General features: G+C 64.3%; 60 protein-coding genes (2 of these 60 cut by a window edge). 25 read left to right on the top strand and 35 right to left on the bottom strand.

The annotated features are described in order from the left end of the window. The 10 genes from QO034_RS09920 to QO034_RS09875 form a co-directional block, all read right to left on the bottom strand. Nucleotides 1–334, bottom strand: partial view of a replication-associated recombination protein A gene (locus tag QO034_RS09920; protein WP_284485366.1) — the 5' portion only. The gene continues 986 nt to the left of window position 1, outside the view; only the first 334 of its 1320 coding nucleotides appear in the window; its start codon is at nt 332–334; its stop codon lies off the left edge, out of view. A gap of 3 nt (nt 335–337) precedes the next feature. Continuing rightward, nucleotides 338–1726: a trypsin-like peptidase domain-containing protein gene (locus tag QO034_RS09915; protein ID WP_284485365.1), complete on the bottom strand. Its 1389-nt coding sequence runs from the start codon at nt 1724–1726 to the stop codon at nt 338–340. A 135-nt stretch (nt 1727–1861) separates the two neighbouring features. Further along, a complete protein-coding gene (rplQ, locus tag QO034_RS09910; protein WP_284485364.1) occupies nt 1862–2281 on the bottom strand; it encodes a 50S ribosomal protein L17 in 420 nt (139 codons plus the stop codon). A 156-nt stretch (nt 2282–2437) separates the two neighbouring features. Further along, nucleotides 2438–3454, bottom strand: coding sequence for a DNA-directed RNA polymerase subunit alpha (locus QO034_RS09905; RefSeq protein WP_284485363.1), 1017 nt, complete (start codon nt 3452–3454; stop codon nt 2438–2440). Between the two features lie 115 nt (nt 3455–3569). Continuing rightward, a complete protein-coding gene (rpsK, locus tag QO034_RS09900) occupies nt 3570–3959 on the bottom strand; it encodes a 30S ribosomal protein S11 (RefSeq protein ID WP_284485362.1) in 390 nt (129 codons plus the stop codon). 15 nt (nt 3960–3974) lie between these two features. Next, entirely contained in the window at nt 3975–4343 is a 369-nt protein-coding gene (rpsM, locus tag QO034_RS09895; protein ID WP_284485361.1) for a 30S ribosomal protein S13, read from the bottom strand. 523 nt (nt 4344–4866) lie between these two features. Beyond that, nucleotides 4867–5511: an adenylate kinase gene (locus QO034_RS09890; RefSeq protein WP_284485360.1), complete on the bottom strand. Its 645-nt coding sequence runs from the start codon at nt 5509–5511 to the stop codon at nt 4867–4869. Beyond that, nucleotides 5508–6875, bottom strand: a complete 1368-nt coding sequence (gene secY / locus QO034_RS09885; protein ID WP_284485359.1) for a preprotein translocase subunit SecY — start codon at nt 6873–6875, stop codon at nt 5508–5510. Before secY ends, QO034_RS09890 begins: the two co-directional genes overlap by 4 nt. A 109-nt stretch (nt 6876–6984) precedes the next feature. Further along, nucleotides 6985–7458, bottom strand: a complete 474-nt coding sequence (gene rplO / locus QO034_RS09880) for a 50S ribosomal protein L15 (RefSeq protein WP_284485358.1) — start codon at nt 7456–7458, stop codon at nt 6985–6987. Nucleotides 7459–7866: 408 nt separating this feature from the next. Further along, nucleotides 7867–8304, bottom strand: a complete 438-nt coding sequence (locus QO034_RS09875) for a GFA family protein (RefSeq protein WP_284485357.1) — start codon at nt 8302–8304, stop codon at nt 7867–7869. A gap of 177 nt (nt 8305–8481) precedes the next feature. Here QO034_RS09875 and QO034_RS09870 point away from each other — a divergent pair, with 177 nt between their 5' ends. The 11 genes from QO034_RS09870 to QO034_RS09820 all read left to right on the top strand — a co-directional run bounded on the left by QO034_RS09870 (nt 8482) and on the right by QO034_RS09820 (nt 18411). Beyond that, nucleotides 8482–9354 carry a branched-chain amino acid aminotransferase gene (locus QO034_RS09870; RefSeq protein WP_284485356.1) on the top strand — a complete coding sequence of 291 codons (873 nt, stop codon included), beginning with the start codon at nt 8482–8484 and terminating at the stop codon, nt 9352–9354. A 59-nt stretch (nt 9355–9413) separates the two neighbouring features. Then, nucleotides 9414–9869 (top strand): universal stress protein, encoded by a 456-nt coding sequence (locus QO034_RS09865; RefSeq protein ID WP_284485355.1) that lies wholly within the window; start codon nt 9414–9416, stop codon nt 9867–9869. Nucleotides 9870–10025: 156 nt separating this feature from the next. After that, on the top strand, nt 10026–10589 hold the full coding sequence (locus QO034_RS09860; protein WP_284485354.1) for a NifU family protein: 564 nt from the start codon (nt 10026–10028) through the stop codon (nt 10587–10589). Between the two features lie 18 nt (nt 10590–10607). Then, on the top strand, nt 10608–11207 hold the full coding sequence (tsaB, locus tag QO034_RS09855) for a tRNA (adenosine(37)-N6)-threonylcarbamoyltransferase complex dimerization subunit type 1 TsaB (RefSeq protein ID WP_284485353.1): 600 nt from the start codon (nt 10608–10610) through the stop codon (nt 11205–11207). A 2-nt stretch (nt 11208–11209) separates the two neighbouring features. Beyond that, nucleotides 11210–11653: a GNAT family N-acetyltransferase gene (locus tag QO034_RS09850; protein ID WP_321169991.1), complete on the top strand. Its 444-nt coding sequence runs from the start codon at nt 11210–11212 to the stop codon at nt 11651–11653. Nucleotides 11654–11795: 142 nt separating this feature from the next. Beyond that, on the top strand, nt 11796–12794 hold the full coding sequence (locus QO034_RS09845; protein ID WP_284485352.1) for a BMP family lipoprotein: 999 nt from the start codon (nt 11796–11798) through the stop codon (nt 12792–12794). A 2-nt stretch (nt 12795–12796) separates the two neighbouring features. Beyond that, nucleotides 12797–14359 carry an ABC transporter ATP-binding protein gene (locus QO034_RS09840; RefSeq protein ID WP_284485351.1) on the top strand — a complete coding sequence of 521 codons (1563 nt, stop codon included), beginning with the start codon at nt 12797–12799 and terminating at the stop codon, nt 14357–14359. A 154-nt stretch (nt 14360–14513) separates the two neighbouring features. Continuing rightward, complete coding sequence (locus tag QO034_RS09835; RefSeq protein WP_284485350.1) at nt 14514–15686, top strand: ABC transporter permease; 1173 nt, start codon at nt 14514–14516, stop codon at nt 15684–15686. Continuing rightward, the gene (locus tag QO034_RS09830) at nt 15686–16651 is read left to right on the top strand and encodes an ABC transporter permease (protein WP_284485349.1); all 966 of its coding nucleotides are present in this window, start codon (nt 15686–15688) and stop codon (nt 16649–16651) included. The genes QO034_RS09835 and QO034_RS09830 overlap by 1 nt, the downstream gene beginning before the upstream one ends. A 75-nt stretch (nt 16652–16726) precedes the next feature. Beyond that, a complete protein-coding gene (locus tag QO034_RS09825) occupies nt 16727–17650 on the top strand; it encodes a sulfite exporter TauE/SafE family protein (protein ID WP_284485348.1) in 924 nt (307 codons plus the stop codon). A gap of 2 nt (nt 17651–17652) precedes the next feature. Continuing rightward, nucleotides 17653–18411: a TIGR02186 family protein gene (locus QO034_RS09820; RefSeq protein ID WP_284485347.1), complete on the top strand. Its 759-nt coding sequence runs from the start codon at nt 17653–17655 to the stop codon at nt 18409–18411. Here QO034_RS09820 and QO034_RS09815 read toward each other — a convergent pair. From QO034_RS09815 to QO034_RS09785, 7 genes are all read right to left on the bottom strand, one after another. Next, nucleotides 18408–19145, bottom strand: a complete 738-nt coding sequence (locus tag QO034_RS09815) for an SDR family oxidoreductase (protein ID WP_284485346.1) — start codon at nt 19143–19145, stop codon at nt 18408–18410. The two genes, QO034_RS09820 and QO034_RS09815, sit on opposite strands and share 4 nt — an antisense overlap. Next, nucleotides 19142–20671, bottom strand: a complete 1530-nt coding sequence (locus tag QO034_RS09810; protein WP_284485345.1) for an ATP-dependent DNA helicase — start codon at nt 20669–20671, stop codon at nt 19142–19144. Before QO034_RS09810 ends, QO034_RS09815 begins: the two co-directional genes overlap by 4 nt. 57 nt (nt 20672–20728) lie before the next feature. Next, nucleotides 20729–21364 (bottom strand): acyl-homoserine-lactone synthase, encoded by a 636-nt coding sequence (locus QO034_RS09805; RefSeq protein ID WP_284485344.1) that lies wholly within the window; start codon nt 21362–21364, stop codon nt 20729–20731. Between the two features lie 82 nt (nt 21365–21446). After that, complete coding sequence (locus tag QO034_RS09800) at nt 21447–22166, bottom strand: helix-turn-helix transcriptional regulator (protein WP_284485343.1); 720 nt, start codon at nt 22164–22166, stop codon at nt 21447–21449. Next, on the bottom strand, nt 22105–22323 hold the full coding sequence (locus QO034_RS09795; RefSeq protein ID WP_284485342.1) for a hypothetical protein: 219 nt from the start codon (nt 22321–22323) through the stop codon (nt 22105–22107). Before QO034_RS09795 ends, QO034_RS09800 begins: the two co-directional genes overlap by 62 nt. 212 nt (nt 22324–22535) lie before the next feature. Beyond that, nucleotides 22536–23825 (bottom strand): crotonyl-CoA carboxylase/reductase, encoded by a 1290-nt coding sequence (ccrA, locus tag QO034_RS09790; protein WP_284485341.1) that lies wholly within the window; start codon nt 23823–23825, stop codon nt 22536–22538. A gap of 110 nt (nt 23826–23935) precedes the next feature. Next, nucleotides 23936–25348: a 1-acyl-sn-glycerol-3-phosphate acyltransferase gene (locus tag QO034_RS09785; protein WP_284485340.1), complete on the bottom strand. Its 1413-nt coding sequence runs from the start codon at nt 25346–25348 to the stop codon at nt 23936–23938. 146 nt (nt 25349–25494) lie between these two features. On the opposite strand from QO034_RS09785, the gene QO034_RS09780 reads away from it, so the two are divergent. The 3 genes from QO034_RS09780 to deoD all read left to right on the top strand — a co-directional run bounded on the left by QO034_RS09780 (nt 25495) and on the right by deoD (nt 28628). Next, nucleotides 25495–27462, top strand: a complete 1968-nt coding sequence (locus tag QO034_RS09780; RefSeq protein ID WP_284485339.1) for a protein meaA — start codon at nt 25495–25497, stop codon at nt 27460–27462. Nucleotides 27463–27572: 110 nt separating this feature from the next. Further along, nucleotides 27573–27896, top strand: coding sequence for an H-NS histone family protein (locus QO034_RS09775; RefSeq protein WP_284485338.1), 324 nt, complete (start codon nt 27573–27575; stop codon nt 27894–27896). An 18-nt stretch (nt 27897–27914) separates the two neighbouring features. After that, nucleotides 27915–28628 (top strand): purine-nucleoside phosphorylase, encoded by a 714-nt coding sequence (deoD, locus tag QO034_RS09770; RefSeq protein WP_284485337.1) that lies wholly within the window; start codon nt 27915–27917, stop codon nt 28626–28628. 5 nt (nt 28629–28633) lie between these two features. Here deoD and QO034_RS09765 read toward each other — a convergent pair whose 3' ends face one another. From QO034_RS09765 to QO034_RS09700, 14 genes are all read right to left on the bottom strand, one after another. Beyond that, a complete protein-coding gene (locus QO034_RS09765; protein WP_284485336.1) occupies nt 28634–29494 on the bottom strand; it encodes an urea carboxylase-associated family protein in 861 nt (286 codons plus the stop codon). An 85-nt stretch (nt 29495–29579) separates the two neighbouring features. Continuing rightward, nucleotides 29580–30764 (bottom strand): type III PLP-dependent enzyme, encoded by a 1185-nt coding sequence (locus QO034_RS09760; protein ID WP_284485335.1) that lies wholly within the window; start codon nt 30762–30764, stop codon nt 29580–29582. 196 nt (nt 30765–30960) lie between these two features. Next, nucleotides 30961–31176 carry a hypothetical protein gene (locus tag QO034_RS09755; protein ID WP_284485334.1) on the bottom strand — a complete coding sequence of 72 codons (216 nt, stop codon included), beginning with the start codon at nt 31174–31176 and terminating at the stop codon, nt 30961–30963. A 42-nt stretch (nt 31177–31218) separates the two neighbouring features. After that, nucleotides 31219–31371 carry a hypothetical protein gene (locus tag QO034_RS09750; RefSeq protein ID WP_284485333.1) on the bottom strand — a complete coding sequence of 51 codons (153 nt, stop codon included), beginning with the start codon at nt 31369–31371 and terminating at the stop codon, nt 31219–31221. A 128-nt stretch (nt 31372–31499) separates the two neighbouring features. After that, nucleotides 31500–32279 carry a succinate dehydrogenase iron-sulfur subunit gene (locus QO034_RS09745; protein WP_284485332.1) on the bottom strand — a complete coding sequence of 260 codons (780 nt, stop codon included), beginning with the start codon at nt 32277–32279 and terminating at the stop codon, nt 31500–31502. A 64-nt stretch (nt 32280–32343) separates the two neighbouring features. After that, entirely contained in the window at nt 32344–33147 is an 804-nt protein-coding gene (locus QO034_RS09740) for a hypothetical protein (protein WP_284485331.1), read from the bottom strand. Nucleotides 33148–33181: 34 nt separating this feature from the next. After that, nucleotides 33182–34987, bottom strand: coding sequence for a succinate dehydrogenase flavoprotein subunit (gene sdhA / locus QO034_RS09735; protein WP_284485330.1), 1806 nt, complete (start codon nt 34985–34987; stop codon nt 33182–33184). Between the two features lie 24 nt (nt 34988–35011). Next, nucleotides 35012–35383, bottom strand: a complete 372-nt coding sequence (sdhD, locus tag QO034_RS09730; RefSeq protein ID WP_284485329.1) for a succinate dehydrogenase, hydrophobic membrane anchor protein — start codon at nt 35381–35383, stop codon at nt 35012–35014. Nucleotides 35384–35395: 12 nt separating this feature from the next. After that, nucleotides 35396–35782, bottom strand: a complete 387-nt coding sequence (gene sdhC / locus QO034_RS09725; RefSeq protein ID WP_284485328.1) for a succinate dehydrogenase, cytochrome b556 subunit — start codon at nt 35780–35782, stop codon at nt 35396–35398. A gap of 159 nt (nt 35783–35941) precedes the next feature. Next, nucleotides 35942–36661: a DUF1194 domain-containing protein gene (locus QO034_RS09720; protein WP_284485327.1), complete on the bottom strand. Its 720-nt coding sequence runs from the start codon at nt 36659–36661 to the stop codon at nt 35942–35944. Between the two features lie 56 nt (nt 36662–36717). Continuing rightward, nucleotides 36718–37764: a MaoC family dehydratase gene (locus QO034_RS09715; protein ID WP_284485326.1), complete on the bottom strand. Its 1047-nt coding sequence runs from the start codon at nt 37762–37764 to the stop codon at nt 36718–36720. Beyond that, nucleotides 37765–37971, bottom strand: a complete 207-nt coding sequence (locus QO034_RS09710) for a DUF1737 domain-containing protein (RefSeq protein WP_284485325.1) — start codon at nt 37969–37971, stop codon at nt 37765–37767. Between the two features lie 12 nt (nt 37972–37983). Continuing rightward, entirely contained in the window at nt 37984–38538 is a 555-nt protein-coding gene (locus QO034_RS09705; RefSeq protein ID WP_284485324.1) for an NnrU family protein, read from the bottom strand. 6 nt (nt 38539–38544) lie between these two features. Further along, nucleotides 38545–39402, bottom strand: coding sequence for an HpcH/HpaI aldolase/citrate lyase family protein (locus QO034_RS09700; RefSeq protein ID WP_284485323.1), 858 nt, complete (start codon nt 39400–39402; stop codon nt 38545–38547). Between the two features lie 319 nt (nt 39403–39721). On the opposite strand from QO034_RS09700, the gene QO034_RS09695 reads away from it, so the two are divergent. Next, nucleotides 39722–40039, top strand: a complete 318-nt coding sequence (locus QO034_RS09695; RefSeq protein ID WP_284485322.1) for a hypothetical protein — start codon at nt 39722–39724, stop codon at nt 40037–40039. A gap of 195 nt (nt 40040–40234) precedes the next feature. On the opposite strand, the gene QO034_RS09690 is transcribed toward QO034_RS09695, so the two are convergent. Beyond that, nucleotides 40235–40942, bottom strand: coding sequence for a sulfite exporter TauE/SafE family protein (locus tag QO034_RS09690; RefSeq protein ID WP_284485397.1), 708 nt, complete (start codon nt 40940–40942; stop codon nt 40235–40237). A 208-nt stretch (nt 40943–41150) separates the two neighbouring features. Here QO034_RS09690 and mdh point away from each other — a divergent pair, with 208 nt between their 5' ends. The 9 genes from mdh (at nt 41151) to lpdA (ending at nt 52547) form a co-directional block, all read left to right on the top strand. After that, a complete protein-coding gene (gene mdh / locus QO034_RS09685) occupies nt 41151–42113 on the top strand; it encodes a malate dehydrogenase (protein WP_284485321.1) in 963 nt (320 codons plus the stop codon). A 309-nt stretch (nt 42114–42422) separates the two neighbouring features. Then, entirely contained in the window at nt 42423–43616 is a 1194-nt protein-coding gene (gene sucC / locus QO034_RS09680; protein ID WP_284485320.1) for an ADP-forming succinate--CoA ligase subunit beta, read from the top strand. Between the two features lie 516 nt (nt 43617–44132). Beyond that, entirely contained in the window at nt 44133–45014 is an 882-nt protein-coding gene (sucD, locus tag QO034_RS09675) for a succinate--CoA ligase subunit alpha (RefSeq protein WP_284485319.1), read from the top strand. Nucleotides 45015–45079: 65 nt separating this feature from the next. After that, a complete protein-coding gene (locus tag QO034_RS09670) occupies nt 45080–45622 on the top strand; it encodes a DUF805 domain-containing protein (RefSeq protein WP_284485318.1) in 543 nt (180 codons plus the stop codon). Then, nucleotides 45619–48579 carry a 2-oxoglutarate dehydrogenase E1 component gene (locus tag QO034_RS09665; protein WP_284485317.1) on the top strand — a complete coding sequence of 987 codons (2961 nt, stop codon included), beginning with the start codon at nt 45619–45621 and terminating at the stop codon, nt 48577–48579. The genes QO034_RS09670 and QO034_RS09665 overlap by 4 nt, the downstream gene beginning before the upstream one ends. Nucleotides 48580–48585: 6 nt before the next feature. Further along, nucleotides 48586–50079, top strand: coding sequence for a 2-oxoglutarate dehydrogenase complex dihydrolipoyllysine-residue succinyltransferase (odhB, locus tag QO034_RS09660; RefSeq protein WP_284485316.1), 1494 nt, complete (start codon nt 48586–48588; stop codon nt 50077–50079). Between the two features lie 87 nt (nt 50080–50166). Then, nucleotides 50167–50604, top strand: a complete 438-nt coding sequence (locus tag QO034_RS09655) for a trypco2 family protein (protein ID WP_284485315.1) — start codon at nt 50167–50169, stop codon at nt 50602–50604. A 2-nt stretch (nt 50605–50606) separates the two neighbouring features. After that, the gene (locus tag QO034_RS09650; RefSeq protein WP_284485314.1) at nt 50607–50996 is read left to right on the top strand and encodes an MAPEG family protein; all 390 of its coding nucleotides are present in this window, start codon (nt 50607–50609) and stop codon (nt 50994–50996) included. Between the two features lie 162 nt (nt 50997–51158). Further along, nucleotides 51159–52547, top strand: coding sequence for a dihydrolipoyl dehydrogenase (gene lpdA / locus QO034_RS09645; RefSeq protein WP_284485313.1), 1389 nt, complete (start codon nt 51159–51161; stop codon nt 52545–52547). A gap of 15 nt (nt 52548–52562) precedes the next feature. Here lpdA and QO034_RS09640 read toward each other — a convergent pair whose 3' ends face one another. Continuing rightward, nucleotides 52563–53141 carry a TetR/AcrR family transcriptional regulator gene (locus tag QO034_RS09640; protein WP_284485312.1) on the bottom strand — a complete coding sequence of 193 codons (579 nt, stop codon included), beginning with the start codon at nt 53139–53141 and terminating at the stop codon, nt 52563–52565. A 103-nt stretch (nt 53142–53244) separates the two neighbouring features. Here QO034_RS09640 and QO034_RS09635 point away from each other — a divergent pair, with 103 nt between their 5' ends. Beyond that, nucleotides 53245–53838, top strand: coding sequence for an NAD(P)H-dependent oxidoreductase (locus QO034_RS09635; RefSeq protein WP_284485311.1), 594 nt, complete (start codon nt 53245–53247; stop codon nt 53836–53838). Nucleotides 53839–53880: 42 nt separating this feature from the next. On the opposite strand, the gene QO034_RS09630 is transcribed toward QO034_RS09635, so the two are convergent. Both QO034_RS09630 and QO034_RS09625 read right to left on the bottom strand, forming a co-directional pair. After that, nucleotides 53881–54624: a lysophospholipid acyltransferase family protein gene (locus tag QO034_RS09630; RefSeq protein ID WP_407696753.1), complete on the bottom strand. Its 744-nt coding sequence runs from the start codon at nt 54622–54624 to the stop codon at nt 53881–53883. Further along, a protein-coding gene (locus QO034_RS09625; RefSeq protein WP_284485310.1) for a cell division protein FtsX crosses the window boundary here: on the bottom strand, nt 54621–55367 show its 3' portion. Its footprint extends 153 nt past the window's final position; 747 of the gene's 900 nt are visible here — the last part of the coding sequence; its start codon lies beyond the right edge, outside the window; the stop codon is at nt 54621–54623. The genes QO034_RS09630 and QO034_RS09625 overlap by 4 nt, the downstream gene beginning before the upstream one ends.

The raw sequence follows: 55367 nt of genomic DNA, 5'->3' as shown, positions 1-55367 counted from the left end.
GCCCGTTCTGCCGCCTTATCCGCGCCGCCTCGAACACCTTTTTCAGGTCCGGCACGCCGGTGAAAATGGCGCTGATCTGGACGAAATGCAGGTCTGTGGCATCCGCCAGCAGCCGCGCGATGGTTGTTTTGCCGACGCCGGGCGGCCCCCAGAGGATCAGGCTGCCGAGACTGCCCGCCGCCAGCATCGCGCCCAGCGGCGCGTCCGGTCCCAGAATCTGGTCCTGGCCGATCACCTCGTCCAGCGCAGCCGGCCGCAGCCGGTCCGCCAGCGGCCGGTTGCGCGCCGGGTGGCCGTCGCTCGCCTGCGCGGCGGTATCGAACAGATCCGCCACCGGTCAGAGCCGGAACCGCAGGCTCAGCCGCTGGCCGCCCCGCAACAGGTCCATACGCACGGTGCGGCCAGGCCGGGTCAGCGCGGTTTCCACATCGGCGCTGCGGTTCACGGCGTCGCCGTTGATCGCCCGGATCACGTCCCCGACCTGGACCCCGACCCGTCCGCCCAGCGGACCGGGATCGGTCACGATCACGCCCTCCGTGGACAGCGGCAAGCCGTAGCGCGAGACGATCGCCGGGTTGGCGCGGGCGACGGTCAGGTCGGGCAGGACCGTCCCAGGCCCGAGGCTGCTTTCTTCCGCCGGCGGATCGTCGGGCGCGGGGATCATCGCCACGTCGCTGGTCTTTTCCTCGGCGTCCCGCATCCACCGCACCGAAGCGCTCTCGCCGATGCCGGCAACGGTCATGCGAAACATCATCTCCTGCGGGGAATTCACCGGTTGCCCATCCACATGGGTGATCACGTCACCGACGGAAAGGCCGGCGCGCGCGAAGGGGCTGGCCGGATGCAGATCGGAAATCACGATCCCGTCCGGCACCGCCAGTCCCAGCGACTCGGCCAGGTCCGAATTGACCGGCTGGCCCGACATCCCGGCCCAGGGGCGTTCGAACCGCGCCATGCCCTGCCGCGCCTGCTGCACGAATTCCGCGACCAGATTGGCCGGGATCGCGAACCCGATCCCGTTGGAGCCGCCCGATCGGCTGATGATTGACGTGTTGATGCCGATCAGGCCACCGTTGACGTCGATCAGCGCACCGCCGGAATTGCCCGGATTGATCGCCGCGTCGGTCTGGATGAAATAGCCGCGGGCCTGCCCGGTGGCGGCGCCGGACCGGGCGAGGCCGGACACGATGCCGCTGGTCACGGTCTGTCCGATGCCAAAAGGGTTGCCGATGGCCAGCGCCAGTTCCCCGACTTCCACCTGGTCGGAATTGCGCAGGCTCAGGGCCGGCAGGCCGCTCGCGTCTTCCAGTTGCAGCACCGCGAGATCGCTTTCCTGGTCGCCCAGAAGCACCCTGGCGGTGAATTCACGCCGGTCGGCCAGCACGACGCGGATATCCGTCGCCATGCCCACCACATGGTAGTTGGACACGACGATGCCATCGTCGGACAGGATCACGCCTGAGCCGAGCGAATTCTGCACCCGCGGCTGCGGATTGCCGAAACCGCGGAAGAAATCCTCAAAGAACGGGTCGTTCATGAACGGGGTGCGCTGCGCCTGCACGATCCGGCGCGCGTAGATGTTGACCACGGCGGGCGCGGCCTGTTTGACCAGGGGGGCGAAACCCAGGGCGATCTCGGCCTGCGATTGGGGAATGCGCGTGTCCGCCTGGAGGGGCGGCGACAGGGCAAGGACCAGAAGAAGGACGAGAAGATGCGGACGGAACATGGGAACCTCGGGGCTTTGCCCTGATATGCGAGGCCGTTCGCGGGAATGCAAGCCATGCGGACGGATGGCGCGGCCCGCAACGAAAAACCCCCGCCCTAGGGGCGGGGGTCCGGCTGTCCGATGCGGGCGGACGCCTCAGTCCTCGGCGGCCTCTTCGGCGGCGAGGCGGGCCTTGTCGGCGGCGCCTTTCGCGTCGCGGTCGCGGTCGACGAATTCGATGATCGCCATCGGCGCCATGTCGCCATAGCGAAATCCTGCTTTCAGAACACGGACATAGCCGCCCTGGCGGTCCTTGTAGCGGGGGCCGAGAACGTCGAACAGCTTGGCGACGTCCTTGTCTTCCTTCAGCCTGGCCGCGGCCTGACGGCGGGCGTGCAGGTCGCCGCGCTTGGCGAGGGTGATCATCTTCTCGATGATCGGGCGCAGTTCCTTGGCCTTGGGCAGGGTGGTCTTGATCTGTTCGTGTTCGATCAGCGATCCGGCCATGTTGGAAAACAGGGCCTTGCGGTGTTCATGAGTCCGGTTGAGCCGGCGGTATCCACGTGCGTGACGCATTTTCTTTCTCCGTTCTTGCCCTCTACGGGCGGTTTTGCTTTGTCCGGTTCCCGATGCGTGTCAGGAACTCTCCTTGGGGCGGGATCGCCCGATTTTGCGGTGTGCAGGGCGTACATACGCCGTGCATACCGCGTGCATACGAGGGTGCGGCCGTTCCTAGAACGCGTCCTCGAATTTCTTGGCCAGGTCCTCGATATTGTCGGGCGGCCAGTCCTCGACGTCCATGCCCAGATGCAGGCCCATGCCCGAGAGCACTTCCTTGATCTCGTTCAGCGACTTGCGGCCGAAGTTCGGGGTGCGCAGCATCTCGGCCTCGGTCTTCTGGATCAGGTCGCCGATATAGACGATGTTGTCGTTCTTCAGGCAGTTCGCCGAACGAACCGACAGTTCCAGCTCGTCCACCTTCTTGAGCAGCAGCGGGTTGAATTCCAGCCCGTCGTCGTCGTCCTGGCGGTTGGCGCTTTCCGGTTCGTCGAAGTTGACGAAGATCGACAGCTGGTCCTGCAGGATCCGCGCGGCGAAGGCCACGGCGTCATCCGGGGTGATCGAACCGTCGGTATCGACCTTCATGGTCAGCTTGTCGTAGTCCAGCACCTGGCCTTCGCGGGTCGGCTGCACGTCGTAGGACACGCGCTTGACCGGCGAATAGATCGCGTCGATCGGGATCAGGCCGATGGGGGCGTCCTCGGGCTTGTTCTTTTCGGCGGAGACATAGCCCTTGCCGGTGTTCACGGTCAGTTCCATGAACAGGTCGGCGCCGTCGTCCAGGTGACAGATCACGTGGTCGCGGTTCAGGATCTCGATCCCGGCGCTTTCGCTGATGTCGCCCGCGGTGACGATCGCCGGACCCTTGGCCTGGATCGACAGGCGCTTGGGGCCTTCGACTTCCATGCGCAGGCTGACGCCCTTGAGGTTCAGGATGATGTCGGTCACGTCCTCGCGCACACCGGCGACGGAGGAGAATTCATGCAGCACGTTGTCGATCTGCACCGAGGTGATGGCGGCGCCCTGAAGGCTGCTCATCAGGATGCGGCGCAGCGCGTTGCCCAGCGTCAGGCCGAAGCCGCGTTCCAGCGGTTCCGCCACGACGGTGGCCTGACGCGCGGGATCGTTGCCCGGCTTGACGTCAAGCTGGGTCGGCTTGATCAGCTCTGCCCAATTCTTGTGGATCATGTGTCCCTCCATTCCTGCCCGCATCCATGTCCGAGAAAATGCGCGCGCCCGAGGTTTCAGAATGACGTAGAGGGGCCGCGCGAATCTGCGCAGCCCCCGGCAACAGGTAGATCGATCAGACGCGGCGGCGCTTTGGCGGGCGGCAGCCGTTGTGCGCCATCGGCGTCACATCGCGGATCGAGGTGATGTTGAAGCCGACAGCGGCCAGCGCGCGCAGGGCGCTTTCGCGGCCCGAGCCGGGGCCCTGGACTTCGACTTCGATCGTCTTGACGCCGTGTTCCTGCGCCTTGCGGCCCGCATCCTCGGCGGCCATCTGGGCGGCGTAGGGGGTCGACTTGCGCGAGCCCTTGAAGCCCATGGTGCCGGCGGAGGACCAGCTGATCGCGTTGCCCTGGACGTCGGAGATCAGGATCTTGGTGTTGTTGAAGGAGCTGTTCACATGCGCCACGCCGGCGGCGATGTTCTTGCGTTCCTTGCGCTTCATGCGCGTCTTGTCGCGTGCCATCGGTCAGACCCTCCCTTATTTCTTCTTGCCGGCAATGGCCTTTGCGGGGCCTTTGCGGGTGCGGGCATTGGTGTGGGTGCGCTGACCGCGAACCGGCAGGTTGCGGCGGTGACGCAGACCGCGATAGCAGCCGAGGTCCATCAGACGCTTGATGTTCATCTGGGTCTCGCGGCGCAGGTCGCCTTCGACGTTCAGGTTGGCGTCGATGTATTCGCGGATCTGAAGGACTTCGCTGTCGCTCAGTTCGTTGACGCGGCGCGACTGGTCGATGCCGACGGAGTCGCAGATGGTCTTGGCGGTCGCGTTGCCAATTCCGGTGATATAGGTGAGGGCGATGGGAACCCGCTTTGCAGTCGGGATATTAACGCCGGCAATACGTGCCACGTGTCACTTTCCTTTTCGTTGCGGGTCCGTAATCCCAGACCCTTTTTTCACAACGCTCAGCCTTGGCAGTGTCGCCAGCGGGCCTTGCATTACTCGAGGTGGTCGAAGTCCCGGTATGAGTCGGGCGCAACGTGATTCTCTTGCGAGATGGGGGTCGATATGGGCTTTTGACGTGAGGGTCAAGGGTGGTTCCAGCTAGAACACGATGCGTCGAAAGATAAGTGATGTCTAAGCAAGACTTGACCTGCGCCTAGAACTGAAGAACTAACGCAACACAAGCGAATAGAGACCAAAATTCAAGGAGAAAAACCCGTGCTTTTCAATATCGGCCTACCTGGACTGGTTCTCCTGTTTCTGCTTGTGATGGTTCTACCGATTTTCCTGCTGATGCGCTCCCTGATTCGCTCAGGCAGGGAGCGCAGGGAGAATAGAGAAACCCAAGCGCGTATTGCAAATGCCTTGGAAGATATCGCAAGAGCCAGGAACGACGACGCCCGATAGCTAAAGGCGCGCAGATGCCGATTTAGGTGTCCAACAGTTCTTCAATCGCCCCCTGCACTTCTGCGATCTCGCCCAGCCCGTCCACCGCCGCGAGCTTGCCCTTGGCATGGTAGTAACCGATCAGCGGCGAGGTTTTCTTGTAATATTCCATCAGGCGGGTGCGCAGGCTGGCTTCGTTGTCGTCGGCGCGGCGCTGGAAATCGGAGGCGCCGCAGCGGGCGCATTTTCCGTCCGCGGGGATCGGTTTGGTCTGGTCGTTGTAGACCTCGCCGCAATTGCCGCAGGTGGAGCGCGCGGTGATGCGGGCGACCAGCGCCTCGTCGTCGACTTCCATCGCGATCACCGCGTCGAGATCCTGCCCGGTCGCGGCCAGCAGCTCCTCCAGCGCGTCGGCCTGCGCCAGGGTGCGCGGGAAGCCATCGAAGATGAAACCCGCGCCTTCGCCGCTTTCCAGTTTCTCGCGGATCAGGCCGATCACGATCTCGTCGGTGACGAGTTCGCCCCGCGCCATCACCTCGGCCACGCGCTTGCCCATTTCGGTGCCGCTGTTCCTGGCCTCGCGCAGCATGTCGCCGGTGGACAGCTGCACCAGGCCGCGGGTTTCGACCAGATGGCGGGCCTGGGTGCCCTTGCCCGCGCCCGGCGGTCCCAGCAGGATCAGGTTCATCGGCGCGCCGGGCTCCGCTTGCCCCGCTTCTTGCCCGATTTGCCGCGCAGTTGCGATTTCTCGATCAGCCCTTCGTACTGATGCGCCAGCAGGTGGCTTTGCGCCTGCTGGATCGTGTCCATGGTGACGCTGACCACGATCAGCACCGAAGTGCCGCCGAAGTAGAACGGAATGGCGAACTGGCCGCGCAGGATTTCCGGCAGCAGACAGACCAGCGCCAGGTAGGCCGAGCCGAGCACCAGCACGCGGTTGACCACGTATTCCAGGTATTCCGCCGTCTTCTTGCCGGGGCGGATGCCCGGAATGAAGCCGTTCTGGTTCTTCAGGTTGTCGGCCACGTCATCGGGTTTGAACGACACGTTGAAGGTGTAGAAATAGGCGAAGAACACGATCATCGAGGTGAAGAACAGCAGGTAGAGCGGCTGTCCGGGGCCGAAGTTGGCCAGCAGCCACGACATCACCGGACCCGAGGTCGTGCCCTGGCTGAAGGTCGAGATCGTCACCGGCAGCAGGAGCAGCGAGGAGGCGAAGATCGCCGGGATCACGCCCGCCGGGTTGACCTTGACCGGCAGGTGCGAGGAGCCGCCGTCATAGACCTTCATCCCGACCTGGCGGCGCGGATACTGGATGTGGATCTTGCGCAGGGCACGTTCCATGAACACCACGAAGGTGATGGTGACGATGACCATCAGGATGACGCCGACGATCACCGCCGGGCTGACCGCGCCGGAGCGGCCGGAGGCGAAGAACTGCGCCATCGCGGCGGGCACTTCGGCGATGATGCCGACGAAGATGATGAGGCTGATGCCGTTGCCGATGCCGCGGGCGGTGATCTGTTCACCGAGCCACATCAGGAACATGGTGCCGCCGACCAGCGTGATCATGCAGGCCATGCGGAAGAACATGCCCGGATCGGTGGCGAGATCGCCGCTTTCCAGCGAGACCGCGAGCCCGTAGGCCTGCACGGTCGCCAATGCCACGGTGCCGTAGCGGGTATACTGGTTGATCTTCTTGCGGCCCTGTTCGCCTTCCTTCTTCAGCTGTTCCAGCGCCGGCACCATCGAAGTCATCAGCTGCACGATGATCGAGGCGCTGATATAGGGCATGATGCCCAGCGCGAAGATCCCCATCCGGCCCAGCGCGCCGCCGGTGAACATGCTCACCATGCCGCCGATGCCCTGGCCCGCCTGTTCCATGAATTCGCGCAGGGCGATGCCGTCGATGCCGGGCACCGGGATGAAGGTGCCGAGGCGATAGACGATCAAAAGGCCGAGGGTGAACAGGATGCGATTGCGCAGGTCCGTCGCTTTGCCAAGCGAGGCCCAGCTGGTGTTCGCGGCCATCTGTTCTGCTGCTGATACCATGAATGGGGTCTCTTTGATGCGAGCGCCGCCCGGAACCGTTTTCCGGCTCGGGCGGCGTCATGGGAAAACTGAGGGTTATGTAAGCGGCATGAGGGCCGCTCACAACCCGTTATTCTGCCGCCGTCGCGGTTCTGACCGTCACCGAGCCGCCCGCCTTCTCGACCGCCTCGACCGCCGACTTGCTGGCGCCGGCGACTTCCAGCGTCACCTTGGAGGTGATGTCGCCCTTGGCCAGAACCCGGATCCCGTCGAGCTTGCGGCGCACGAGGCCGGAGGCAACCAGCGCGTCCTCGGTGATCGCGGCGCCCGCGTCGAGTTTCTTGGCGTCGATGAATTTCTGGATCAGGCCCAGGTTCACCACCGCATAGGATTTGCGGTTCGGCTTGTTGAAGCCGCGCTTGGGCAGGCGCTGGTAGAGCGGCATCTGGCCGCCTTCGTAGCCGTTGATGGCCACGCCGGACCGGGATTTCTGACCCTTGATGCCGCGCCCGGCGGTCTTGCCGGTGCCGGACCCCGGACCACGGCCGACGCGCTTGCGTTTCTTGGCCGCGCCTGCGTTGTCGCGCAATTCATGCAGTTTCATGTCGCTTCTCCTTTTGCCGGATGCGGCCCCCAGCGACGGGAGCGGCCGAACGCGGCGTTTCGATTGGTGAGTCGCGGACCCCGAGAGAGTCCACCGGGGGCGTATAGGCGAGGATGGCGGACGGTTCAAGCGGGGATGTGGCGGCGAAGACATACAGAACGGAGGGCCGCGCCCGACCCTGGGGCGGAGGCCGTCTTGCAATCGCTCCGGCGGAGCGATTGAGGCCGTAGCGGGCGAAGCCCAGGGGGCACGCTGTGCGCCCTCCCGGGGGGAGGGTCGGGCGCGGCCCGGTCCGGGGGACCGGGCAACTCTACGAGTTGTGAACACAGACTGAAGACTACAGTTGCTTAAGACTTAATCGATGCGACTAGGGTCAGGACTTGGCCCTGCCCCAGTCCCGCTCAATATTCAGCTCCCCTGCGGCCAGACGAAATCGGGGCGCAGGGCGTCGTAGACGGGCTTGCCGTCGTTCGGGCGCGGGACGCCGGTCGCCGGGTCGTAGAAGGCGTGGTAGGTGCTGTCGGGGAAGGACGGGTCATAGCCCATCAGGTTGGGCACGATGACCCGGATGCGGTTCTGCTTGTCGTCCAGCATGATCGGCGTGCCGCAATCGGCGCAGGTGCAGAGTTCCAGCGGGCCGTCGGGGTTGTTGGCGTTGAACGGCTGGCGGTTCAGTTTCTCGGGGTGATCCACCGCGAGATCGTCGTGGTTGAAAAAGACCACGTGGGTCGTCGGCTGCCCGGTCACGCTCTTGCAGACGGAACAGTGGCAGGTGTGGTTGTCGATCGGGTTGTGGTCGGTGTGCGTGTGCACATGCTCACACCCCCCTTCAAAGGTATGTGACATATCTTCCTCCCTGGTGTTTTCTGGGTCTCCGGCGGCCTGGGCGCCGAACCCCCATTAAGCCCGAACCGGCGCGGAGCGGGAAGATAGACTTGTGGATGCATCCGGTGCCGGGCGGCGAAGAAAGGTCTGGACGTCTGACCTAGTGACGCCTAGGGTCTGCGCCGGGAGGACTTGCACATGGCGACCGGCACCAATATCCGCACCTATTTCAACGGCACCTGGCATGACGGCGACGTGCCCATCATGCGCGCGGCAGACCACGGGGCGTGGCTGGGCAGCGGCGTGTTCGACGGCGCGCGCAGCGTCAACGGGCTGACGCCCGACCTTCACGCACATTGCGACCGGGTGAACCGATCCGCCGAGGCGCTGATGCTGACCCCCACCGTGTCGACCGAGGACATGGTGGCGCTGGTGCACGAGGGGCTGGCCGCCTATCCCAAGGATGCCGCTGTCTACATCCGCCCGATGTACTGGGGCATCGATGGCGACATTACCGCCATCGTGCCCAGCGCCGACACCACCGGTTTCGCGATCTGCCTCGAAGTGATCCCGCTGGCGCCGCCGACAGCCACAGCCACCCTGACCCGGACGCAGTTCCGCCGCCCGGTGCTGGAAAGCGCGGTGGTCAACGCCAAGGCCGGGTGTCTCTATCCCAACAACGCCCGGATGCTGACCGAGGCCCGGCGCAAGGGGTTTTCCAATGCGCTGGTGGCGGATGCGATGGGCAATGTCGCGGAAACCGCCACCGCCAACATCTTCATGGTGCGGGACGGAGAGGTGTTCACGCCGGTTCCCAACGGCACCTTCCTGGCCGGGATCACGCGGGCGCGGCACATCACGCATCTGAAGGCGGAGGGCACGCCGGTGCATGAAACGGTTCTGACCTTCGACGATTTCCGGGCCGCCGACGAGGTCTTCATGACCGGCAACATGTCCAAGATCACCCCGGTCACGGCCTTCGAGGACACGCAATACCAGGTCGGCCCGGTGGCGCGGCGGCTGCGCGAGATGTATTGGGACTGGGCCGCCTCCGGGGCGGCAGCCGCCTAAGCCGTTGCCAGCGCCACGCGCCTGCGGCATGATCGCGGCGCAACAGGGATGGAACCGACATGCGCAAGTTTCTGGTCGTTCTGGACGACAGCCGCGAATGCCTGAACGCGATGCGGTTCGCGGCGATGCGCGCGGCCCATACCGGCGCGGGGGTCGAGATCCTGTCGGTGATCCCGCCGGACGAGTTCAACCACTGGATCGGCGTCGGCGAGGTCATGCGCGAAGAGGCCCGCGAACGCATCCACGCGCATTTCGAGGTTTTCGCCAAGTGGATGCGCGACAAGCAGGGGGTCGATCCGGAACTGGTGATCCGCGAGGGCGAGGCGGTGCCCGAGATCATCGCGCAGATCAAGGACGACCCGGATATCGGGGTGCTGGTTCTTGGCGCGGGTACCGACAAGAAGGGTCCCGGCCCGCTAGTCACGCAGCTGAGCCGGTCGGCGGGGTCGCTACCGATCCCCATCACCATCGTTCCGGGCGACCTGAGCAAGGAAAAGCTGGAAGAGATCACCTGACATGCCGGAGCTGGAGTTCCGGTTCGGTTTCGCCGCGTTCCATTCCTGCCTGCCGGCGATGCGGATCGGCGCGGCGGACCGAAATTAGAATCGTTCCAAACCTTGACTTGCGCCCGCCTTGGGCGCATATCCAGAGCAATCACACGGAGCCTCGCCATGTTCATCCAGACCGAATCCACCCCGAACCCCGCGACATTGAAATTCCTGCCGGGACAGACCGTTCTGGAAGTCGGAACCGCCGATTTCCCGTCGGCGGATGCGGCGGGCAAATCGCCGCTGGCGCAGCGCATCTTTGCGGTGGACGGCGTCACGGGCGTATTCTTCGGCAATGATTTCGTGACCGTGACCAAGGCCGACGCGGTGGACTGGGACCATATCAAGCCCGCCATCCTGGGCGCGGTGATGGAGCATTACCAGTCCGGGCAGCCGGTGATGGACGACGGCCATGCCGCCGCTTCGGGCCATGCCGAACACAGCGGCGAGGACGCGGAGATCGTCGGCCAGATCAAGGAACTGCTGGACAGCCGCGTGCGCCCCGCCGTGGCGCAGGACGGCGGCGACATCACCTTTCACGGGTTCGACCGGGGCGTGGTCTACCTGCACATGCAGGGCGCCTGCGCCGGCTGCCCGTCCTCGACCCTGACCCTGAAGATGGGGATCGAGAACCTGCTGCGCCATTACATCCCGGAAGTGACCGAGGTGCGCCCGGTCGCGGTCTGATCCGCCCGGCGTCCCGGCATGGCCCATACCCCGCTGATCCTGGGATTCGACACGTCGGCCGCGCATTGCGCGGCCGCTTTGCTGTCGGGCGACCGGGTGGTCGCGGAACGCGCCGAACCCATGGCCCGGGGCCAGGCGGAGCGGTTGATTCCGCTGCTGGAAGAGATTCTTGCCGAGGGCCACGCCGAATGGGGCGACCTGACCGCCATCGGGGTCGGGATCGGGCCGGGCAATTTCACCGGCATCCGGATCGCCGTCTCCGCCGCGCGTGGCCTGGCGCTGGGGCTGCGCATCCCGGCGGTCGGCGTGACCGGCTGCGAGGCACGAGCGCGGCTGGCGCCTGGCGAGGCGCGGGCCATCCCCGCGCCGCGCGACCAGATCTACCTGTGCGACAGGACCGATCCGCGCGCCCTGCCCCGGCTGATGTCGCGGCCGGAGGCCGAGGCCCTGGCCGGCGGCCCGGTCCAAGCCGAACCCTGCCCCGTAGGCCTGGCCGGCGCCATCGCCCGCATCGCCGCGGAGCGATGGGCCGAAACCACGGAGCCGCCGGCGCCGATCTATACCCGCGCCGCGGCTGCCGCGCCGTCGCGGGACGCCCCGCCGGTTCTGCTGGACTGACCGTGCCGACGCCCGGCCCGACCCCGCAGGAAATGGCGGCCACCCATGCGGCGGCCTTCACCCAGGCGCGGCCCTGGTCCGCCGCCGAATTCGCGACACTTGCCGCCGACCGGTTCTGCCACGTGGCCGGAGACGTGCGGAGTTTCGCCCTGTTCCGCGTCATCGCGGACGAAACCGAACTGCTGACGATCGCCACTCATCCGGAGCACCAGCGCAGCGGGCTGGGCCGCGACCGCATGGACCTTTGGCGGCTGGGCGCGGTAGCGCTGGGCGCGCGCCGGGCGTTTCTCGACGTGGCTGCCGACAACGCCCCGGCCCTGTCGCTTTACGCGGCCTGCGGCTTTGACCGCTGCGGCCTGCGCCGCGGCTATTACGCGCGCCCGGCGGGTCCGCCGGCGGACGCGGTTCTGATGACCCGCGACCTGCCGCCGTCCCCGCACCCCTGATCCGCGCGGAGGCCGGTAAAAAGCGGTTGACCCTTTGCACCGGCTGCGTCCTTATTCGTGGCATGACCGCGGTTCCGTGCGCGCTATCGGGCCGGGTGGGCACATCGAGGCCCCAAAGGGAAAACCAACCGGGAGACGATCCATGACTGTGATGAAACACCTGATGGGAGCCGCCGCCGCGCTGGCTCTGACCGCCGGCGCGGCGCTGGCCGAACCGGCCCTGATCTTCGATCTGGGCGGCAAGTTCGACAAGTCGTTCAACGAGGCGGCGTTCAACGGCGCGCAGCGCTGGGCGGAGGAAACCGGCGGCACCTACCGGGAGATCGAGATGCAGTCCGAAGCGCAGCGCGAACAGGCGCTGCGCCGCTTTGCCGAAGCCGGGGCGAACCCGGTGATCACCATGGGCTTTGCGATGGCCGATCCGCTCAGTTCCGTCGCGCCGGATTATCCCGACACCAAGTTCGTGGTGATCGACGTGACCTGGCTTGACGCGCCCAACATCCGCCAGGTCGGGTTCGCGGAGCACGAGGGCTCCTATCTCGTCGGGATGCTGGCGGCGATGGCCAGCAAGACCGGAACGGTCGGCTTCATCGGCGGCATGGACGTGCCGCTGATCCGGCATTTCGGCTGCGGCTATGCCCAGGGCGTGCTGGCCGCCAATCCGGACGCCAAGATCATCGCCAACATGACCGGCACGACGCCCGCCGCCTGGAACGACCCGGTGAAGGGATCGGAACTGACCAAGGCGCAGATCAGCCAGGGGGCCGACGTGATCTATGCGGCCGCCGGGGGCACCGGCGTGGGCGTTCTGCAAACCGCCGCCGACGAGGGCATCCTGTCGATCGGCGTGGACAGCAACCAGAACCACCTGCATCCGGGCAAGGTGCTGACCTCGATGCTGAAACGCGTCGACGTGGCGGTCTACGAGGCGATGAAGGCGGGCACCGAGGTGGAAACCGGCGTATTCACGCTCGGCCTGGCCGAGGAAGGCGTCGGCTATGCGGTGGACGACAACAACGCCCCGCTGCTGACCGATGAAATGAAGGCCGCCGTCGACGCGGCGCGCCAGAAGATCATCGACGGCGATATCAAGGTGGTCAGCTACTACGAAAACGACAGCTGCCCCGCCCTGAGCTTCTGAGGGTGACGGCAGGCGGCGATACGGGGCGGCGCGACGGCGCCGTTCCGGCGATCGAACTGCGCGGGATTTCCAAGGCCTTCGGTCCCGTGCAGGCGAACAGGGACATTTCCATCCGCGTGATGCCCGGAACGATCCACGGCATCATCGGCGAGAACGGGGCGGGAAAATCCACCCTGATGAGCATCCTTTACGGGTTCTACAGGGCCGACAAGGGCGAGATCTTCATCTCGGGGCGCAAGACCGACATCCCCGACAGCCAGGCCGCGATCGCCGCCGGGATCGGCATGGTGTTCCAGCATTTCAAGCTGGTGGAAAACTTCACCGTGCTGGAAAACATCGTGCTGGGGGCCGAGGACGGGCGGCTGCTGAAGCCGAGCCTGGCCAAGGCCCGCGCGACCCTGCTGGACCTGGCGGCGGAATACGGGCTGAACGTCGATCCGGACGCGCTGATCCAGGACATCGGCGTCGGCAAGCAGCAGCGGGTCGAGATCCTGAAGGCGCTCTACCGGCAGGCGGACATCCTGATCCTGGACGAGCCGACCGGGGTGCTGACCCCGGCGGAGGCGGACCAGCTGTTCCGCATCCTACACCGGCTGCGCGAAGAGGGGAAGACGATCATCCTGATCACCCACAAGCTGCGCGAGATCATGGACACGACCGACACGGTCAGCGTGATGCGGCGCGGCGAGATGACGGCGACGGTCAGGACCAGCGAGACCAGCCCCGAACAACTGGCCGAACTGATGGTCGGGCGCAAGGTCCTGCTGCGGGTGGAAAAGGCGCCGGCGGCGCCGGGCAAGCCGGTGCTGGAGATCGAGAACCTGCGGGTGATCGACGAAAAAGGCGTGGAGCGGGTCAAGGGCATCGACCTGACGGTGCGGGCCGGTGAAATCCTCGGCATCGCGGGGGTGGCCGGGAACGGGCAATCCGAACTGCTGGAAGTGCTGGGCGGGATGCGGGCCGGCACCGGAACGGTGCGGCTGAACGGGGCGCCGCTGGCGCTGTCGGGCGCGGGGTCGGACGGCCAGGCCCGCCGCGCCCGCCATATCGCCCACGTGCCCGAGGACCGCCAGCGCGAAGGGCTGATCATGGAGTTCCATGCCTGGGAGAACGTCGCCTTCGGCTATCACCGCGATCCGGCCTACCGGCGCGGCCTGCTGATGGACAACCATGCCCTGCGGCGGGACACCGAGGCCAAGATCGCGAAATTCGACGTCCGCCCCGCCGATTGCTGGCTGTCGGCGAAGAACTTCAGCGGCGGCAACCAGCAGAAGATCGTGGTGGCGCGGGAAATCGAACGCAACCCGGACCTGCTGCTGGTCGGGCAGCCGACGCGGGGGGTGGATATCGGCGCCATCGAGTTCATCCACAAGCAGATCGTCGCCCTGCGCGACCAAGGCAAGGCGATCCTGCTGGTCAGCGTCGAACTGGAGGAGATCTTCAGCCTGGCCGACCGCATCGCGGTGATGTTCGACGGTCATGTCATGGGCGAACGTCTGCCCGGCGAAACCGACGAGACGGAACTGGGCCTGCTGATGGCCGGTGTGTCCGGGGAGGCAGCCTGATGATCTACGCGGACGGCTCGCGTTGGCGCCACGCAAGGCGTTTGCAAACGCCTTGCAACGCGATTTCAAAATCGCGTTATAAGCCGCTTTCAAGCGGCTTCTCGCCGGCGTCCGTCCGATCTGCCCGGAACCGCAGTGACGAGGTGGCCACGACATGGACGTGATGCCGAAATGGGCCGACGTGGTGCTGATCCCGCTGATCAGCCTGATCCTTGCCGCGATCCTGTCGACCCTGGTCATCATCGGCATCGGCGAGGACCCGGTCGCGGCAGTCAGGATGATGGTGAGCGGCGCTCTCGGCTCGACCTATGGCTGGGGCTATACGCTGTATTACGCGACCAATTTCATGTTCACCGGGCTGGCGGTTTCGGTCGCGTTTCACGCCCGTCTGTTCAACATCGGCGGCGAAGGCCAGGCGATGCTGGGCGGGCTGGGCGTGGCGCTGGCCTGCCTCTACATCCCCTGGCCGCACTGGACGCTGGCGCTGGTCTTCGCGGCCCTGGCGGCCGCCCTGTTCGGCGCGGCCTGGGCGGCGATACCGGCCTGGCTTCAGGCCCGGCGCGGCAGCCATATCGTGATCACCACGATCATGTTCAATTTCATCGCCGCCGCCTTTCTCAACTATGTGCTGGTCAACCTGATGCGCCCGCAGGGGTCTATGGACCCGGCGACGGCCCGGTTTCCCGAGGCGGTGCACCTGCCGACCCTGCACGAATTGCTCGCGCCCTTCGGCATCGCGTTTTCCAAGGCCGCGCCGGCGAATGTGAGCCTGCTGGTGGCGGTGGCGGCCTGCGTGCTGGTCTGGCTGCTGATCTGGCGCACCCGGCTCGGATACGAGATCCGCGCCTATGGCCATTCCGAGACCGGGGCGCTCTACGCCGGGATATCGCCGGTGCGGATCACCATGATCGCGATGCTGATTTCCGGCGGGCTGGCCGGATGCATGGCGATCAACAACGTGATGGGCGAGGCCGAACGGCTGGTGCTGAACGCCACCGAAGGGGCCGGGTTCATCGGCATCGCGGTGGCGCTGATGGGGCGCAGCCACCCGTTCGGCGTGTTCCTCGCGGCGATCCTGTTCGGGTTTCTCTACCAGGGCGGCGCGGAACTGGCCCTCTGGACAACCATCCCGCGCGAGTTGATCGTGGTGATCCAGGCGCTGGTGATCCTGTTCACCGGGGCGCTGGACAACATGGTGCGGATGCCGCTGGAGCGGCTGTTCCTGGCGCTGGGGCGCAACCGGCGGGGCACGGCGCCCGCCGCCCCTCTGCCCGCCCGGACGCATCCGCCCTCGGTCATGCCGAAAGACGGGCGGGAGGAGCCGTGATGGATTTCCTGACCATCATCCAGGTTCTGGACAGCACGATCCGGCTGTCGACGCCGCTGCTTCTCGCCTGCCTGGCCGGGCTGTTTTCCGAACGGGCCGGCGTGTTCGACATCGGGCTGGAAGGCAAGATGCTGGCCGCCGCCTTCTTTTCCGCCGCCGTGGCCGCGCTGACCGGGTCGGTCTGGCTCGGCCTGCTGGCGGGCATCGCCGCCTCGCTGGCGCTGGCGGGGCTGCACGGGCTGGCCTCGATCACCTTTCGCGGCAACCAGCTGATTTCCGGCGTCGCGATCAATTTCCTGGCCGCCGGGATGACGGTGCTGATCGCGCAGGACTGGTTTGCCCAAGGCGGCCGCACCCCGTCGCTGATGGGCGGCGCCCGGTTCGAGCCGATCACGCTGCCCTTCGCCGACGCGCTGGCGGGCGTGCCGGTGCTGGGGCCGGTCTATTCCGAACTGCTATCGGGCCATTCGGTCCTCGTCTATGTCGCCTTCGCCGCCGTGCCGCTGACCTGGTGGGTGCTGTTCCGCACCCGTTTCGGGCTGCGGCTGCGGGCGGTGGGCGAGAACCCCGCCGCCGTGGACACGGCGGGCGTGTCGGTGGTGGGGCTGCGCTATGCCGCGGTGGCGATCTGCGGCGTGCTCTGCGGCATCGCCGGGGCCTACCTGGCGACCGCGCTTCAGGCCGGGTTCGTGAAGGACATGACCGCAGGGCGCGGGTTCATCGCCCTGGCGGCGCTGATCTTCGCCAAATGGCGGCCCTGGCATGCGATGTATGCCTGCCTGCTCTTCGGTTTCCTGCAGGCGGTGGCGCTGCGCTATCAGAACATCGACATCGGCGGCGTGGTGATCCCGGTGCAGGCGATGGACGCCCTGCCCTATATCCTGACCGTTGTGATCCTGGCCGGTTTCGTCGGCAAGGCGATCCCGCCGCGCGCCGGAGGCGAGCCCTATGTCAAGGAACGCTAGCCCCATACGGGCTCCTGTCGCGGCGACGCGGCATGATCGGTTGATTTTGCGTCACGGGGTAGTCTAACAAAGATCATGCAGATTTACCTTCCCATTGCCGAGGTATCGGTCAACGCCTTTCTGCTGCTTGGGCTGGGCGGATTGGTGGGAATACTGTCGGGCATGTTCGGGGTCGGCGGCGGGTTCCTGATGACCCCGCTGTTGTTCTTCATCGGCATCCCGCCGGCGGTTGCCGTCGCCACCGAGGCGAACCAGATCGTCGCCTCGTCATTTTCCGGCGTGCTGGCCCATTTCAAGCGCAAGACGGTCGATCTGAAGATGGGCACGGTGCTGCTGGTCGGCGGCCTGGCCGGCGCGGCGCTGGGGGTCGTGGTCTTCAACTACCTGAAAAGCATCGGCCAGGTCGATCTGCTGGTGCGGCTTTGCTACGTCGCGTTCCTGGGCGTGGTCGGGGCACTGATGTTCATCGAAAGCCTGAACGCGATCCGCAAGTCGCGCAAGGCGGGCGGCTCGCCGCCGGCGGCGCGGCGGCAGCGGACCTGGGTGCATGCCCTGCCCTTCAAGATGCGGTTCCGCACCTCGGGGCTGTATATCTCGGTGATCCCGCCGCTGATCGTCGGCGTCCTCGTCGGCATCCTGGCCGCGATCATGGGGGTCGGCGGCGGCTTCATCATGGTGCCGGCGATGATCTACATCCTGGGCATGCCGACCAAGGTGGTGGTCGGCACCTCGCTGTTCCAGATCATCTTCGTTACCGGCTTCACCACGATGCTGCATGCGACCACCAACTATACGGTCGACATCGTCCTGGCGGTGCTTCTGCTGATCGGCGGCGTCGTCGGCGCCCAGATCGGCACCCGGATCGGCGTCAAGATGAAGGCGGAGCAGTTGCGCATCCTGCTGGCGCTGATGGTGCTGGCGGTCTGCGGCAAGCTGGCCCTGGACCTGCTGCTGCAACCTGTCGAGCTTTATTCGCTCGGCGTCGCGGGCGGGCATTGAGCATGCGGGGGCTGGCGATCCTTTTCTTCCTGCTGCTGCCCGGTCTGTCGGCCGGCGAAGAGGTCGTGCTGGGGCTGAGCCGCGACAAGGTGTCGATCACGACCAGCTTTGACGGTTCGGAGATCCTGATCTTCGGGGCGGTCAAGCGCGAAAGCCCGATCCCGGACGGCGAGCCGCTGGAGGTCCTGATCACCGTGGCCGGGCCGTCACAGCCGGTAACGGTGCGCCGCAAGGACAGGTGGTTCGGGATCTGGGTCAATGCCGACGCCGTGGAAGTCGACCGCGCGCCGAGCTTCTACGCGGTGGCCACCACCGCGCCGGTCCCCGAGGTTCTGACCAACACGGAAGACCTGCGGCACAAGATCACGATAGACCGGGCGATCCGGTCGGTCGGAGCGCCGGGCACCGTGTCCGACGCCGCCAGCTTCACCGAGGCGATCATCCGGATCCGGCGCGCCAACGGGCTGTACCAGCTGCTCGAAGGGCAGGTCGTGCTGGATCAGCAGACCCTGTTTCGCACCGCGATCAAGATGCCCGCCAACCTGACCGAGGGCTTTTACGCCACACGCATCTTCCTGACCCGCGGCGGCCAGGTGGTGTCCAGCTACGAAACCGCGATCGACGTGCGCAAGGTCGGCCTGGAGCGCTGGCTGTTCGGCCTGTCGCGCGAACAGCCGATGCTCTACGGGCTGATGTCGCTGGCCATCGCCATCGCGGCGGGCTGGGGGGCGTCGGCCGTCTTCCGGCTGTTGCGCAACTAGCCGCGACCGATATAGGGCATCTTGGTCGCCATCACGGTCATGAACTGCACATTCGCCTGAAGCGGCAGGCCCGCCATATGAAACACGCTGGAAGCGGCGTCCTGGACCGCCATGGTCGGCTGGACCTCGGCGTTCGGGTCCGCCGCCAGGGCCGTGTCGATCAACCCCTGCACCATCGGCGTCAGGGCGTTCCCGATGTCGATCTGCCCGCAGGCGATGTCGAAGGGCCGGCCATCCAGCGACAGGCTGCGGGTCAGGCCGGTGATCGCGTGCTTGGTGGCGGTATAGGGCACCGAGCCCGGACGCGGCACATGCGCCGCGATCGACCCGTTGTTGATGATGCGCCCGCCCTGCGGCCGCTGCGACCGCATCGCCGCGAAGGCCGCGCGCGCGCAGAGAAACATGCCGTTCAGGTTGACGTTCACCGCCGCGTACCAGTCGTCGATGTCGATCTCGTCGATGGTTCCGGCCGGCGTGAAGATCCCCGCGTTGTTGAACAGGACATCCAGTCTTTGCCCGTCGGCGACAAAGGCGGCGAAGGCGCTGTCCACCGCGGCGCGGTCGGTGACATCGGCAACCAGCGGCACCGCGAGATCCGGGTATCGGTCCGCAAGCGCGGCCAGGGGTTCGGCGCGCCGCGCCAGCAGCCCGACCCGCCATCCGCGGTCCAGGAAAAATTCGGCGGTCGCCTTGCCGATGCCGGAACTGGCGCCGGTGATCAGGATGGAACTCATTGCTCTTGCACCTCCAGGGTCAGGGATGTTGCGGGCAGGCCGCGCAGGTCATCCACCTGCAGACCGTGCGTCGGCCTGGACAGGCGGTTTCGCACCACCCAGATCAGCCGGTCCTGCGCCCGTGTGATCGCCACGTAGGCCAGCCGTTTCCACAGCGGCTGGCCGGCCTCGATCCGCCCCATGCGCGCGGCGACGAAGAGATCGGGCGCGAACACCTGCACCGTGTCCCATTGCGATCCCTGGGCCTTGTGGATGGTGACCGCCGCGCCATGCAGGAAGGTCGCCCCCATGCGCGCGGCGAAGGGGATGAAGGGTTCTTCCTCGTCCGGCTTTTCGATCTTGACGATGGACGCGGCGCTGACCTGCGGGTCTTCGGCCCCGATCACGTGCAGACGGGAAAAACCCGGCTTGCTGCCGGGACCGAGATAGACCGCCTGCGCGCCCTTGATCAGACCGCGCGCTTCCAGGTCCAGCCGCTTCTTGCGGTGCTTCAACGGCAACTCGATTCCGTCGCAGATCAGCGGTTCGCCTGCCAGAAGCGCGTCTTCGGGGGCGCCATGCACCGACCGGAAGGCATTGATCAGCCGGATCCGCGTCGCATTCCGCCACACCAGAACCGGGCTGCGCGCCATGAGATCGACTTCGACCCGTTCCCCCCAGACGACGCGCTCGTCGTGGCGGGCCATGTCTTCGATCATCCGCTCGAAGTCCCGGAATTCAAGCTGCGGGTCGGCCAGCGCATGCGCCAGATCCAGAATGGGGTTATCGGCGTCCTGCCTGTGAACCCGGTGCAATTCGAGCTTGCGGGACTCGGGCAAGGCGTCGAACACCATGGTTCCGGACTGGTTGACCGGCGCAAGCTGCGCCGGATCGCCGAACAGGATCAGGGTCGGAAAGATATCCTTGAGATCGGCGAACTGCCGATCGTCCAGCATCGAAGCCTCGTCGACAAACCCGATATCCAGCGGATCCTCGCGCCGCTTCCAGCCCGAAATGAAATCCGAACCGCGCAATCCGGCGGCGGCCAAGGCTCCGGGAATGGATTTGTTGGTGGCATAGAAGGCGTGCGCCCGGTCCAGGGCCTGGTCGCTCAGGCCTTCGATTTCCGGGCGGTCTCCGTTGCCGGCGAGCCATTCCGCGATCCGTTCGTATTCCGGATCGTAGACCGGCGTGTACAGGATACGGTGGATCGTGGTGGCGGGGACGCCCCGCAGCCTGAGAACGCTTGCCGCCTTGTTGGTCGGCGCCAGGACGGCCAGGGTGCGCTTGTCCTTGCGCCGCCGGCTCTCGTAGTCGCCCGAGACGATCTCGACACCCGCTTGCTGCAAGTCCTTGAACAGTTCGGCCAGAAGCAGGGTCTTTCCCGATCCCGCCTTTCCGATCAGGGCAACGACGCCCGATGCACCGCTTCCGGGCGGGGCCAGCATGCCGTCTTCCAGGTTCACGCCGGCGTGGCGCAATGTATCGGACACGCTGTCGTAAGCAGCGGCCTGATCTTCTGAAAAAGTCACCGACGGTTCTGTCATGACGCGACCCTACAGTCGCGTCTCCGGCTTCACCAGATGAGAAGGTGGATTTCTACCTCAGGCGGACAGGGCCATCTGGCGTCCGACACTCGCGCCGAACGCGCGGTCGAACCAGAGACGCGACAGTTCCGGCGAAATGCCCGAACGGCGCGCGATCTGCGCCTTGGCTTCGGGCGTGAATTCCCACAGGCCCACGCTGATCTTGTCCCGACCTTCGCCGTCGCTGCCCAGAACCTCGGGAGACGAACCGATCAGGCGATAGATGCGCACCATGCGGGCGTCGAAGACGCCGACGAAATGGCGGATGCCGAACCCGGTCATGATTTCGCCGCCGGCGAGCATCAGGGCCGCGGCCACGTTCGATGCCGCGCTGCGCGACAGGCAGAAGCGGGTGCATTCCCAGATCAGCGCGCTCGATATCACGGCACCGGTCAGATGGCCGAACACGTCGTTGACCATGGTCGGACCGGTGGTCGGCAGAAACCGCATGGAGCCGCCATGTGTGCCATCGGCGTTTTCCCAGATCACGTAGAGCGGGTTGAGCCGGTCGTACTGGTCGCGTTCCTGGCCCTTGGCGTCGACATCGACATCCCAGCCCAGGCGCGTCTTGAACTGGTCGGCGCGGTCCTCGAACATCGTGCGGGCCAGTTTCGGAAATTTGTGAAGGTCGTTTGCGTAGATGTAGCGCAGCATGATCATGTCCCCTTGTCGTCCTGCATGAGAACAAACGTAGGACATAGAAGGTTAACACCGCGTCAGCGCGACGGACGGTTTATCAAACCACGATTAACCCGCGACTCATCGCTCGCGCGACCGCATGCGTTGTGTTCAGCGCGCCCAGCTTGAAACGGGCGCTTTCTATATAGACCCGCAGGGTGTGTTCCGAGATCGAAAGCGCCTCTGCCACCTGCGCCCGGCTGTAGCCCATCGCCAGCAACGTCATCGCATCCACTTCGCGCGGGGACAGCGCTCTGGATTTTTCCGGTTGCCGGCCCGGTTCGAATTCCAGGGCCTTGCGGTTGAAATAATGCGCGATCAGAATCAGGTCCCGGCTGTGTTCCTCCGTAAATTTCGACCACGTTTCATCGCTGCAGTTGTGACTGACCGTGAACAAGGCGAACTGTCCGTTCGGTCCCCGGATCGGAATCGAAAACCCCTGGTTTCCCACGCCGTATTTCAACGCCTCGCTCAGAAAATGCCGGGCCGCCTTGCTAGACCAGTCCAACCGCTTCCAGTCGACCGGGTGAAATCGCTGGAAACAGCCGGCAATAACGGGATCGATGCGGTGATAGCTCTGTTCGAGGTAGCGATTCCTCCATTCATCGGAATAAGTCCCGCAGCCATATTGATCGCCCGCGCTATCGACCCAGTGATAAACGATATGGTCGACCTGGAAAGCGTCGCGCAACGCCTCCGTGATTTCCTGAAGTCCCTCAAGCGCGCTGGTGGCGTCCAAGTTCTCCAATATCTGATCCAGGTTGACCGTGGTCGCCATTCAGTATCGCGCAGGCCTCTTCGTTCTGGGACGCGATTTCCGCGGCGGCGATCAGCTTGGTGTCATCAAGCTGTTCCGCCAAAGCCCCAAGGCCATTTGCCGAGGCAAACGATTTGAGATCCGCGAGAACGTCCAGTATCCAGTCATTATGCGTCATAAGAATCGCCCCACAGTGGTTAATGAAAGATTAACACAACTGTAGCACGAGCTGTTTTGTTAGGAAATTCGCTGGTTTCAACTCCCCAGAAACAGGGAGGACGCGGTTTCCAAGTCCCTGATCTTCCACGGGCCGAGTCCTGGAAATAAAACACCCGCGTATCGAACAAGCGATTCGCGGGTGTCCGGTTTGCCGATGCGATGGCGATTCAGTTAATGGCTTCGCGCATCGAGAACTTCTTCCAGCGTGCGCAAGCCTGTGACAGGGGACTGGACCAGAACGGACATGTTGCCCGGCTTGTGTTCGTTTCGCAGCATCTTCATGTGCGCTTCCGGCAGATCGGCCCAGGAGAACACCTCGGACATGCAGGGATCCAGGCGCCGTTCCAGCATCAGCTTGTTCGCGGCGCTGGCCTGCTTCAGATGCGCGAAATGGCTGCCTTGCAGGCGCTTCTGATGCATCCACATGTAGCGGACATCGAATGTCAGGTTGAACCCGCTGGTTCCCGCGCAGATCACCACCATGCCGCCTTTCTTGACCACAAGGGTCGAGACCGGAAAGGTCGCCTCGCCGGGATGCTCGAACACCATGTCGACATTCACGCCCTTGCCGGTGATGTCCCAGATCGCCTTGCCGAACTTGCGCGCTTCCTTGAGCCACTCGTTATATTCCGGCGTGTTGACCGTCGGCAATTGACCCCAGCAGTTGAAGTCGCGCCGGTTGATCACGCCCTTGGCACCCAGGTCCAGAACGAACTCGCGCTTGCTTTCGTCAGAGATCACGCCGATCGCGTTGGCCCCCGCGGTATTGATCAGCTGGATCGCATAGGACCCGAGACCGCCGGAGGCGCCCCAGACCAGCACATTCTGCCCAGGCTTCAGGTCATGCGGTTCATGACCGAACAGCATGCGGTAGGCCGTCGCGAGAGTCAGCGTATAACAGGCGGCTTCTTCCCATGTCAGATGCTTGGGGCGCGGCATAAGCTGCTGCGCCTGAACGCGGGTGAACTGGCTGAACGACCCGTCCGGGGTTTCGTAGCCCCAGATCCGCTGGCTGGGCGAGTACATCGGATCGCCGCCGTTGCATTCCTCGTCGTCGCCATCGTCCTGGTTGCAATGCACCACGACCTCGTCGCCCACTTTCCAGCGCTTGACCTTGTCCCCAACCGCCCAGACGATCCCCGCCGCATCGGAGCCGGCGATGTGATAGGGCTGCTTGTGCCCGTCAAAGGGGCTGATGGGCTTGCCGAGCGCGGCCCAGACGCCGTTGTAGTTCACGCCTGCCGCCATGACGAGCACCAGCACTTCGTGGCTGTCCAGGGTCGGCACATCGACCACTTCCTGCAACATGGCCGTGTTGGGTTCGCCGTGGCGTTCCCGGCGGATGGCCCAGGCGTACATTTTCTTGGGAACGAACCCCAGGGGAGGGATTTCGCCCATTTCATACAGGTCTTTCTCGGGTGCCTCGTACGGGGCGATGTCGGTATTGGTATCCAAAGCCATGCTGGCCTCCTGTTGTCTCGTTGTTTGCCGCACCGCAGAATCGCAGTTCCTCTCTGGGAATATGAAGCGACGCGCAACATTGCAACAACAAATGATCGATTTTTGAAATTTTATGACCCCGCAGTTGCAGAAATTTCGTTCGCGACCGCAGAATCGGACTCGTACCTTTCCACCATGAGATGCCGGATGGAGTTGGCGTAATATCGCAAAAGTTCGACCCGGTCGGAATCGACCGAATAGACCCCGTCCCGAAGCCGAAGGATGCCCCGTTCGGCAAGATGCCTGATGCCGACTTCCACCGCATAGTCCCTGTTGTGACGCGGCAGGTGCATGTGAATCGTCGGATGTTCCTTCAGAACGACGCCGAACCCCTTTTCGATCTCCGCGCGCGACAGGGGTCCGTGTTTCGCGATCAGCCAGGCCACCAGCGGCACCGGCAGGATGGGAACGATCGCCCCGATTTCCCGGATCAGCATCCGGGCCAGCGGCACCGTTACATCGCCTTGTTCGTTCTTCATGAACGCTCGCAGCGATACCGGATGCCCGAAACTGACCGCGGCATAGCCGAATCGGTGATAGCGCCCGGTTGCGCGCAGCCAGACCTGTTTCAGGGCATTTCCGGCCACGACCCCGATCCGGGCGTTGAACCGGCCGCCCCTGTCTTTCGCCGCCGCCACCAGAATCCGGTCCTCAAGCACGCGGTCGTAGTTCAAGGCGACCGGAACGAATACCACGTCGCGCAGGGCCGGGTCGAAATCGTCCACGATATATTTCAGCAACCCCAGTTTCGGCGGCATCAGCGCCCCCGTCTGGCTCAGGCCGCCTTCGGGGAAAATCGCCTGGGTCACGCCCGCATCCGTCGCTAGGCGGACATACCGCGCCAGCACCTTTCGATAGAGTTCGTTGCGCGACTTGCGCCGGATGAAATAGGCCCCCATTGCCCGGATGAGCCCGCTGAGGGGCCAGACCTGGGCCCATTCGCCCACCGCATAGGACAGGGCGGACCGATCCGCCGCGAGATGTGTGACCAGCACGTAATCCATGTTGCTGCGGTGGTTCATCACGAAGACCACCGTCGCGTCCGGGTCGATGGCCTTCAATGCGGTCTCGTCGTGATATCCCAGCCGCACGCGATACAGGGCGTTCGACAGGAAGCGCGCGGCGCGAATGGCGACACCGAAATAGGCGGACGCGGAAAAGGCCGGGACGATCTCGCGCGCATATCGCTTCGCCTCCTCGAAGGCGACGCTTTCCGGAACGCCTTCGGACCTCGCATGATCGGAAATCGCCTGGTTGACCCGCGGATCATAGATCAACCGCTGGATCATGTCATGCCTCCGGGCCAACTTGAACGGCTGGATCGGCCGTTCGAGTTTCTGGTTCAACCGGGCAACCGCCTTTTCCAGCCGCCGGCGAAAGAACCAGCGCACAGACGGCATCATGATCCTGTCGAGCGCCGCGATCACGGCGAACCCGAGGATAAGAACGAGCAGCCAAAGCGGCATCTGGATCGTTTCGAACATGCGATCAACCTGACAGCAAACGACCATACCCACAATCTTTTACAACACCGGCAATGCCGCAACGCAGCGAATTGACATATGCCGAAAATTTCTGTTTAGACACACTGAACGAAATATAATTGCTCAATCCTACGGTGAGGTTCGATATGACGCAGACACAGAAAGATCGCCCCTGGTTGATCCGGACCTATGCCGGACATTCCACGGCCCAAGCCTCCAACGCTCTTTATCGCGGCAACCTCGCCAAGGGGCAGACCGGCCTGTCGGTCGCCTTCGACCTACCGACCCAGACCGGATATGACAGCGACCACACCCTGGCGCGCGGAGAAGTCGGAAAGGTCGGCGTCCCGGTCGCGCACCTCGGGGACATGCGGACGCTGTTCGACCAGATCCCGTTGGAACAGATGAACACCTCGATGACGATCAACGCCACCGCCCCCTGGCTGCTCGCGCTCTATATCGCCGTCGCCGAGGAACAGGGCGCCGATATCAGCAAGCTGCAAGGGACGGTGCAGAACGACATCATCAAGGAATACCTGTCGCGCGGCACCTACGTGCTGCCGCCGCAACCCTCGCTGAAGATGATCGCCGATGTCGCCGAATACTGTTATACGAACGTGCCGAAATGGAACCCGATGAACGTGTGTTCCTATCACCTTCAGGAAGCGGGTGCGACGCCGGAGCAGGAACTGGCCTTTGCCCTGGCCACGGCCATCGCGGTTCTGGATGAACTGAGACCGCGCGTTCCGGAGCAGGATTTTCCGACGCTGGTCGGCCGGATCTCCTTCTTCGTCAACGCGGGCATCCGTTTCGTCACCGAAATGTGCAAGATGCGCGCCTTCGTCGACCTCTGGGACGAGATCTGCGAGAACCGCTATGGCATCGCAGACCCCAAGATGCGGCGATTCCGCTATGGCGTGCAGGTCAATTCCCTGGGCCTGACCGAACAGCAGCCGGAAAACAACGTCTACCGCATCCTGATCGAGATGCTGGCCGTAACCCTGTCCAAGAAGGCCCGCGCCCGCGCGGTGCAATTGCCGGCCTGGAACGAGGCGCTTGGACTGCCGCGCCCCTGGGACCAGCAATGGTCGATGCGGATGCAGCAGATCCTCGCCTATGAAACCGACCTGCTGGAATATGACGACCTGTTTGACAGCAACCCGGTCGTCGATGCCAAGGTCGAGGCGCTGAAGGAAGGCGCGCGCGCGGAGCTCGCCAATCTCGACAGCATGGGCGGCGCGGTGTCGTCGATCGAATACATGAAATTCCGGTTGGTGGATTCAAACGCCGCGAGGCTGAACCGGATCGAAGCCGGCGACACGATCGTCGTCGGGGTCAACAAGTTCACCGCGACCGAACCTTCGCCCCTGATGAGCGAAGATGGCGGCATCATGGTGGTCGATCCGGCGGTCGAACAGGACCAAATCGCCCGGCTCGACGCGTGGCGGACCGGGCGGGACGACGACGCGGTCAAGGCCGCGCTGGCGGCCCTGCGCGAAACCGCGAGCTCGGGCGGAAATGTGATGGAACCGTCGATCATGGCCGCGAAGGCCGGTGTGACGACCGGCGAATGGGCAGAGCAGATGCGACAGGTCTTCGGCACCTATCGCGGGCCGACCGGCGTTTCCGGATCCGTGTCCAACAAGACTGAAGGTCTGGAAGAAATCCGGAACGCGGTGGATGCGGCCAGCGACAAACTCGGCCGCCGCCTGAAGTTCCTTGTCGGCAAGCCTGGACTGGATGGGCATTCCAACGGCGCCGAACAGATCGCATTCCGCGCCCGCGATTGCGGAATGGACATTTCCTATGAAGGCATCCGCCTGACCCCGGAAGAAATCGTTGCCGCGGCATTGTCCGAAAAAGCCCATGTCGTGGGGCTTTCAATCCTTTCGGGCAGCCACATTCCATTGGTCGAGGATCTGATGCAGCGCATGAAAACAGCCGGAATTGGGCATGTCCCCGTCCTCGTCGGCGGAATTATTCCTGATGAAGATACCAAAAGGTTGCAAAACATGGGGGTGGCCAAGATATACACGCCCAAGGACTTCGAGTTGAACACGATCATGATGGATATCGTGGCGCTTGTGGATCCCGAGGCGATTGCGGCTCAATAGCGGCACAATCACCGCGTTTTGCAATTTTGACGCTGACGCGCGTCGTAATGATCTTTATTGTTTCAAGTGTGGCGCTAGTTGGCGTCATTTCTGACCCATGGGAGAAAAGAATGGCGATTGATCTGAAAGCCATGTCACGCAAAGACCTGATGAAACTGAAAGAAGATGTAGCGAAAGCCCTCAAGGATGCCGAAGTGCGTGAACGGCAGGAAGCCTTGAGAGCGGCGGAAAGAGCCGCGGCGGAATACGGTTTTTCGCTGAACGAACTGTCCGGCGGCACTGGCAAGCTAGGAGCCTCGAAAGGCCCGAAAGCCGCGCCGAAATACCGGAATCCGGACAATCCTGAACAAACCTGGTCGGGCCGCGGTCGGAAGCCGCAATGGATTCACGATGCCATGGCCAAGGGAATTGATGTTTCCGATCTGGAAATCTGATTGGGGCAGAGACTTTAAATGACCATTCACATCGGTGCCGCTGTTGGCGACATCGCCGAAACGGTACTTTTGCCAGGCGATCCCTACCGCGCAAAATGGGCGGCGGAAGCATTCCTGAGGGATGTCACGCTCGTCAACGAGGTGCGTGGGATGCTGGGTTTCACCGGCACCTGGAAGGGCCACCGCGTCACCATCCAGGGCAGCGGCATGGGGATGCCATCGCTGTCGATCTACGTGAACGAACTGATCCGCGACTATGGCGTCAGGACGCTGATCCGGATCGGGTCCTGTGGCGGCATGCAGGATCACGTCGCGGTGCGCGACGTGATCCTAGCCATGACGGCCAGCACCGTAACCAACCCGTCACGAAGCATCTTCAAGGAGCTGAACTTCGCCCCATGTGCGGATTGGTCCCTGTTGCAGGCCGCCGCGAAGGCCGCGCAGGAAAAGGGGACGACAACCCACGTGGGCGGCATCTATTCATCGGATGTGTTCTACGACGAACGCCCCGATCTGAACGAACAGATGACCCGCCACGGGATCCTGGGCGTCGAGATGGAAGCGGCGGAGCTCTATACGCTGGCGGCCCGGCATGGCCGTCGCGCCCTCGCCGTCCTGACGGTTTCGGATCATCTTCTGACGGGCGAGGCACTGCCTTCGGACCAGCGCGAAACCAGTTTCGGCGAGATGGTGGAAATCGCCTTGTCTGCGGCGTTCGACGCCGCGGGCTGACAGGTTCAGCGCACGGGTCCGCGCCCGTGCGTCCGGTCATAGCCATTCGACGGCGGGCTGTGCCAGCCGGCCAAAGCCTCCGCCGTGGGCGTAAAGATTTCGACCCGCAGCGGATAGCAGGCCGCCGAGTCGCTGGAATGCTCCGAACTGCAATCGCCGCCCGGACAGGCGCTGAGCGCGCCAAGAAGGCCGATCTCGGCGAAGATCTCCAGATGGTCGCCGGGGCGCACCGGGCTGGCCTTCATGAAATACTGCCCGGTGTCGCGGGTGAAACCGGTGCACATGAACACGTTCAACACATCATGCACATGCGGTTCGGCCTCCGACAGGGACAGCTGGCGGTGATCGGCCAGCGCGCGGGTCAGATTCGAATGGCAGCAATGATGATACTGGCTGCCCGACAGCAGATTGCCCGTATAGGGATCGCAGCGGGTACCGATCACGTCGTGGACAGAACCGCCAAAGGCGTCGATGCCATACCAGTCCAGGGTATCGGCCGTGATGGTCGCCATCGGGCGCAGATGCGGGAAACTGCTCCACATCCGTTCCCCCGTCGTGAGATGCGTTCCGTGCAGTGCGCGGGTCTTGCCGGAATAGAAGCGCTCCGACAGGTCGGTTGCGTTCCAGAGGTTGAGATCGCCGACCTGGGCGCCCTCGGGCGCGCTGATCCGGAAGAACGATCCGGCGGGCACCTCGAAACACCGCGCGTCGCGGGGCGGCACGACAACCTCGTCCGTCTTTTCCGCCGCGCCGCGAAAATCCGCGTAAAGCGCAAGGTCAGGCCGTGGCAGGTTGTCGTCCGGATAGCAGATGACCGGCGGAACGGCGCGGCGGGCGTCGGCATCGGCGGGTGGATCAAATGGCATCTGGCGCACTCCTCGGCGATCCCGCGAACAGTGCGCCAGTGCAGCGGGTCAAGGCAAGCCCGACCCTGCCTCCTCCCTGGAGAAGTTAGATCACCACGATGTCCAGCGGCGGGAAGCCGTTGAAACCGATCGACGCGTAGGTCGACGTGTAGGCGCCGCAGTTGCGGATGATGAACCGGTCGCCGGACCGCAAGCCCAGCGGCAGCAAGACCGGGCGCTTTTCGTAAAGCACGTCGGCGCTGTCGCAGGACGGACCCGCCAGGATGCAGGGTCCGGTATCTTCGTGGTCCCGGTCCGTCAGGAACTGGTAGCGGATCGCTTCGTCCATGGTTTCCGCGAGACCCGAGAACTTGCCGATGTCCAGGTAGACCCAGCGATACATGTCGGCATCCGATTTCTTGCTGACCAGCAGCACCTCGGCGGCGATCATCCCGGCCTCGGCCACCAGGCCCCGGCCCGGTTCCGCCATGATCTGCGGCACGTCGCCAAAACGCTCGGCGATCAGCTCGATCACCTTCGCCGCATAGGGCGTCGGGGCCTCGATCGCTTCGCCATAAAACGCCGGGAAACCGCCGCCGATGTTCAGCAGCGTCAGGTCGTGCCCATGCGCGCGGGCGTCGTGCCAGATCTGCGCGACCTGGTCGAGCGTGGCGGTCCACATCTCGGCGCGGCGGGTCTGGCTGCCGACATGGAAGGAGAACCCGACCGGAGACAGGCCGAGCGACACCGCCATGTCCAGCAGCGCGATGGCCTTGTCACGCGCGCATCCGAACTTGCGCGACAGCGGCCAGTCGGCTTCCGACGCATCCACGATCAGGCGGATATAGACGCGCGCGCCAGGGGCATGCTCGGCGATCTTTTCCAGTTCTTCCTCGGCGTCTGCCGCGAACAGCGAAATTCCCGCATGATGCGCAAAGACGATGTCGGACGCACGTTTCACCGTGTTGCCGAAGGAAATGTGATCGGGCGACGCCCCGAGCGACAGGCAGAGTTCGATTTCGGCACGGCTGGCGGCATCGAAGCCCGAGCCGAGGTTCACCAGTTCCTCGATGATCTCACGCTGCGGGTTCGCCTTCACGGCGTAATGAATATGCGCACGGCCCAGGCCGGCCTTCAGGGCGCGATACTGGCGCGCGACGGCTTCGATATCCAGAACCAGCGTCGGACGATCGAAGCGGGCCGATTGCAGGAAGGTTTCAACACGGTTGACAGGCGTAACGGCGGGCGCAATACGTCCAGCCACCGACAAATCGGTTACGATAGCGTTCATGGTCATCTCCAACAGACTCGGCCATATATGACCGCTCAGTTCCAATCAGAGACGTTACCGTCGCTACGTAACCATGGGGGAGAACCCTTGGGACAGAGGCGCGTGCGTTGGCGTCTTATTCGCGCATATCGGGCCAAACGCGATTCCGATCAAGAGATAAATTGCGTAAGTTTCGAAATATTTTTCCGGGGGGGATTCAGCCCGGATTGCGTGGCGCTTGTGCCACGCATTGCCGCGGCGGCTGCCCGTCAGAGGTCTGCATCCGCCCGCCGCAGGCCACGCAATCGTAGTGACCGTCGCCTCGTGTGCGATTGGCCCGCCAGCGGCAGTGCCGGGTCAGGGTCGTGGTCCTGCGTCGCCAGTACAGGTAGGCGAGAACCGCGATCAGGAGCACAAGCAGAAGGATCGGCATCAGCGCGGACCGCCTTTGCCGACCCGAAGGTGCGGGACCGTCTCAGGCCGCCGAATAATAGGGAATGAGCACTCCGGGCGCCACATCCGCAACCGGCAGCCGGATCGGCTCCGGCGTATAATATGCATAGGCATGTTCAAGGATACTGAGCGCTTCGCGGGCCTTGGCGGAGGGCAGGATCGTTACATTCTTCATGGTCAACTCCGAGGTTTGAACACCTCCCTGACCGGAATATAGTCACCGCCCGTTCCGGTCGCACCCTGCGTTTCCACAAGCCCGTCATGCAACGGATGCAGCATAACGCAGGGTCAATCAACCGTGGGTCAGACGGTCCGTTCCAGCATCATCTTCTTGATCTCCGCAATGGCAAGCGCCGGGTTCAGGCCCTTGGGGCAGGTCTTGGCGCAATTCATGATAGTGTGGCAACGGTAAAGCTTGAACGGGTCTTCCAGGTCGTCCAGCCGTTCGCCGGTGGCCTCGTCGCGGCTGTCGATGATCCAGCGATAGGCATGCAGCAGCGCGGCCGGTCCGAGGTAACGATCACCGTTCCACCAGTAGGACGGGCAGGAGGTCGAGCACGAGGCGCACATGACGCATTCATAGAGCCCATCCAGCTTCTTGCGGTCCTCGATGGATTGCTTCCATTCCTTCGCCGGACGGTTGGTCTTGGTTTCCAGCCAGGGCATGATGCTGGCGTGCTGGGCATAGAAATGCGTGAGGTCGGGAATCAGGTCCTTGACCACTTCCATATGCGGCAGCGGATAGATCTTCACATCGCCCTTGATCTCGTCCAGCCCGTAGATGCAGGCCAGCGTGTTGATGCCGTCGATATTCATCGCGCAGGACCCGCAGATGCCCTCGCGGCAGGACCGGCGGAAGGTCAGGGTCGGGTCAATCTCGTTCTTGATCTTGATCAGCGCGTCCAGAACCATCGGCCCGCACTTGTCCATGTCGATGAAGTAGGTATCGACGCGCGGGTTCTTTCCGTCGTCCGGGTTCCAGCGATAGATCTGGAACTTGCGCACGTTGGTGGCCCCTTCGGGCTTGGGCCAGGTCTTGCCGGTGGTGATACGGCTGTTCTTGGGCAGGGTCAGTTGGACCATGTCGATGCCTCCTGAAAGATGGCGGCCCCTGAAAACAGGGACAGAACTGAAGGAAATGGGCGCGTCATGCCACGTTGGCCTTGAACAGGGATTGCCGGGACCCGACCAGATCGGCGACGGCCCGGCGCGCCCTGCGGTCGAGGTTCAGCCCGTTGATCTGGCGCAGGAATTCCAGCGCCCCGGCGTTCAGCGACGGGTTCCTGCGGCCCGTGATCGGGGTCAGCGCGGCGATCTCGGCGTCGCTCAACCCCGCGTGGCGCAGCAGCTGCCCGCCGGGCCGGGTTTCGTCGGCTTCGTCCTCAAGCCGGAACACCCGGCAGCGGTCCGCGCCCAGATGGGCGACCAGCCGGTCTTCAAGGTCGTTCCAAGTGCCGCAATCCGCCGTCTGATCAAGAAACTGGGCGCGGGTGCCGGAATACGCGTCCGACCGCACAGCCTGCCCGTAGACGCTGCGTTTCCAGTCGGCCATGTCACGGCTGTAGATCACGATCTCGGGCCGCATCGGAGCAAAGACCTCTTCCAGCACGGCCAGTATCGGTTCAATCCGCGGGTAAAGCGTGACCACGCCGCCGTTTCCCGGCATCGCGCCGCACAGGTTTTCATGGCTGATCAGGACCGGGGTTTCCCCGGCGGGCAAGCATTCGCGGACCTGCCGCGCCGCCCCGGCCAGCGCCGCACGGTTCTCAGGCGTCGGCAAGAGGCTGAAACGCGTCGCCGCGCGGCCAAGCGCCCGCATCGGCGAGCCCTTTACAGGCGTCAACACCGCAAGCCGCCCCGCGAGCCTGTCGGCGTTTTCCCCGAGAAACCGGTGCAGCGAGGTCGAGCCGGTCTTCTGCACACCAAGGTGGAGAACGAGCCGCCTGGACATCGGGTTTTCCGTTTCCTCCGCCACGCGCATGCCCTCAGAAGGTCCGCGCCTTGGGCGCGATCTTCTTCAGTTCGATGCCGCCTTCGGCCTCGGTGGTCAGCGGATCGACGACCACCGGGCGATAGGACAGCGCCACATCCTTGCCGTTGACCCGGCTGATCGTGTGGACGCGCCAGTTCTCGTCGTCGCGGGTGGCGAAATCCTCGTGCGCATGCGCGCCGCGGCTCTCGTGCCGCGCTTCGGCCCCGGCGATGGTGGCGAGCGCATTGGGCATGAGATTGGTCAGTTCCAACGTTTCCATCAGGTCGCTGTTCCAGACCAGGCTGCGGTCGGTCACCTTGAGATCCGCCAGCTTGGCGGCAATGGCGTCCATCTTCGCCACCCCTTCCGCCAGAGTCTTGGAGGTGCGGAACACCGCCGCGTCCGCCTGCATGGTCTTTTGCATCTCGAGCCGCAGTTCGGCGGTCGGGGTGCGGCCATCGGCGTTGCGCAGCGCATCGAAGCGGTCAAACGCCGCGTCCACCGAAGCCTGGTTCAGCACCGGGTTGGGCGCGTCGGCGTCCACCACCTTGCCGGCTCGGATCGCGGCGGCGCGGCCGAACACCACGAGGTCGATCAGCGAATTCGACCCGAGGCGGTTCGCGCCATGCACCGACGCGCAGCCCGCCTCGCCCACGGCCATCAAGCCAGGCACCACCGCGTTCTGGTCCTTCTCGGTCGGGTTCACGACCTCGCCCCAGTAATTCGTCGGAATGCCGCCCATGTTGTAATGCACGGTCGGCAGAACCGGGATCGGTTCCTTGGTCACGTCAACACCCGCGAAGATCTTGGCGCTTTCGGAAATGCCGGGCAGGCGTTCGTGCAGCGCCTCGGGCGGCAGGTGGGACAGGTTCAGGTGGATATGATCCCCCTCGGCCCCGACTCCGCGGCCCTCGCGGATTTCCATCGTCATCGAGCGGCTCACGTAGTCCCGCGGCGCAAGGTCCTTGTAGTTCGGCGCGTAACGCTCCATGAACCGCTCGCCCTCGGAATTGGTGAGGTATCCGCCCTCGCCCCGCGCGCCCTCGGTGATCAGGCAGCCGGAGCCGTAGATGCCGGTCGGGTGGAACTGCACGAATTCCATGTCCTGCAAAGGCAATCCGGCCCGCGCCACCATACCGCCGCCGTCGCCGGTGCAGGTATGGGCCGACGTGGCGCTGAAATAGGCCCGGCCATAACCGCCGGTCGCCAGCACAACCATCTTGGCGTTGAATACATGCATGGTGCCGTCATCGAGCTTCCAGCAGACGACGCCCTGGCATTGTCCGTCCCCGGACATGATCAGGTCGATGGCGAAATACTCGACGTAGAATTCCGCCTTCTGCTTCAGACTCTGCCCGTAGAGCGTGTGCAGGATTGCGTGGCCGGTGCGGTCGGCGGCGGCGCAGGTGCGCTGCACCGGCGGGCCTTCTCCGAACTCGGTGGTATGCCCCCCGAACGGACGCTGATAGATCTTGCCCTCTTCGGTGCGCGAAAACGGCACGCCGTAATGTTCCAGTTCATAAACCGCCTTGGGCGCCTCGCGGGCGAGATATTCCATCGCGTCGGTGTCGCCGAGCCAGTCGCTGCCCTTCACCGTGTCATACATGTGCCACTGCCAGTTGTCGGGGCCCATGTTCGACAGGGACGCCGCGATGCCGCCCTGCGCGGCCACGGTATGCGACCGGGTCGGGAAGACCTTGGTCACGCAGGCTGTGCGCAGGCCCTGTTCGGCCATGCCCAGGGTCGCGCGCAATCCGGCGCCCCCGGCGCCGACCACGACCACGTCGTATTCATGTGTTTCGTATTCGTAGGCAGCCATGATGTCAGCGTCTTTCGTTCCGGGTTAGAGCGCGATGCGCGCGATGGCAAACAGGCCGGTGGCCGCTGCGGCATAGGACAGGCAGATCACGCCGATGATCAGCACCTTCTGCGCAAGCCCATGCACGTAGTCCTCGATCAGCACCTGTGCGCCGTCGGCGAAATGCTTGAACCCGACGATCATCGTCAGGGCGCAGACAATGGCCGGAAACGGGCGCGAGAAATAGGCGATCACCTCCGCATGCGGTTTGCCCAGCATCGGACCGACCATGAAAACGAACAGCGGCACGAGGATCAGGAGCGCGACCGAACTGACCTTCATCGCCCAGAAATGGCCGGTTCCTGTCTTGGCGGACCCCAGCCCGACGGCGCGTTTGCGATCTGTGAGAAAAGACATCCTGATGCGTCCCTATGCTATGATGACCAAAGACAGGGCCGTCAGGACGAACGATCCGCCGACCACCGCGTAACCGAGCTTGTAGGCCGTGGGCAGGTCGAGCCCGACCGCGTTGTCCCAGATCAGGTGGCGTATCCCGGCCAGCAGGTGATACCACAATGCCCAGAGCGACGCCGCCATCACAAGGTCTCCGAGAAACGAGGTGATGAGCGCATCGGCGAAGGCGAAATATTCCGGAGAGGTCGCGGCGGCGAGAAACCACCACACGATCAAGAGCGACGCCAGAAGCAGCGCATTGCCGGTGATCCGCGTGAAGATCGACGAAATCGATGTCAGTTGCGGTCGATAGATCGTGAGATGTGGCGAAAGCGGGCGCTTGCCCTGATTGACACCGGCCATGACGGATCCTTCTTTCGAAAAACTCTGCGTTGGTTTTATACCTTTTTTTGCGGCTGTCACCCACAGTGCGACGGTTCAGGCGCGGTCTTTTGGCGCGGTTTCGCACAAATTCGACCCTGCGTGATCACAGTTTGACCCGCCGTGATCACACACGGGATGTCACCGCCGCCCAATGCGATTCGCCCCTGCTGCCGCTTCGATTTGCCCGCCCATGCCCGCCTGCGCGGACTGGCGGGTGACTTCGCGCAGCAGTTTGCGGCGGATACGATGGGGGTAATCGTCGAAGCTGCGGGCGGTCTCCACAAAAGCGCCTTCGCCGACGATCACGTTCTCGAAGAAATAGGCGGTGAGATCCGGTTCGCTGGCCTCTATGGCAATGGCGTTGACGGTTATTCCAGCCTGCCGCAGCCGGTCATGGACCGACAAGGGCGCCAGGCCTTCGTTGGATTGCCCGTCGCCGGACACGTCGATCAGCCGGCGCGCGCAATGGGCCACCTCGTCGAACGCGGGGATGGCAACGACCAGCGCTTCGCCAATCGCGGTGGAATAGTTGCGCCAGGCCCGCGGCGCATCGGCAATACGGTCCGAAAGCTCATCGAGCGCGGCAAAACCGTCGATGCGGGTCCAGGGCACCGTGATCTCCTGGCGCGACGATCCCGTCCATTGCAGCAAGAGAATTTCCGCCCGCGCCTGAACCAGCGCCTCGGCGATCACGCCATCGCGCAGGGCCGCGGCCAGGCCCTGCATCTGGATGCCGTATTCCTCCGCATCCACGGACCCCGACACATCGACTGCAAGAACCAGCGCCAGGTCGCAGGCGCGACCCGGAAACGGGAACGTCAGGACAATGGCCAGCAGCAGACTGCGCGGGAAATGCATTACACCAGCCTAGCAAAGGCGCGTATCGCCGCCTATCGCAAATCCGCCGGCCGCGATCAAACGGGCATCAGGGCCCAGTAATCCAGATCGAGCAGCACCTCGGGGCGGTATTTGCCGTCCTCGCCGCGCAACACGAACGGGGCATGCCCCTTGGTCGCGACAAGGCGCAGGCGGATCGCGCCGACGCCGGGGGCCGGGGTCTCGGCCTTGTCCAGCACCTCGGACCAGGCATAGACCGTGTCGCCCGACAGGCACGGGTTGGCATGTGCCCCCGCGTTCAACCCGGCCACAATCTGCGCGTTGGCGAGTCCGTTGAAAGACAGGGCGCGGGCCATCGAAATGACATGGCCGCCATAGATCAGGCGGCGTCCGTCGGGACGCGCGCCCACGTCGAAATGCACCTTGGCCGTGTTCTGCCAGAGCCGTGTCGCCATCATGTGCTCGGCTTCCTCGACGGTGACGCCATCCACATGGTCGATCCGTTCGCCTATTTCGTAGTCGCCCCAGCGGTGCGGCTCGCCCGCCAGCGTGAAATCGTAGCCAGTGAAATCCAGTCCCTCGGGGATCGCCAGGGTTTCCGGGTCCACCGCCTTGGCTAGGTCCGGGACCACCGGCTCGGGGGCCGGCGCATCGCCGTCGCGCTTGCGCACCATGACCCAGCGGACGTATTCCAGCACCACTTCGTCGCGTTGGTTGAGCCCACGGGTGCGCACCCAGACCACCCCGGTCTTGCCGTTGGAATTCTCCCTAACCCCGATCACCTCGGATTCAGAGCGCAGCGTGTCGCCGGGCCAGACAGGCTTGAGCCAGCGGCCTTCTGCATAGCCGAGATTGGCCACCGCGTTCAGCGACACGTCCGGCACCGTCTTGCCGAAGACGACGTGGAACGCTGCCATATCGTCCAGCGGGCTTGAAGGCAGGCCGCAGGACCGGGCGAATTCGTCCGACGAATAGAACGCATGCCGCGCCGGGTAGAGCGCATGGTATAGCGCCCGCTCCCCGCCCGACACGGTGCGCGGAACCGCATGGGTCAGAACATCGCCGACGGCGTAATCCTCGAAGAATCGTCCCGGATTGGTCTTGGCGACGGCCTGAACGGTCATTTACTGCTCTCCCAGTTTCATCTCCGGCGTGTAGTCCGCCGCCACGTCCTTGATGACGGCCTGCCCGCAGCGCATCGTGCCGGTCGCGGCGTCGAAGGTCTGCGTCGGCGAGCCGTAGAGCGACCAGCCCCTGGCCAGCGCGGCGCTGACCTTGTGGCAGAAGGCCGAAGTGTCCTCTTCGGACAGGAAGCGATAGATCGTCGCCATCGTTTCAGTTCCTTATTGCGGGAAGGGCCAGTAGCCCAGCCAGCCGTGAATCCAGCCGATCACGGCGAGCAGCACAACCGAGGCGACGAGGAACATCGCATCCTTGGCCAGCGTGCCCGGTTCACCCGGCGTCCAGTCGGGCTCGGCCCGGTTGATCGCGGCCACCTCGGCGACGCCCCAGAGCAGCAGCCCGCCGAACAGCAGGATCGAGGCGAGATCGCCATTGACCAGCAGATGCGCGACCGCCCAGGCCCGGAACCCCATCAGCATCGGGTGGCGCACCTTGTTCAGGATCAGCCCCTTTTTCCCGGCCGGACTCATCATGAAAATCGCGATCAGCACCAGCAGGTTGTTGATGTGGATCAGGAAGGCGGGCGGCATCCAGACATCGACATAGGGTGTCGCGCGGAAGCCGAAGATCATCAGCAGGACCGACACCACGAGCGCCGCCGTGACCGCGCCCTTGCCAGCGTCGCCCATCGCCGCGCGGCGCTCGGGCGCGATGCGCTTGAACAGATGCGCGGCCCACCACAGCGCCACGCCCAGAATGAGAAGAAACCAGCCCATATCGGCCTACCCCGCTTGCAAAGCCTCGATCATCTCCGCTTTTGCCAGCAATTCGCGGGCAGTTGCAACGTGCAGATTCTCGACAATCCTGCCATCGACTACCGCGACCCCCTGCCCCTGCGCCTCGGTTTCCTCGAACGCCGCAATCTGGCGGCGCGCCAGGTCGATCTCTTCCGGCGACGGCGCAAAGGCCCGGTTGGTGACGGCGACCTGCGCCGGGTGGATCAGGGACTTGCCGTCAAACCCCATGTCCCGACCCTGCGCGCATTCCAGTTCCAGCCCCGCGTCATCCTTGAAGGCGTTATAGACGCCGTCGATGATGATGACGCCCTCGGCCCTGGCCGCCAGCAGGCACAGGCCAAGCGACGTGACCAGCGGCGCCCGGTCCGGCCGGAACCGGCTGTTCAGTTCCTTCGCCAGATCGTTGGTGCCCAGAACGAATCCCGTGATCAGCGGATGCGCCGCGATGGCCGCCGCGTTCAGCATTCCGCGCGGGGTCTCCATCATCGCCCAGATCGGCTTGTCCCCGGTGATCGCGGCCAGCGCATCGACATCCTGAGGGCTGCCGACCTTCGGCAGCAGGATCACGTCGGCGTCCATGTCCCGCGCCGCCTCGGCGTCGGCATGGCCCCATTCGGTGTCCAGCCCGTTGATGCGCACGATGCGGACGCGGTTGCCATACCCGCCCTGCGCCAGGGCTTCCTTCAGAAGTCCGCGCGCGTTGGCCTTTTCCTCGGCGGTCACGGCATCTTCCAGGTCGAAGATGATTGCGTCCACCGGCAGGGTTTTCGCCTTGTCCAGCGCCCTCGGCTTGGACGCGGGAATATAAAGGACGGACCGATAAGGGCGGGCGCTGGAAGCCATGAGTCTCTCCGAAAGTCACAAAATTGCGCGGAAAGGGGCATTTTTATTCGGAAAATTCAAGCGCAAATCGCCGCAATGCAGCAATTTGCCGTGATTCCGGCGCGTCACCGGCCCACCGCGCGGGCCATTAACCAATTTTCAGCACCCGATCGGGCAGAGTTCACGGGCCAGTTCCGATCCAGGACGGCCGTTTCGGACAGGCCACCGGACTCACAGGCAACGGAACTGGCGGCGGACGAAAACCGGGCATGTCGGCCCGGCTTGCCCTTTCCCGGGCGGCCAGAACGGATCGGCAGACCGCAGTGAAAGGGTAAGACCCATGAACAAGGCATTGTTGAACATGACGATCGGGCTGGGTCTGATGACCCTTGCGGCACAACAGGTCGCGGCCCAGCAAAACCGGAACTGCGCCCCGCGCGAGGCCGTCATCGAACGGCTGGCCAGCGGCTACGGCGAAACCCGCCAGAGCATCGGGCTGGGCTCCCAGGGCGCGGTCGTGGAGATCTTCGCCTCCACCGAAACCGGCACCTGGACGATCACGGTCACGACGCCGAATGGCACGACCTGCCTCGTCGCCTCGGGCCAGTCGTTTGAACAATTGGCAGAGGCGCTGCCGCCCAAGGGCAACGACGCCTGAGGCGACGACTGACCGCGCGGGCTCCGCCCACGGCCCGCGCAACGCCCTGACGACGAATTCCGCCCTGTCCGGCCAACCGGGCAACGGCACTGCGGCTACGCCGCGACAGCGATGATACCGCCCATCCGATCCAGCGGTGTCCCAAGACCGCCTCCGGCCGATGTTTGCGCCGGCGCCGCGCGGGCCGGTCGCGGATCAGGTCAGCCCGTCCCAGATCAGTTTTCCGCCAGTCAGCGTGAGCAGCACGTAAGTGATCCCGAAGAAAAGGTTTTCCGGCACGATCCGATGCGCCCGGACCCCGCACCAGGTGCCGACCAGGGCAAACGGCGCCAGCGCGGCATTGGCCAGCAGCGTGTCCGCGGTGAACAACCCGAGAAACGCGTAGGGAACGAACTTCGCGATGTTGATCGCCCAGAAGATCAGCACTGTCGTCCCCTGGTATCGTGTCTTGGGCAATTTCCGCGACAACAGGTATACCGCCGCCGGCGGCCCGCCCGCGTGGCTGATGAAACTGGTGAACCCGGTCACGATACCCGACAGCAGCCCCGCCCAATCGGGCAGCCGCCTGGCGACGGGCCGGATCAGGCCGCTGCGCTGTCCGATCTGCCAGACCACGAAGGCCAGGGCAATCGCGCCGATCATCAGGCGCAGCAGGTCCGCATCCGCCACCCGGTAGAACAGGGCTCCGATCGCCACCCCCGGCACCCCGCCGAGGATCAGCAGGCGCGCGTCCGGCCAGTTCCACTTTCGCCAGTAGGGGCGCAGCGATGCGAGGTCGATCAGCATCAGCAGCGGCAGCATGATGCCCAGCGCCTGCCCCGGTTCCACGATCAGCGCCAGAATCGTGGCCGACGCAAAGGCCGCGCCCGACCCGAAACCGCCCTTGGACACGCCCGCGAACATCACGGCAGGCGCCGCCACCGCCAAAAATGCCAGGTTCAGTTCCAATTGCGCCGCGCCCCATAACCCGTTCCGCCCAAAGTGCTTTACCCTTTTACATCACGGCCCGCCAGCAGCGCCGCGCGATCACGCCGCAGCGCAGAACCCTTGCACGACAGACCGTTAAGCACTACGCAACCCGCAATTTTCATCGGATCGGAGACTAAATCCAATGGCCAGACCCAAGATCGCGCTGATCGGCGCAGGACAGATCGGCGGCACGCTCGCCCATCTCGCAGCGCTGAAGGAACTGGGCGACGTCGTCCTGTTCGACATCGCCGAAGGCACCCCCGAAGGCAAGGCGCTCGACATCGCCGAATCCGGCCCGTCCGAAGGCTTCGACGCCACCCTGTCCGGCACGCAATCCTATGCCGACATCGCCGGTGCCGATGTCTGCATCGTCACCGCCGGTGTGCCGCGCAAGCCGGGGATGAGCCGCGACGATCTGCTCGGCATCAACCTCAAGGTGATGAAATCGGTCGGCGAAGGCATCCGCGACCACGCGCCGGACGCTTTCGTGATCTGCATCACCAACCCGCTGGACGCGATGGTCTGGGCCCTGCGCGAATTCTCCGGCCTGCCGCATGAAAAGGTCTGCGGCATGGCCGGCGTTCTGGACAGCGCCCGCTTCCGCCATTTCCTGTCGGTCGAATTCGGCGTGTCCATGAAGGACGTCACCGCCTTCGTTCTGGGCGGCCACGGCGACACGATGGTGCCGCTGGCGCGCTATTCCACCGTCGCCGGCATCCCGTTACCGGACCTGGTCAAGATGGGCTGGACCACGCAGGAAAAACTCGATGGCATCATCCAGCGGACACGGGACGGCGGTGCCGAGATCGTCGGCCTCTTGAAGACCGGCAGCGCGTTTTACGCGCCCGCCACCAGCGCCATCGAAATGGCCGAAGCCTACCTCAAGGATCAGAAACGCGTCCTGCCCTGCGCCGCCTGGGTCGATGGCGCCTTCGGGCTGAAGGGCATGTATGTCGGCGTGCCGACGGTGATCGGCGCCGGCGGCATCGAGAAGGTCATCGACATCGACATGTCCAAGGACGAACAGGCGATGTTCGACAATTCGGTCAAGGCCGTCAAGGGCCTGGTCGAAGCCTGCAAGGCCATCGACAACACGCTGGCCTGACCGCCCGCGCGCGAACAATCGGAATGGCCGGCCGTTTGGCCGGCCATTTTCTTTTGGAGACCCGATCCGGCCCCCGCCCGGAATCGACTCGTCCCCGGCCCCGCGACACCCTTCTTTGCACCCGGAATCACGCGGCGCGGGATGTGATTCTCCAAGGGGCGTCCGGTTTTGTGATCACACATTTTCAAGCCGTGATCACAAATGTCGCTTTTCCTGCCAAAAACCGACCCTGCGTCAAAATATCGTTTAACGACGTGCTATACGCGTGCTTATACGCCGATTGATCACAGCTAGACGGGACAGCATTCGATGAATATCCACGAATATCAGGCCAAGGCCCTGCTTCGCTCCTATGGCGCTCCGGTGTCCGACGGACGCGTCGTTCTCAAGGCCGAAGACGCCAAGACGGCCGCAGGCGAAATGGACGGCCCGATCTGGGTGGTCAAGGCCCAGATCCACGCCGGCGGCCGCGGCAAGGGAAAGTTCAAGGAATCCGATGCCGGCGACAAGGGCGGCGTGCGCCTGACGAAATCCGTCGAGGAAGCCGCGCAGGAAGCCCGCAAGATGCTCGGCCGCACCCTCGTCACCCACCAGACCGGCCCGGCGGGCAAGCAGGTCAACCGCATCTACATCGAGGACGGCAGCGGCATCGAGACCGAGATGTATCTGGCCCTGCTGGTGGACCGGCAGACCAGCCGCATCAGCTTCGTCTGTTCGACCGAGGGCGGGATGGACATCGAGGAAGTCGCCGCCAGCACACCCGAGAAGATCCTCAGCTTCTCCGTCGATCCGGCCACCGGCTACCAGCCGTTCCATGGCCGCCGCATCGCCTTCATGCTGGGTCTTAGCGGCAAGCAGGTGAAGCAATGCGTCAGCCTGATGGGCACGCTCTACCGCATGTTCATCGAGAAGGACATGGAGATGCTGGAGATCAACCCCCTGATCGTCTCCGACGCGGGCGACCTGAAATGCCTCGACGCCAAGATGGGGTTCGACGGCAACGCGGTCTACCGCCATGCCGACATCGCCGAACTGCGCGACACGACCGAGGAAGACCCCAAGGAACTGGAAGCCTCCAAGTTCGACCTGAACTATATCGCGCTCGATGGCGAGATCGGCTGCATGGTGAACGGCGCCGGGCTCGCGATGGCGACCATGGACATCATCAAGCTCTACGGAGCGGAACCCGCAAACTTCCTCGACGTGGGCGGCGGCGCGACCAAGGAGAAAGTCACCGAGGCGTTCAAGATCATCACCTCCGACCCGAACGTGAAAGGCATCCTCGTCAATATCTTCGGCGGCATCATGCGCTGCGACGTCATCGCCGAAGGCGTGGTCGCTGCGGTGAAGGAGGTCGGCCTCAAGGTGCCGCTGGTGGTGCGTCTCGAAGGCACCAATGTCGAGAAGGGCAAGCAGATCATCAACGAAAGCGGCCTCGACGTCATTGCGGCGGACAACCTCAAGGACGGCGCCCAGAAGATCGTCAAGGCGGTGAAAGGATAAATGGCAACCGACACTCACAAAGAAACTGCGAATCTGGCTAAGACGCTCGCTGATAGGTCTGCCCTGGATCTCTCGGCGCATGCATCTGCGATTTGGCCAATTGACTTCTTGCGCTCATCCTCAATCGAAGCGGAGCGCATTTGCGAAATCGGAATGCAGTTCGCTGTGAATGCTCGACGGGTACTCGAACTGAACGGTGTTGACGCTGATTTAGGTGGGACTCTTTGGCCACCGTATGGTGAGGTTGGACCAATAGCGCCTCGGATCAAGGAAGCTCTACATGGAATGATCCACTCACGATCTTTGCAGGTTCAGTTCAGTCGCCATGACAAGAGTCCTTACGTGGATCAAGAGGGTTGGTCGGCGGTCTACTTTGTGTACCACACAGATCGCTATCCCAAAACATTCGCGCCGATTTATGGGCTAGCGCAGACGTATTTTAGACTGCAGATGAAGCTGTAAATCTCACTATTCTAAATCTTTGGCTCAGAGACCCAATCTAAACAGGAACCGAACATGGCCGTACTCATCGACGAAAACACCAAAGTCATCTGCCAAGGCCTCACCGGTAGCCAAGGCACCTTCCACACCGAACAGGCCATCGCCTATGGCACGAAAATGGTCGGCGGGGTGACACCGGGCAAGGGCGGCACGGAACATATCGGCCTGCCGGTTTTCAACTCGGTGCACGAGGCCCGCGCCGTAACCGGGGCCAACGCCACCGTGATCTACGTGCCGCCGCCCTTCGCCGCCGACAGCATCCTCGAAGCCATCGACGCCGAGATGGAGGTGATCGTGGCGATCACCGAAGGCATCCCGGTTCTGGACATGATGCGGGTCAAGCGGGCGCTCGAAGGCTCCAGCAGCCGGCTGATCGGCCCCAACTGCCCCGGCGTCATCACCCCCGATGCCTGCAAGATCGGCATCATGCCCGGCCATATCCACAAGCGCGGCTCCTGCGGCGTGGTCTCCCGCTCCGGCACGCTGACCTACGAGGCGGTCAAGCAGACCACCGATGTGGGGCTGGGGCAGTCCACCTGCGTCGGCATCGGCGGCGACCCGATCAAGGGCACCGAACATATCGACGTGCTGGAATGGTTCCTCGCCGATGACGAGACCACCAGCATCATCATGATCGGCGAGATCGGCGGCTCCGCCGAGGAAGAGGCGGCGCAGTTCCTCGCGGACGAGAAGAAAAAGGGCCGCTGGAAGCCGACCGCCGGTTTCATCGCCGGACGCACCGCCCCTCCGGGCCGCCGCATGGGCCACGCGGGCGCCATCGTCGCCGGCGGCAAAGGGGGTGCCGAGGACAAGATCGAGGCGATGAAATCCGCCGGCATCGTGGTCGCCGAAAGCCCCGCCGGGCTGGGCGAGGCGGTTCTGGAAGCCATCGGCTGACAGTGTACGCCGTCTGCCGGTTGCCGTCGGGCAATCGGCAAAGCGACCGTGGAGAAGGATGACAGATGAGTTTCACTGACGCCATAAAGACGTGTTTTTCCAAATACGTCACCTTCTCGGGGCGGGCCTCCCGCTCCGAATACTGGTATTTCTTCCTGTTCATCCTGATCGCCGATCTCGTCGCGGGCACCATCGACTGGACATTCTTTTCCACCGTGGTCAGCGTCGAAACCGCGACCGGCGGCGCGGTGGCCGGCACCTCGTCGCAACCGGTGACCGGCCTGGTCAATCTCGCGGTGTTCCTGCCGCATCTCGCCGTCGCCTGGCGGCGGATGCACGACACCGGGCGCAGCGGTCTTTACGCGCTGTTCCCGCTCCTGGTGATGCTCGGCGCCGGCGCGATCCTGCTCTTCGGCATCGGCCTGGCCGGGTCGTTCCAGCATGGCGGAACGCTCGACCGGCTGCTGACCGACGCGACGCTGCTGATCGTGATCCCGACGCTGATCGTGCTGCTGATCTCGCCGCTCCTGATGCTCTGGTGGCTGACCCGCCCCAGCCAGCCCGGCACCAACCCATACGGTCCCAATCCCCATGAGGTAACGTCATGACCGAACATTCGCCCAACGACCAGTTCCACGCCTCCAGCTTCATGCAGGGGCATAACGCGGAATATCTCGAACAGCTCTACGCGCAATATGCGGGCGACCCGAACGCGGTCGATGCCGCATGGGCGGAATTCTTCCGCGCCCTTGGCGATGCGGAACTGGACGTGAAGGCCGAGGCGCGCGGCCCCAGCTGGGCGCGCAGCGACTGGCCGCCGGTCCCCGCCGACGACCTGACCGCGGCGCTGACCGGCGAATGGCCCGAACCCGCCGCCGAAGCCAAAGCGGCGGGCAGGAAGATCGCGGGCAAGTCCGCCGCAGCCGGCGTCGCCCTGTCCGAAGACCAGATCAAGCGCGCCGTGCTGGACAGCATCCGCGCCCTGATGCTGATCCGCGCCTACCGGATTCGCGGCCATCTGGTGGCCGATCTGGACCCGCTCGGCATGCGCGACAAGACCCCGCACCCGGAACTCGACCCCAGGACCTACGGGTTCTCCGAAGCCGACATGGACCGGCCGATCTTCATCGACAACGTGCTCGGGCTTCAGATCGCGTCGATGCGCCAGATCGTCGAGATCGTCAAACGCACCTATTGCGGCACCTTCGCGCTGCAATACATGCACATTTCCAACCCGGAAGAGGCCGGCTGGCTCAAGGAACGGATCGAAGGCTTCGGCAAGGAAATCCAGTTCACCCGCGAAGGCCGCAAGGCGATCCTGAACAAGATGGTCGAGGCCGAGGGCTTCGAGAAGTTCCTGCACGTCAAGTATATGGGCACCAAGCGCTTCGGGCTCGACGGCGGCGAAAGCCTGATCCCGGCGATGGAACAGATCATCAAGCGCGGCGGCGCGCTGGGGGTCAAGGACATCATCATCGGCATGCCCCACCGGGGCCGCCTGTCGGTGCTGGCCAACGTGATGGCCAAGCCCTACCGCGCCATCTTCAACGAATTCCAGGGCGGCAGCTTCAAGCCCGAGGAGGTGGATGGTTCGGGTGACGTGAAATACCACCTCGGCGCCAGTTCGGACCGCGAATTCGACGGCAACTCCGTGCACCTCAGCCTGACCGCCAACCCCAGCCACCTTGAGGCCGTGAACCCGGTCGTTCTCGGCAAGGCCCGGGCCAAGCAGGACCAGAACAGCGACCAGACCCGCACCAGCGTCCTGCCGATCCTGCTGCACGGCGACGCGGCCTTCGCGGGCCAGGGCGTCGTGGCCGAATGCTTCGGCCTGTCGGGCCTGAAGGGCCACCGCACCGGCGGCACCATGCATATCGTGGTGAACAACCAGATCGGCTTCACCACCGCACCGCATTTCAGCCGCTCCAGCCCCTATCCGACAGATATCGCGCTGATGGTCGAGGCGCCGATCTTCCACGTCAACGGCGACGACCCCGAGGCGGTGGTGCACGCCGCCAAGGTGGCGACGGAATTCCGCCAGAAGTTCCACAAGGACGTGGTGATCGACATCTTCTGCTACCGCCGCTTCGGGCATAACGAAGGCGACGAGCCGATGTTCACCAACCCGATCATGTACAAGCGGATCAAGACCCACAAGACCACGCTCAGCCTCTATACCGAACGGCTGGTCGAGGACGGCCTGATCCCCGAAGGCGAGATCGAGGACATGAAGGCCGCCTTCCAGGCGCATCTGAACGAAGAGTTCGAAGCCGGCAAGAACTACAAGCCCAACAAGGCCGACTGGCTGGACGGGCGCTGGTCGCATCTGGACCGCAACAAGGAAGAATACGTGCGCGGCGAAACCGCCATCGCGCCGGACACCATGGCCGAGATCGGCACCGCCCTGACCCGCGTGCCTGACGGCTTCCCGATGCACCGCACCGTGGCGCGGCTGCTGGACTCCAAGTCGGAGATGTTCGCCACCGGCAACGGGTTCGACTGGGCGACGGGCGAGGCGCTGGCCTTCGGCTCGCTCCTGACCGAAGGCTACCCGGTGCGGCTGGCCGGACAGGACGCGACCCGCGGCACCTTCAGCCAGCGCCATTCCGGGCTGATCGACCAGAACACAGAGGAACGCTACTACCCGCTCAACCACGTCCGCGCCGGGCAGTCGCAATACGAAGTCATCGACTCCATGCTCAGCGAATACGCGGTGCTCGGCTTCGAATACGGCTATTCGCTGGCGGAACCCAACGCGCTCGTGCTCTGGGAAGCCCAGTTCGGTGACTTCGCCAACGGCGCGCAGATCATGTTCGACCAGTTCATCAGCTCGGGCGAAAGCAAGTGGCTGCGCATGTCGGGCCTCGTCTGCCTGCTGCCGCACGGCTATGAAGGCCAGGGGCCGGAACACTCCTCCGCCCGGCTGGAACGCTTCCTGCAAATGTGCGGCCAGGACAACTGGATCGTCGCCAACTGCACGACGCCGGCGAACTACTTCCACATCCTGCGCCGCCAGATCCACCGCAGCTTCCGCAAGCCGCTGATGCTGGTGACGCCGAAATCGCTCCTGCGCCACAAGCTCGCCATTTCCGCGGCCGAGGATTTCACCACCGGCTCCAGCTTCCACCGGGTGCTCTGGGATGACGCGGAAAAGGGCAATTCCGACACCAGTCTGGTCGCCGACAAGAAGATCAGGCGCGTGGTCATGTGCTCCGGCAAGGTCTATTTCGACCTGCTGGAAGAACGCGACGCCCGCGGCATCGACGATATCTACCTGCTGCGCATCGAACAGTTCTACCCCTTCCCGGCGCTCAGCCTGGTCAAGGAACTGGAACGCTTCAAGGGCGCGGAGATGATCTGGTGCCAGGAAGAACCCAAGAACCAGGGCGCCTGGACCTTCATCGAACCCAATATCGAATGGGTTCTGAACCGGATCAAGGCCAAGCACAAGCGCCCCGTCTATGCCGGGCGCGCCACCTCGGCCTCGCCCGCCACCGGCCTCGCCAGCCAGCACAAAGCCCAACAAGCCGCGCTCGTGAACGAAGCGCTGACCATCGAAGGATAACTGAACATGACCACCGAAGTCCGTGTCCCGACCCTGGGCGAATCCGTGACCGAAGCCACCGTCGCCACCTGGTTCAAGAAGCCCGGCGACATCGTCGCCGTCGATGAAATGCTCTGCGAGCTGGAAACCGACAAGGTGACGGTCGAGGTGCCCAGCCCCGCCGCCGGCAAGCTGGCCGACATCGTCGCCGCCGAAGGCGAAACCGTCGGCGTCGATGCGCTGCTGGCCAATATCGCCGAAACCGGCGACGCCACCCCGGAACCGGCGGCCAGAACGGAAGAGGCCAGGCCCGCCAAGGCCGGCAACGGCGCTGTCGACATCATGGTGCCGACCCTCGGGGAATCCGTCACCGAGGCGACCGTCAGCACCTGGTTCAAGGCCGTGGGCGACAGCGTCTCGCAGGACGAGATGCTCTGCGAACTGGAAACCGACAAGGTCAGCGTCGAGGTGCCCGCCCCCGCCGCCGGGGTGCTGACCGAGATCACCGCGCCCGAAGGCGCCACCGTCGATGCCAGCGCCAGGCTCGGCGTGATCGCCGGCGCCGCCGATGGCGCGGTCGAACCCGCCCCGCGCCCGGAGGCGCCGGCCGCCGCCCCCGCCAGGGGAACCGGCGATATCGAGGATGCGCCCTCCGCGAAAAAGGCGATGGCCGAAGCCGGGATCTCCCGCGATCAGGTCACCGGCACCGGCCGCGACGGGCGGGTGATGAAGGACGACGTCGCCCGCGCCGTCGCCGCCGCGGCGCAGCCCGCGCCCGCCCCCGCCTCCATTCCGCGCGCCCCGGTGCCCGCCGATGACGCCGCGCGCGAGGAACGGGTCAAGATGACCCGCCTGCGCCAGACCATCGCCAAGCGCCTGAAGGACAGCCAGAACACCGCCGCCATGCTCACCACCTACAACGAGGTGGACATGACCGAGGTGATGGCCCTGCGCAACCGCTACAAGGACGAGTTCGAAAAGAAGCACGGCGTCCGCCTCGGCTTCATGTCCTTCTTCACCAAGGCCTGCTGCCACGCCCTGAAGGAAGTCCCCGAGGTCAATGCCGAGATCGACGGCACCGACATCGTCTACAAGAACTTCGTCCACATGGGCGTCGCCGCCGGCACCCCCACCGGCCTCGTGGTGCCGGTGATCCGCGATGCGGACAGCATGTCCTTCGCCGAGATCGAAAAGGCCATCGCCGAAAAGGGCCGCCGCGCCCGCGACGGCAAGCTCTCCATGGCGGAAATGCAGGGCGGCACCTTCACCCTGTCCAACGGCGGCGTCTACGGTTCGCTGATGTCCTCCCCGATCCTCAACCCGCCGCAATCCGGCATCCTCGGCATGCACAAGATCCAGGACCGGCCCATGGCGATCAACGGAGAGGTCGTCATCCGCCCGATGATGTATCTGGCGCTGTCCTACGACCACCGCATCGTCGACGGCAAGGGCGCCGTGACCTTCCTCGTCCGGGTGAAAGAGGCGCTGGAAGATCCGCGGCGGTTGCTGATGGATTTGTGATGAACACATGACAGACTGAAGCTAGGCTCTTTTCGCATGGCCGGCGTCCGTCGGCCATCTAATGTCACGGACTTGGAGATCGTCGAAATGGACTTGAAAGATTTCATTAAAGAAACGATCGGGGGCATTATAGAGGCCACCAGTGAACTCCGTGATGCATATGAAGAGCAGGGCGTGATTATCAACCCACCAACATCATACGGCCTAGAAGGTACCTCAAAATTCGAAGAAGGCAGCCCTGATCATACTGTGAGACGCATCCATGAGGTTGAATTTGACGTAGCAGTTACTGCCACAAAGGAGACTAAGGGAGGCGGAAAAGCCGGTTTAAGGATAATGTCCTTTGATGCAGGTTTGAATGGCTCGCACGCACGTAAGGGAGAGGAGATTAGTCGCGTAAAGTTCGCTATTCCAATCACTTTGCCTGCCAGCAACGCGGAAACAAGAAACAAACTGGCCAAGGAAGAAGAACGGGCAAAACGCACTAGCGCAATGAGCAATTACAAGTCACGGCCTGTTGTTTAACCATGACCCCCGAACTCACCGCCCTCACCCTCGCCGCCCTGCTGCAAACCCTCCAGTTCGCGGCCTACTCCATTGCCGCCAACCGGCAGGTCGGCCCGAAAACCGCGCTCGGCCCCCGCGACACGCCCGTCCAGCTCACCGGCATGGCGGGCCGGCTGCAACGGGCGATGAACAACCATTTCGAAGGGCTGATCCTCTTCACCATCGCCTGCACCGTCATCACCCTCTCGGACCAGTCCACCGACCTCACCGCCGCCTGCGCCTGGACCTATCTCGCCGCCCGCCTCCTCTACGTCCCCGCCTACGCCCTCGGCCTCACCCCCTGGCGCTCGCTGATCTGGTTCGCCGGCTTCCTCGCCACCCTCCTTATGCTGCTGGCGGCGCTCACATGACCTTCATCTTTGCGAAAATACTCCGGGGTGAGGCGCGCCAGCGCCGAGGGGCAGAGCCCCTCCCCCGCCCCTCGCACCCCGGCAATCTGCACGACGCGTATGCACGCGGTATGCACGGCGTATGTACGCCCGGCACAGCCCGAATTCCCACAGGAGACTCCCATGGCAAACTATGACGTCATCATCATCGGCGCCGGCCCCGGCGGCTATGTCTGCGCCATCCGCTGCGCCCAGCTGGGCCTGAAAACCGCGGTCGTCGAAAGCCGCGACACCCTCGGCGGCACCTGCCTCAACGTCGGCTGCATTCCGTCCAAGGCGCTGCTGCACGCCTCCCACCAGCTGCACGAGGCCCAGCACAATTTCGCCGCCATGGGCCTCAAGGGCAAGGCCCCCACGGTCGACTGGAAACAGATGCAGGCCTACAAGCAGGATGTGATCGACGGCAACACCAAGGGCATCGAATTCCTGTTCAAGAAGAACAAGATAGACTGGCTCAAGGGCTGGGGCAGCATCCCGGAACCGGGCAAGGTCAAGGTCGGCGACGAGGTCCACGAGGCGAAGAACATCATCGTCGCCACCGGCTCCGAACCCTCCTCCCTGCCCGGCGTCGAGGTCGACGAAAAGGTGGTGGTCACCTCCACCGGCGCGCTCGAACTGGGCAAGATCCCGAAGAAGATGGTGGTGATCGGCGCCGGCGTGATCGGGCTGGAACTGGGCAGCGTCTATTCCCGCCTCGGCGCCGAGGTGACGGTGGTGGAATATCTCGACGCCATAACCCCCGGCATGGACCCGGAAGTGCAGAAGACCTTCCAGAGAATTATGAAAAAACAAGGGCTTAAATTCATCATGGGCGCGGCGGTGCAAAAGACCGAAGCGACCAAAACCCAGGCCAAGGTGCATTACAAGCTGAAGAAGGACGACAGCGACCACGTTCTGGACGCCGATGTCGTACTCGTCGCCACCGGGCGCAAACCCTATACCGACGGGCTCGGCCTCGACGCGCTCGGCGTCGAGATGTCGCCGCGGGGACAGATCAAGACCGGCAAGGACTGGCAGACCAGCGTCAAGGGCATCTACGCCATCGGCGACGCCATCGACGGCCCGATGCTGGCCCACAAGGCCGAAGACGAAGGCATGGCCGCCGCCGAACAGGTGGCCGGCAGGCACGGCCATGTGAACTACGGCGTCATCCCCGGCGTGATCTACACCTGGCCCGAGGTCGCCAATGTGGGTGAGACCGAGGAAACCCTGAAGAAACAGGGGCGTAGCTACAAGGCCGGAAAGTTCATGTTCATGGGCAACGGCCGCGCCAAGGCCAATTTCGCCGCCGACGGTTTCGTCAAGATCCTCGCCGACAAGGACACCGACCGCATCCTCGGCGCCCATATCATCGGCCCCGGCGCGGGCGACCTGATTCACGAGATCTGCGTCGCGATGGAATTCGGCGCCTCCGCCGAAGACCTCGCCATGACCTGCCACGCGCACCCGACCTATTCCGAAGCGGTGCGAGAGGCGGCGCTGGCCTGCGGCGACGGCCCGATCCACAGCTGATCGCAGCCCCGGCGGTCACACCGCCGGGGTCAGCCAGGCCGCGAGATAGGTTTCGAACCTGTCCTGAAAACTCTGCGCCTGATGCAAGGCGCAGAACTGCAACCCCATCGACTGCACTGCAAAGGCCTGCACCCCTTCCGCCAGCAAGGTGTCATCCACGTCGCGGCGATAGTCTCCGGCCGGCATCCAGCCCGTCACCAGCGTCGCGTAGCGATCGAAACTCATCGCGATCGGCCCGATCTCGGTAACCGCGGCGGCCCCCGAATAGCGCAGGATCAGATCGAACACATAACGTTCGCAGGTCATGAATCCGTGTACCGGCAACAGCCGCGCACAGATCCCGGCGATATCGGCGGGCGCGGGCAGCGCCCCGGCCTGCGTCAGCAGCGCGTCCAGTTCCTGCCCGATCAGGATCTCCATCAACGCGTCCTTGTCGCGGAAATGCGCGAAGAATGTGCCCTTCGCCACCCCGGCGCGCGCCACCACCTCTTCCACCCGCAGCGCCTCGTAGCCGGCCTCCCGCACCAGTGTCTCCGCCACGTCCAGCAATTTCGCCCGTGTGCGCAGGGTGCGTTGTTGAACCGGTTTGCTCATGAGCATGTCTTCGCATTTTTTCTGACCACGGTCAAATTTTTTTATTGACCGTGGTCATTTTATATACAAATAAATGACTACGGTCATTTTTAGGAGAATCACCATGCCTGCCAAGAAGATCTTCATCCTTGACGGCCATCCGGCCGAGACCAGCCTGTCGCGCGCCTTTGCCGAACGCTACGCCGGCGCGGCGCGGCGCGCGGGTCATGACGTGCGCATCGCCCACCTTTCGGATCTCGATTTCGACGACGATTTCGGACGCGGGAACTACAATGATTTCAAACCTCTGGAACCTGCGCTTCAATCCGTGATGGACGACATAGAATGGAGCGACCACATGGTTCTGACCACGCCGATGTGGTGGGGCGGCCTGCCGGCGCGGCTCAAGGGTCTGATCGACCGCGCCTTCGTGCCGGGGCGCGCTTTCGATCCGCGCAATCCGAAACTGGGCGGAATGCCCGCGCCGATGCTGACCGGGCGGTCGGCGCGGGTGATCCTGACATCAGACACGCCGGGCTGGATCATGCGGCTGATGTATCGCCGCGCGCTGATCTGGCAGATGCGCGGCCAGATCCTCGGTTTCGTCGGCATCAAGCCGACTCGCTTCACCTATTTCGCCGGCGCCAGCGACCCGAAGCCGGGGATGATCGAACGCTGGTTCGGCCAGGTGGAAAAGATCGGCGCCGCCGCGGCGTGACTCCGCGTGCCACCAGTGGCGGACACACCGACCGTCCGGCCCTCAGGATCCGGCGTCCGGGTCGAACCCCGCTTCGCGCATCAATGCGTCGGACCGGGCTTCGACCCGGCGTTCCAGTTCGGTCATGAATGCGACGCGGGACATGCCCGGCTCGATCGGATCAAGAAACTCCACCACCGCGACACCGGGGCGGCGCATGATACCCTTGCGCGGCCAGAGCACGCCGACGTTCGTCGCCACCGGAACGCAGGTCTGGCCAAGCTGTTCATAGAGAATCCCGGTGCCGACCTTGTAATCCGCCTTCACACCCGGCGCGACGCGGGTGCCCTGCGAATAGATCACCAGCTGCCCGGCCTCCTGCCGCCCCGCATGAACATCGCGCACCATCTTGTCGATGGCCGCGCCGCGCTTGCCGCGATCCACCGGCACGCAATCCAGAAGCTTGGCATATTGCCCGATCACCGGCGTGCGCAGGATTTCCTTTTTCATGATGAACTTGGCTGTCGGCAAGGCGGTGAAGATCATCATGATGTCCAGAAACGACTGGTGCTTGGCAGCGACCAGAGCCTCGCCCGCGGGCGGCGTGCCCCGCACTTCGCACCGGATGCCGACCATCCAGCGCGCCGACCAGAACACCCAGCGCGAATAGGTCTTGCAGCAGACCCGCGCGCCATGCTTGCTGAACAGCGCCCAGGGCGCGAACGCCAGCCCGACGATCGGCATCATCAGATAGATCTGGCCAACGAACAGCAGCGACCGCAGCCATTGGATACCATCCCGGATCATTGCAAACGCTCCAATCTGCGACGCGCCGCCGCCCTTGTAGCCGCGAAGGCGACGCCCGCGCCCAGAAGCGGGACGAGCAATGGCACGAGCCACCCCGCGCCCTGAAACCCCAGCCCGGTGAGAAACCCGTCCGCATCGCCCGCCGACGGCAGCAGCGCCACCCCGAACACGCCCAGTGCCATGCCCCCGGCGGCGCCAATCAGCGCGCGCAGGGTGAAACGGCGCTCGAAGGCGTTCGCGATATAGCGATCCTGCGCCCCGACCAGTCTCAGAACCTCGATCACCTGCGCATTCGCCGCCAGCCCCGCATGGGCAGCCAGGGTGATCATCGCCGCCATGGCGCAGCCGATCAGCAGGACAGAAAAGACTCCCAGCGTCCGCAGGCTCCCTGCCGCCCGGACCAGCGGTTCACGCCAGCGCGTGTGATCGTCCAGCACCGCGCCCGGAATCTCGGCGCTCAGGCGCAGGCGCAGGCCCTCTGCGTCATAGCCCGGCCCGTCCGCCACAACCTCGATCAGTTGTGGGACAGGCAGGCTGTCCAGCGGCAACGATGCCCCGAACCAGGGCGCCAGAAGGGCGGCCTGTTCTTCCGGGGTCATGGCGCGGGCGCTTGCGACGCCCGGAGTCTGCTCAAGGATCGCCAGCGCCGCCTCGGTCAGCACCGCCCGCTGATCGGCCGAGGCCGAAATGCGCAGGGTGGCGCTGCGGGCCAGTTCGTCGGCCCAGCGATCCGCCAGCCGTCC

This window comes from Sedimentitalea xiamensis (assembly GCF_030164465.1).
Taxonomy (GTDB): domain Bacteria; phylum Pseudomonadota; class Alphaproteobacteria; order Rhodobacterales; family Rhodobacteraceae; genus Sedimentitalea; species Sedimentitalea xiamensis.
Note: the sequence above shows the minus strand (reverse complement) of the source record. Positions and strands in the feature narration are given on the sequence as shown.

What these genes read in the sequence shown, in the direction of transcription:
- sdhD (WP_284485329.1), bottom strand. Translation starts at nt 35,383, where the DNA reads ATGTCTTTTCTCACAGATCGCAAACGCGCCGTCGGGCTGGGGTCCGCC.
- rplO (WP_284485358.1), bottom strand. Translation starts at nt 7,458, where the DNA reads ATGAAACTGCATGAATTGCGCGACAACGCAGGCGCGGCCAAGAAACGC.
- QO034_RS09755 (WP_284485334.1), bottom strand. Translation starts at nt 31,176, where the DNA reads ATGCCGATCCTTCTGCTTGTGCTCCTGATCGCGGTTCTCGCCTACCTG.
- QO034_RS09875 (WP_284485357.1), bottom strand. Translation starts at nt 8,304, where the DNA reads ATGTCACATACCTTTGAAGGGGGGTGTGAGCATGTGCACACGCACACC.
- QO034_RS09775 (WP_284485338.1), top strand. Translation starts at nt 27,573, where the DNA reads ATGGCGATTGATCTGAAAGCCATGTCACGCAAAGACCTGATGAAACTG.
- QO034_RS09715 (WP_284485326.1), bottom strand. Translation starts at nt 37,764, where the DNA reads ATGACCGTTCAGGCCGTCGCCAAGACCAATCCGGGACGATTCTTCGAG.
- sdhA (WP_284485330.1), bottom strand. Translation starts at nt 34,987, where the DNA reads ATGGCTGCCTACGAATACGAAACACATGAATACGACGTGGTCGTGGTC.
- QO034_RS09810 (WP_284485345.1), bottom strand. Translation starts at nt 20,671, where the DNA reads ATGACAGAACCGTCGGTGACTTTTTCAGAAGATCAGGCCGCTGCTTAC.
- QO034_RS09905 (WP_284485363.1), bottom strand. Translation starts at nt 3,454, where the DNA reads ATGATCCACAAGAATTGGGCAGAGCTGATCAAGCCGACCCAGCTTGAC.
- QO034_RS09805 (WP_284485344.1), bottom strand. Translation starts at nt 21,364, where the DNA reads ATGCTGCGCTACATCTACGCAAACGACCTTCACAAATTTCCGAAACTG.
- QO034_RS09870 (WP_284485356.1), top strand. Translation starts at nt 8,482, where the DNA reads ATGGCGACCGGCACCAATATCCGCACCTATTTCAACGGCACCTGGCAT.
- odhB (WP_284485316.1), top strand. Translation starts at nt 48,586, where the DNA reads ATGACCACCGAAGTCCGTGTCCCGACCCTGGGCGAATCCGTGACCGAA.
- QO034_RS09750 (WP_284485333.1), bottom strand. Translation starts at nt 31,371, where the DNA reads ATGAAGAATGTAACGATCCTGCCCTCCGCCAAGGCCCGCGAAGCGCTC.
- sdhC (WP_284485328.1), bottom strand. Translation starts at nt 35,782, where the DNA reads ATGGCCGGTGTCAATCAGGGCAAGCGCCCGCTTTCGCCACATCTCACG.
- QO034_RS09630 (WP_407696753.1), bottom strand. Translation starts at nt 54,624, where the DNA reads ATGATCCGGGATGGTATCCAATGGCTGCGGTCGCTGCTGTTCGTTGGC.
- QO034_RS09765 (WP_284485336.1), bottom strand. Translation starts at nt 29,494, where the DNA reads ATGCCATTTGATCCACCCGCCGATGCCGACGCCCGCCGCGCCGTTCCG.
- QO034_RS09650 (WP_284485314.1), top strand. Translation starts at nt 50,607, where the DNA reads ATGACCCCCGAACTCACCGCCCTCACCCTCGCCGCCCTGCTGCAAACC.
- QO034_RS09815 (WP_284485346.1), bottom strand. Translation starts at nt 19,145, where the DNA reads ATGAGTTCCATCCTGATCACCGGCGCCAGTTCCGGCATCGGCAAGGCG.
- QO034_RS09860 (WP_284485354.1), top strand. Translation starts at nt 10,026, where the DNA reads ATGTTCATCCAGACCGAATCCACCCCGAACCCCGCGACATTGAAATTC.
- QO034_RS09760 (WP_284485335.1), bottom strand. Translation starts at nt 30,764, where the DNA reads ATGAACGCTATCGTAACCGATTTGTCGGTGGCTGGACGTATTGCGCCC.
- QO034_RS09785 (WP_284485340.1), bottom strand. Translation starts at nt 25,348, where the DNA reads ATGTTCGAAACGATCCAGATGCCGCTTTGGCTGCTCGTTCTTATCCTC.
- QO034_RS09640 (WP_284485312.1), bottom strand. Translation starts at nt 53,141, where the DNA reads ATGAGCAAACCGGTTCAACAACGCACCCTGCGCACACGGGCGAAATTG.
- mdh (WP_284485321.1), top strand. Translation starts at nt 41,151, where the DNA reads ATGGCCAGACCCAAGATCGCGCTGATCGGCGCAGGACAGATCGGCGGC.
- QO034_RS09830 (WP_284485349.1), top strand. Translation starts at nt 15,686, where the DNA reads ATGGATTTCCTGACCATCATCCAGGTTCTGGACAGCACGATCCGGCTG.
- deoD (WP_284485337.1), top strand. Translation starts at nt 27,915, where the DNA reads ATGACCATTCACATCGGTGCCGCTGTTGGCGACATCGCCGAAACGGTA.
- QO034_RS09820 (WP_284485347.1), top strand. Translation starts at nt 17,653, where the DNA reads ATGCGGGGGCTGGCGATCCTTTTCTTCCTGCTGCTGCCCGGTCTGTCG.
- QO034_RS09670 (WP_284485318.1), top strand. Translation starts at nt 45,080, where the DNA reads ATGAGTTTCACTGACGCCATAAAGACGTGTTTTTCCAAATACGTCACC.
- QO034_RS09795 (WP_284485342.1), bottom strand. Translation starts at nt 22,323, where the DNA reads ATGACGCATAATGACTGGATACTGGACGTTCTCGCGGATCTCAAATCG.
- QO034_RS09825 (WP_284485348.1), top strand. Translation starts at nt 16,727, where the DNA reads ATGCAGATTTACCTTCCCATTGCCGAGGTATCGGTCAACGCCTTTCTG.
- QO034_RS09740 (WP_284485331.1), bottom strand. Translation starts at nt 33,147, where the DNA reads ATGTCCAGGCGGCTCGTTCTCCACCTTGGTGTGCAGAAGACCGGCTCG.
- QO034_RS09720 (WP_284485327.1), bottom strand. Translation starts at nt 36,661, where the DNA reads ATGCATTTCCCGCGCAGTCTGCTGCTGGCCATTGTCCTGACGTTCCCG.
- rpsK (WP_284485362.1), bottom strand. Translation starts at nt 3,959, where the DNA reads ATGGCACGCGACAAGACGCGCATGAAGCGCAAGGAACGCAAGAACATC.
- QO034_RS09915 (WP_284485365.1), bottom strand. Translation starts at nt 1,726, where the DNA reads ATGTTCCGTCCGCATCTTCTCGTCCTTCTTCTGGTCCTTGCCCTGTCG.
- tsaB (WP_284485353.1), top strand. Translation starts at nt 10,608, where the DNA reads ATGGCCCATACCCCGCTGATCCTGGGATTCGACACGTCGGCCGCGCAT.
- QO034_RS09890 (WP_284485360.1), bottom strand. Translation starts at nt 5,511, where the DNA reads ATGAACCTGATCCTGCTGGGACCGCCGGGCGCGGGCAAGGGCACCCAG.
- QO034_RS09690 (WP_284485397.1), bottom strand. Translation starts at nt 40,942, where the DNA reads ATGTTCGCGGGCGTGTCCAAGGGCGGTTTCGGGTCGGGCGCGGCCTTT.
- QO034_RS09780 (WP_284485339.1), top strand. Translation starts at nt 25,495, where the DNA reads ATGACGCAGACACAGAAAGATCGCCCCTGGTTGATCCGGACCTATGCC.
- QO034_RS09845 (WP_284485352.1), top strand. Translation starts at nt 11,796, where the DNA reads ATGACTGTGATGAAACACCTGATGGGAGCCGCCGCCGCGCTGGCTCTG.
- QO034_RS09800 (WP_284485343.1), bottom strand. Translation starts at nt 22,166, where the DNA reads ATGGCGACCACGGTCAACCTGGATCAGATATTGGAGAACTTGGACGCC.
- secY (WP_284485359.1), bottom strand. Translation starts at nt 6,875, where the DNA reads ATGGTATCAGCAGCAGAACAGATGGCCGCGAACACCAGCTGGGCCTCG.
- QO034_RS09665 (WP_284485317.1), top strand. Translation starts at nt 45,619, where the DNA reads ATGACCGAACATTCGCCCAACGACCAGTTCCACGCCTCCAGCTTCATG.
- QO034_RS09745 (WP_284485332.1), bottom strand. Translation starts at nt 32,279, where the DNA reads ATGGTCCAACTGACCCTGCCCAAGAACAGCCGTATCACCACCGGCAAG.
- rplQ (WP_284485364.1), bottom strand. Translation starts at nt 2,281, where the DNA reads ATGCGTCACGCACGTGGATACCGCCGGCTCAACCGGACTCATGAACAC.
- QO034_RS09655 (WP_284485315.1), top strand. Translation starts at nt 50,167, where the DNA reads ATGGACTTGAAAGATTTCATTAAAGAAACGATCGGGGGCATTATAGAG.
- QO034_RS09695 (WP_284485322.1), top strand. Translation starts at nt 39,722, where the DNA reads ATGAACAAGGCATTGTTGAACATGACGATCGGGCTGGGTCTGATGACC.
- sucC (WP_284485320.1), top strand. Translation starts at nt 42,423, where the DNA reads ATGAATATCCACGAATATCAGGCCAAGGCCCTGCTTCGCTCCTATGGC.
- QO034_RS09710 (WP_284485325.1), bottom strand. Translation starts at nt 37,971, where the DNA reads ATGGCGACGATCTATCGCTTCCTGTCCGAAGAGGACACTTCGGCCTTC.
- lpdA (WP_284485313.1), top strand. Translation starts at nt 51,159, where the DNA reads ATGGCAAACTATGACGTCATCATCATCGGCGCCGGCCCCGGCGGCTAT.
- QO034_RS09700 (WP_284485323.1), bottom strand. Translation starts at nt 39,402, where the DNA reads ATGGCTTCCAGCGCCCGCCCTTATCGGTCCGTCCTTTATATTCCCGCG.
- QO034_RS09835 (WP_284485350.1), top strand. Translation starts at nt 14,514, where the DNA reads ATGGACGTGATGCCGAAATGGGCCGACGTGGTGCTGATCCCGCTGATC.
- QO034_RS09865 (WP_284485355.1), top strand. Translation starts at nt 9,414, where the DNA reads ATGCGCAAGTTTCTGGTCGTTCTGGACGACAGCCGCGAATGCCTGAAC.
- QO034_RS09635 (WP_284485311.1), top strand. Translation starts at nt 53,245, where the DNA reads ATGCCTGCCAAGAAGATCTTCATCCTTGACGGCCATCCGGCCGAGACC.
- sucD (WP_284485319.1), top strand. Translation starts at nt 44,133, where the DNA reads ATGGCCGTACTCATCGACGAAAACACCAAAGTCATCTGCCAAGGCCTC.
- QO034_RS09705 (WP_284485324.1), bottom strand. Translation starts at nt 38,538, where the DNA reads ATGGGCTGGTTTCTTCTCATTCTGGGCGTGGCGCTGTGGTGGGCCGCG.
- ccrA (WP_284485341.1), bottom strand. Translation starts at nt 23,825, where the DNA reads ATGGCTTTGGATACCAATACCGACATCGCCCCGTACGAGGCACCCGAG.